A 45823-nucleotide genomic window follows, 5' to 3' on the forward strand; every position below is an offset into this window, starting at 1 on the left:
TTCCACGCCAGCCCCCAGCCGTGTTCGGGCAGGCGTCCGGTGAACTGCCAGCGGCCGCCGCCGTCCTCGTCGGAGCCGGGGATGAACTCGCCCGCCGCGCGCCAATCGGCGATGCGCGGCTGCCACATGGCCTGGGGCTCGGGGCGGATGAAGGCGTGGGGGCCGAACGCCTCCCACTTGCGCCCCGCCCCGCTATCGAGCAGGCGGTAGGAATCCCACCCCTCGCACACCATCACCAGCGGCTGCTGGACGAGAGCCGCCATCAGGCGTTCCCGGCGTGACCGAGCACGTAGTCGCGGGTGGCGGCGTAATCGCCGGCGATCTCGACGAAACTTTCCTCGCGCCCGAACAGGTCGCCGACCCGCGCAGGCAGCGTCGGACGCATGCCGACCGCGCGCTCGACCGCGTCGGGGAACTTGGCGGGGTGCGCGGTGGCGAGTGTGACGAGGGGGACGCCGGCGGGCACGGTGCCCGCGTCGGCGAGCGTGCGCGCGGCGTGGAGGCCGACGCCGGTGTGCGGGTCGATCACCTGTCCGGCGGCGCGGTAGGCCCATTGCAGGGCGCGCGCGGTCTCGGTCTGATCAGCCCGGGCACTGGTGAACAGCGCGCTGGCACCCTCAGCCTGCGCGTTGGTCAGATGCATCGCCTTGGAGGCCTCGAAGCCGCGCATCTGCTCCGCCAGCGCGGCGCCGTCACGCCCGCCCGCGTCGAACAGCAGGCGTTCGAAGTTGGAGGAGACCTGGATGTCCATCGAAGGCGTGATCGTGGCGGTGACGCCGCCTGCCGAGTAGTCGCCGCTGGAAAGCGCGCGGTGGAGGATGTCGTTGATGTTGGTGGCGACGATCAGCCGCTCGATGGGGAGCCCCATCTTCGCCGCGACATATCCCGCGAACACATCGCCGAAGTTCCCGGTCGGCACCGAGTAGGCGACCGGGCGGTCGGGTGCGCCGAGTTGCAGCGCGCTGGCGAAATAATAGACCACCTGCGCCATCAGCCGCGCCCAGTTGATCGAATTGACCGCGCCGAGGTTCAGTGTGCGGATCACGTCCGCGTCGGTGAACATCCGCTTCACATGCGCCTGCGCGTCGTCGAAGCTGCCCTCGATGGCGAGGTTGTGGACGTTGGGCGCGCGCACCGTGGTCATCTGGCGGCGCTGGACGTCGCTCACCCGGCCCTTGGGGTGGAGCATGAAGATCTCGACCCGCTCGAGCCCCGCCACGGCCTGGATCGCCGCCGAGCCGGTGTCCCCGCTGGTCGCACCGACGATGGTGAGGCGCTGGTCGCGGCGGGCGAGGAAGGTCTCGAACAGCCGGCCGAGCAGTTGCAGCGCGACGTCCTTGAACGCCAGCGTCGGCCCGTGGAACAGTTCGAGCAGCCAGTGCTGCGCGTCGAGCTGCACCAGCGGCGTGACGGCGGCATGGCCGAAATCGCCATAGACCTTGTGGGTGAGCGCGAGGAGCTCTTCCTCGGTAAGGCACCCCGCCACGAAGGGTGCCATGATCCGCGCGGCGAGATCGGGATAGGCGAGGCCGCGCATCGCCCGGATTTCATCGGTGGTAAAGCGCGGCCACGCGGCGGGGACATAGAGCCCCCCGTCGCTGGCGAGCCCTGCGAGGGTGACCCCCTCGAAATCGAGCGCAGGCGCGCTCCCCCTGGTCGATACGTATTGCATATGCGAACAGCGCCTAGCTGCGGCGGCGGCGTAATGCCAGCACGTAGATGACGAGCGCGGTCGCGGCGAAGAAGAACCACTGGACGGCATAGGCGAGGTGGTTGTTGGGCAGGTCGCCCGGATCGGGCGCAGCGTTGGGCTGAAGGCCCGCGAGCGGCGGATCGGCGACAAGCCGTGCGAAGCCTTCCGAATTGGGCACGATCCACCCGCTCACCGGCCCGCCCTCCCACTTGGGCGCGGCAGGATCGCGCGACCATCCGACCTGCACGTAAGCGGTGCGATCGCGTTGGGGCGGCCCGTTGTCGATCCCGCACAACACGATGTGAACGAAGCCGCTCTGCCCCTTGGCGTTGCGGCCCGAGATCGACCGCCAGTCGCCGCTGGTGAAGGCGCAGTCGACACTGCTGCGACGATAGAGTGCGGCATCGACCGCCGCCTGCGATGCGGCCGGATAGGTGACGGGATCGGGGTTGCTGATCGCCGCCTCGTAGCGGGCAATGAGCGCTTCCTTCTCGGTCTTGCGGCCAAGCTGCCAGATGCCGAGGCCGATCATCGTCAGCACCGCCGCGATCACCACGATGGTCGAGAATACGGGCACGCGGCGGGCAGTCATGGCTGGCTCTCTTCGAATTGGTGATAGACCCACATGGTCTTCCAGAACCGCAGGGCGAAGACGACGCTCGCCACCGTCACCGGCCCCCAGAACAGGAAGGTCACCCACAGCGGCGGGCGCAGCCATTCGTCGGTCGCGAGCGCGGCCATGATCAGCACCAGCGCCAGCAGCATCGTCAGCACGCCCACGAACCGCCCACCCCGCTCCAGCGCGAGGAAGTCGAGCCCGCAGTTCGAACATTCCTCCGCCAGCCCGGCCGGTTCGGAAAAAAGCGTCCGCGCGCCGCAGCGGGGGCACAAACCGGAAAGGGCAGCCGAGACGAGTCCCGGCTGCCCCTTGTTTTGCTCAGGACCGGAAGGCCCCGACGTCATCAGTGGTATTCGGCGCCCCAGCCGCCCCAGACGTAGACGGCGACGAACAGGAACAGCCACACCACGTCGACGAAGTGCCAGTACCACGCCGCCGCCTCGAAGCCGAAGTGCTGGCGCGGGGTGAAGTGGCCGAGATAGGCGCGGTAGAGGCAGACCGACAGGAAGATCGTCCCGATCAGCACGTGGAAGCCGTGGAAGCCGGTCGCCATGTAGAAGGCCGAGGAATAGGTGTTCCCGCCGAAGCCGAAGGGCGCGGCCGAATATTCGTAGGCCTGGATCGCGCTGAACAGCACGCCGAGCGCGACGGTCGCCCACAGGCCCTGCTTGAGGCCCTCGCGGTCGCCGTGGATCAGCGCGTGGTGCGCCCAGGTCACCGTGGTGCCCGAGCACAGCAGGATCAGCGTGTTGAGCAGCGGCAGTGCGAAGGGATCGAGCACTTCCATGCCTTCGGGGATGAAGGCGGCAACCGCACCCTCGGTGCCGAACAGGCTGGTGGTGGCGCCGGTGGCGTGGTCATATTCGAGCGCGGTCGGGAACAGCGCGAAATCGAAGAAGCTCCAGAACCAGCCGACGAAGAACATCACTTCGGACGCGATGAACAGGATCATGCCGTAGCGCAGGTGCAGCTGCACCACCGGCGTGTGATCGCCGCGCTGGGCTTCGATCACGATGTTGCGGAACCACATGAAGAAGGTCGCGATCAGCCCGGCAAGGCCGAGGCCGAGCACGATCTTGCCGCTGGCCCCGAACAGATCGGGGTGGAAGCTCAGCACCATCCCGCTGGTGAAGGTGAGCGCCGCGAAGGATCCGACCAGCGGCCAGATATCGGGTTCGAGGATGTGGTAATCGTGGTTTGCCTTGCCAGCCATGTGGATGTTCCCGTCCCTGGGTTAGCGGATCAATCGGTGCTCTTCGGCGCCGCGTCGGCGGGCGTTTCGGAGCGGTGGAAAGTATAGCTCAGCGTGATCTGCTCGACACCCTTCATGTTGGGGTCGTTCAGCATCGCCGGATCGACGAAATAGAGCACCGGCATGGTCACTTCCTGCCCGGGGGCGAGGGTCTGCTCGGTGAAGCAGAAGCACTGAACCTTGTTGAAATACTTGCCGGCCTGTTCGGGGGTGACGTTGAAGGTGGCAACCCCGGTGATGGTGTGCTCGGAATTGTTGCGCGCCACATAGGTCGCGATGTCGCGCTCGCCGATGGTGACGGTGTCGGTCGCCTGCGAGGGCTGGAAGGTCCAGGGCATCCCCATCGCGGTGGTGGCATCGAAGCGGATCGAGATCTTCTGCCCCGTCGCAGCACGCGCGGCGGCGGCGGCCTTGCTCTCGGAGGCGATCATGGTCGTGCCGCCGAAGCCGGTGACCTGGCAGAACAGGCGATAGAGCGGCACCGAGGCATAGCCCAGCGCCAGCATCGCCAGCGCGCCGGCGAAGGCCATCAGACCGACCCGCAGGTTGCTGCGGGCGGTATCAGGCGATGCGGGCGCGGCCGAGGCCATCAGCCCTGCCCTCCGATGCGCACCATGGTGATGGCGTAGAACAGCACCACGAAGAACAGCAGCGTCCCCGCGACCACCAGATTGCGCGCCTTGCGGCGGCGGAGGAATTCCTTTTCCTCTTCCGGGCTCATGCGATCCACCCCTGATAGGCGGCGACACGGTCGGCCACGAGCGCGGCGAAGAGCACGAAGAGGTAGACGATCGAGAACTTGAACAGGGTCTTCTCGGGCGTCATCGCGTCGGTCTCGGCGCGCATGCGGGTGAAGACCGGCATCGCCAGCACCACGAACAGCGCCGAGAGCACCACCGCGACCGAGCCGTAGATCCAGCTCGTGCCCCCGATGGCCCACGGCGCGATGGCGATGGGGGCGAGCAGCAGGGTGTAGCCCATGATCTGGTTGCGCGTCGCCCGCTCGCCCGCGACCACGGGGAGCATCGGGATACCGACCTTGGCGTAGTCGGTCTGCACGAACAGTGCGAGCGCCCAGAAATGCGGGGGCGTCCAGAAGAAGATGATCGCGAACAGGAGGAGCGGCATCGCGGTGATGTCGCCCGTCACCGCGACCCAGCCGATCAGCGGCGGGAAAGCGCCCGCGCCGCCGCCGATGACGATGTTCTGCGGGGTGCGCGGCTTCAGCCACATGGTGTAGATGACCGCGTAGTAGATGATCGCGCCCAGCAGCAGCGAGGCGGCGAGCCAGCCCACGGCGAGGCCCATCAGCACCACCGAAACTGCCGAAAGGAAGATCCCGAAATCGCGCGCATCCTCGCGCCGGATCCGGCCGCCGGGGAGCGGGCGGTTCATGGTGCGCTTCATACCCGCATCGATGTCGGCTTCCCACCACATGTTGAGCACCGCCGACCCGCCTGCGCCCATCGCGATGGCGAGGATCGCGGTGAAGGCGATGACGGGGTGGATGGTGCCCGGCGCCGCCAGCACGCCGCAGATCGCGGTGAAGATCACCAGCGTCATCACCCGCGGCTTGGTGAGCGCGAAGAAGTCGCGCCACTCGGCGGGCATCATCGCGGCGGTCTGGGGTGCGGTGCTGGCCATTGTTCCTGGTGGTTCCATTGCGAAGGAGCGCGGCCTCGGACCGCGCTCCCCCTCGTTCCTTGTGCTCCGGTCAGGAGCCGATCACGCGGTCGCGGGACGGTGATCGTGGTAGTCGTGCGCGTCGGTGATCACCGGCAGCGTTTCGAACTGGTGGTAGGGCGGCGGGCTCGGCAGGGTCCATTCGAGCGTCGTCGCGCCTTCGCCCCACGGGTTCGCCTCGGCCTTCTTGCCGGCCATCAGCGCGTAGAGGATGTTCACGAAGAAGAACAGCATCGAGCCGGCCATGATGTAGTAGCCGTAGGAGCTGATCTGGTGCCAGAAGTGGTAGGCCTCGGCATAGTCAGGGTAACGACGCGGCATGCCCTGCATCCCGAGGAAGTGCTGCGGGAAGAAGATCACGTTCACGCCGACGAAGAAGGTCCAGAAGTGGATGTGCGACAGGAGCTCGGAGTGCATCCGCCCGCTCATCTTCGGGAACCAGTAGTAGAAGCCGGCGAACATCGAGAACACCGCGCCCATCGACAGCACGTAGTGGAAGTGCGCGACGACGTAGTAGGTGTCGTGCAGGTTGTCGTCGATCCCGCCGTTGGCGAGCACCACGCCGGTCACGCCGCCCACGGTGAACAGGAAGATGAAGCCCATCGACCAGACCATCGGCGACTTGAAGCTGAGGCTGCCGCCCCACATCGTCGCGATCCAGCTGAAGATCTTCACGCCGGTCGGCACAGCGATGACCATGGTGGCGGCGGTGAAGTACATCTTCGTGTTCACGTCGAGGCCCACGGTGTACATGTGGTGCGCCCAGACGATGAAGCCGACCACGCCGATCGCGACCATCGCATAGGCCATGCCGAGGTAGCCGAACACCGGCTTCTTCGAGAAGGTGGCGATGATCTGCGAGATCATGCCGAAGCCCGGCAGGATCATGATGTAAACCTCGGGGTGGCCGAAGAACCAGAACAGGTGCTGGTAGAGCACCGGATCGCCGCCACCGGCCGGGTTGAAGAAGGTGGTGCCGAAGTTGCGGTCGGTCAGCAGCATGGTGATCGCGGCCGCGAGCACGGGGAGCGCCAGCAGCAGCAGGAAGGCGGTGACCAGCACCGACCACACGAACAGCGGCATCTTGTGCAGGGTCATGCCCGGCGCGCGCATGTTGAAGATGGTGGTGATGAAGTTGGTCGCGCCAAGGATCGAGCCGGCCCCTGCAAGGTGCAGCGAGAAGATCGCGAAGTCGACCGCAGGGCCGACCGAGCCGCTGGTCGAAAGCGGCGCGTAGACCGTCCAGCCCGTGCCCGCACCCGGGCCCGTGCCGCCGGGCACGAAGAGCGAGAACAGCAGGCTGATGAAGCCCACCACCGTCAGCCAGAAGCTGACGTTGTTCATGCGCGGGAAGGCCATGTCCGGCGCGCCGATCATCAGCGGCACGAACCAGTTGCCGAAGCCGCCGATCATCGCGGGCATGACCATGAAGAACACCATGATGAGGCCGTGCGCGGTGATGAACACGTTCCACATGTGGAGCGCGGTGTTGAGATCATTGCCGCCGCCCATGAACTGGGCCCACCACTGCAGATACTGGATGCCCGGCTCCTGCAGCTCGACACGCATGATGCCCGAGATGGCACCCCCGACGATCCCCGCGATGATCGCGAAGATCAGATACATCGTGCCGATGTCCTTGTGGTTGGTCGACATGAACCAGCGGGCGAAGAAGCCCGGCTTGTGGTCCGCGTGATCGTGCCCGTGGGCATGATCGTGGTGGATGTCGAAGCCTTCAGCGGTGGTTGCCATGATCAGCTACTCTTCTCAGGTCAAATCTTGTCGGTTCAGCCGGCGGTGGTCGCGGCGGCGGGCTCGGCCGCGGCAGCAGCCGGAGCCGCTTCCGCTTCGCCGGGCATCGTGCCGCCCTGCGCCTTCACCCATGCGGCGAATTCGGCCGGGGGCAGTGCCTCGACGACGATCGGCATGTAGCCGTGCCGCGCGCCGCACAGCTCGGAGCACTGGCCGTAGTACACGCCCGGCTCCTTGATGGTCAGCAGCTTCTCGTTGAGACGGCCGGGCACCGCGTCCATCTTGAACCACAGCGAGGGCACCGCGAAGGCGTGGATCACGTCCGACGCGGTGGTCTGGATGCGCAGCGGCACGCCCGCGGGCACGACCATGCGGTTGTCGACCGCGAGCTGGTAGGGCTCGCCGGCCTTGGCGGCAGCGGCCTCGTCGGCCATGTTCGAGATCACCTCGATCTCGCCATGGTCGGGATAGGTGTAGCCCCAGTACCACTGGTAGCCGGTCGCCTTGATGGTGACGGCATTGGCGGGCGGAGTCTCGTACTGGCGCGCCAGCAGCGTGATCGAGGGGACGGCGATCACCACCAGGATGATCACCGGCAGGATCGTCCACACCACCTCGATCATGGTGTTGTGCGTGGTCTTCGAGGCGACCGGATTGGCCCGGCGGTTGAAGCGCATCACCACATAGAGCAGCAGGCCGAGAACCAGCAGGCTGATCGCGGTGATCACCGGCAGCAGGATCATGTCGTGCATCCACAGCGCATATTCGCCGTTGGCCGAATACTGGTCCTGGAAGGTCAGGCTCTTCATCGCGTCGTCCTCGTAGGACGTCGGCATGCCCTTGCCCTTGGTCGGAGCCATCGGGGTGTAGGCGCTGGCTTCGGGAGCCGCAGGCGCCGCGGCGTCAGCGGGAGCCGCAGTGGTCGCGGCAGGCGCTTCGGCCGCCACGGGTGCTGCGGGGGCGGCGTCCTGCGCCGCGACGCTCAGCGGCGCGAACGCCGCGAGCCCGGCAGCAACCGCCGCCAGGATAAGCTTTTTCATACGGGTGTCCCTCTGACCCATGAGCATGTGTCCAAGTGGTTCGAATCTGATCCCATACTGCCCTTGCAGGAAGCCCCCTCGAGACCCGCCAAAGACAGCGTTTGGCCAGCCCTCGGGCCAGCTTCATTCCCGCCCTTAGCGATGCTTGCCGAGGGCCTCAAGCGCTTCTAGGGAGAAAATTATGCACCGGCCCGTGCCGCGCGCGCAAGCTGGTGCCAATCCCTAAGCCTTCCAAGGAGTTCGTCCGTGAATCAAGAGCAAGTTCTGGCCGAGTTCCGCGCCTCGGGGGCGCTGCTGGAGGGCCATTTCAAGCTCTCTTCGGGGCGGCACAGCGGCCATTACCTGCAATGCGCGCGGGTGCTGATGAATCCGGCGCGCGCCGCGCGGATTGCCGAAGCGGTGGTGGCGGGCATCCCTGCCGAAGTCATTGAAAAGGTGGACGTCGTCGTCTCCCCGGCGATGGGCGGGATCATCATCGGCCACGAAGTCGGTCGGGCGCTCGGCAAGGACGCGCTGTTCCTCGAGCGGCCCGAGGGCACCTTCCACCTGCGCCGCGGCTTCGCGCTGGCGAAGGGCGCGAAGGTGCTGATGGTCGAGGACGTGGTCACCACCGGCCTCTCCAGCCGCGAAGCCATCGGCGCCGTCGCGCGCGAAGGGGGCGAGGTGATCGCCGAATGCGCAATCATCGACCGTTCCTGCGGGTCGGTCGATCTGGGCGTGCCCTTCTACCCGCTGCTCGCCATCGATTTTCCCACCTATGACGAATCCGACATCCCCGAAGCGCTGGCGGCCGTAGAGGTAACGAAGCCCGGAAGCCGGAAGGAATAGACCCTGAGCCCCTCCCACCTCCGCCTCGGCGTCAACATCGACCATGTCGCCACCATCAGGAACGCCCGCGGGGGCGACCACCCCGATCCGGTGCGCGCGGCCGAGATTGTCGCGGCGGTCGGGGGCGACGGGATCACTGCGCATCTGCGCGAAGACCGCCGTCATATCCGCGACGAGGATCTCGCCCGCATTCAGGCGGCGACCGACCTGCCGCTGAACCTCGAGATGGCGGCGACGCCCGAGATGCTCGCCATCGCCCTGCGCCACAAGCCGCATGCCGCCTGCATCGTCCCCGAAAAGCGCGAGGAGCGCACCACCGAGGGCGGGCTCGATGCGGCGGGGATGCACAACACGCTGGTGCCGATCTGCGAGGAGCTGCGCGCGGCAGGCATCCGCGTCTCGCTGTTCATCGAGGCGGACGAGCGCCAGCTCGACGCCGCCCTGCGCCTCGGCGCGCCGGTCGTGGAATTCCACACCGGCGAATATGCCCACGCCTTCCTCGATGGCAACGCCGAGCGCGTGACCCGCGAGCTGCGCCGCATCACCGACATGGCCGCGCTCGCTGCCAAGAACGGGATCGAGCCGCACGCCGGCCACGGCCTCACCTTCGACAACGTCCAGCCGATCGCCGCCATCCCGCAGATCGCCGAACTCAACATCGGCCACTACCTGATCGGCGAGGCGGTGTTCGTCGGCCTCGAGAACGCCATCCGCCGGATGCGCGAGCTGATGGACGAGGCACGGTGAGCGAGCCCGATCTCCCCGCCCTCACTGGCGGACAGAAGCGCTGGGCCTTCGGCGCGGCGGGGCTGTTCCTGCTCGCCATCGGCTTCCTCGGCTTCGCGCTGAGCCAGAAGGTGATGATGGTCTTCGCAGTCGGCTGGGTCGCGCTGATGATCTTCGGCTTCGTCGGCGCGATCCGCGTGGCGAAAGGCGACTTCGCGCACCCGCTGTTCAAGGCGCAGGTGATGCTGCACGTCGTCGCCGTCGGGTTACTGGTGGCGGTCATCATAAGGGCGTTCAAATGATCATCGGCATGGGCAGCGACCTCTGCAATATCGAGCGGATCGCGGGTTCGCTCGCCCGCTATGGCGAGCGCTTCGAAAACCGCGTTTTCACCGCCACCGAAATCGCCAAGGCCCGCCGCCGCCCCTTCACCATCGCGGGCACCTACGCCAAGCGCTTCGCCGCCAAGGAGGCGTTCAGCAAGGCGGTGGGCACCGGGTTCAAGCGCGGCGTCTTCATGAAGGATATCGGCGTCGTCAACGCCCCCTCGGGCGCGCCCACGCTCGCGCTGACCGGCGGGGCGGCATTGCGGCTTGAAGAAATGACGCCGGACGGGCATGAGGCGCGCATCCACCTTACCCTCACCGACGATCACCCCTGGGCGCAGGCCTTCGTGATCATCGAAGCCATTCCCCTGCCCTAAGGCCCCCATGGCGACCCCCATTGCACCAACCGAAAGCCCGCCAGTGACCGACAGCGAAACCCCGGAAAAGATCAACTGGTTCGCCGAAATCCGCGGCCTTGCGCTGATGCTGCTCGCGGTGCTGGCGTTCCACAGCCTTGTCGCCAAGCCCTTCTACATTCCCTCGACCTCGATGATGCCGACCCTGTGGGTGGGCGACCGGCTGGTGGTGAGCAAGTATCCCTACGGCTGGTCATGGGCCTCGGCGAGCTTCCACCTGCTGCCGCGCTCGAGCACCCGCATCTGGCCCGCCACGCCCGAATATGGCGATATCGTCATCCCCGTCCACCCCGAGCGCGACGAGGACTATATCAAGCGCGTCGTCGGCCGGCCGGGCGACACGATCGAGGTTCGCAATGGCCTGATCTATCTCAACGGCTCGCCGATCAAGCGCGAGGTCGTGCCGCCGGTGCGCCTGCCGTTCGAGCCCAGTCTGATGTGCAAGGACGATGTCGGCGAGCACCCCTGCCTCGATTCCTACGAGCAGTTCCGCAAGACCGGCCCCGACGGCAAGGACTACTTCGATCCGCCGACCTGGCGCGAGACCTTCCCCAACGGCGCGACCTTCCTCACCATCGACTTCCTCAACCAGGAGCTCGACAATTTCGGCCCCTACAAGGTGCCCGAGGACTCGGTGTTCGTGATGGGCGACAACCGCGATCTTTCCGCCGACAGCCGCGCGCCGCTGCCGCGTGGGCTCGGCGGGGCGGTGCCGCTCGCCAATATCGGCGGGCGCGCGGAGTTCATCACCTTCAGCCTCGACGGTTCGACCACCTGGAACCCGGCGAGCTGGTGGACCAGCCTGCGCGGCGACCGCGCGTGGACCACCCTGCGGCCTGCGCTTGCCGAGGGCAAGGCGGCCAAGTGACCTGAAGGGCGCACGAAACATGGCCCGCAAGTTCCTCTATTTCTTCGCCTTCTGCATCATTTTGGTGATCGTGGGCGCGTTCCTGCTCGCGCGCTTCCCGACCGAGCTGACCAAGCTGGCGATGGTGCCCTCGGCCGCCTTCACCCCGGTCAAGCCGCTCGAAGCCAATGCCTACGAGGACCCCAAGCTGTGGTATTCGCGCCCCGGCATCGGGGTGAGCGATCCGGCGCGCTGGCAGCCCGCCTATGCCGGGGACCGCGGCGTGCTTCCCACCCCCGCCGAGCCGAAGCAGCAATTCGCGGTCTTCTTCGTCCACCCGACGAGCTATGTGAACCGTTCGAGCTGGAACGCCCCGCTCGAAAACGGCGGCGACCCGGAGGCCGAGCGCATCGCGCGCATCTATCTGCGCGGCATGGCAAGCCCCTTCAACGCGGCGTCCGAGATCTGGGCCCCGCGCTATCGCCAGGCGACCTTCGGCGCCTTCCTCACCGATGCGCCCGAGGCGCGGCAGGCGATCGACGCCGCCTTTGGCGATGTGCGCGAGGCGTTCCGCTTCTTCCTCTCCACGGTCGATCCCAAGACCCCGATCGTGCTCGCGGGCCATTCGCAAGGTTCGCTGCACCTGAAGCGCCTGATCGCCGAGGAGGTGAAGGGCACGCCGGTCGCCGCGCGGGTGGTGGCGGCCTATCTGGTCGGCTGGCCGGTCTCGCCGCTGCATGACCTGCCGGTCATGGGCATGCCCGCCTGCACCGCGGCCGACCAGACCGGATGCGTCCTCAGCTGGTCGAGCTTTGCCGAACCGGCCGACCCTGCGCTGGTGCTCGAGGCCTACGCGGCCGCCCCTGCGCTCGACGGCAAGGCGCCCGGCGCCGAGCCGATGCTGTGCACCAATCCGCTGACCGGCCTCACCGGAGGCACCGCGCCGGCCAGCGCCAATCTCGGCACGCTGGTGCCCGAGGACAGCATGGAGAAGGGCACGCTCCAGCCCGGCCTTGTCCCCGCGCGCTGCGACAAGCGCGGGTTGCTGCTGATCGGGCCGCCGCCCGAAATGGGCAGCTACGTCCTCCCGGGCAACAATTACCACGTCTACGATCTGCCGCTGTACTGGGCGAACACGAAGGCGGACGTGATCCGGCGGGTGGACGCGTGGAAACCGGCCAAGTGATCTTCGAAGACGCGCGCGGCTTTGCCGACGCGGTGGGAGACGGGGGCGTCCTTCTGGGCCTCGATCTCGGCACCAAGACCATCGGCACGGCGACCTGCGATGCGGGCTGGCGCTTTGCAACCAACGGCACCACCATCAGCCGCGGCAAGTGGGGGCGTGACCGCGAGACACTCGCTGCGCTGATCAAGAGCCGATCCGTGCGCGGGATCGTCCTCGGCCTGCCGCGCAACATGGACGGCTCCGAGGGCCCGCGCGCGCAGGCCAGCCGCGCCTATGCCCGCAACATGGCCGAGGCCTTCGCGCTCCCCGTCCTGCTGTGGGACGAGCGCTGGTCGACCCAGGCCGCCGAGGCCGCGATGATCGGCCAGGACATGAGCCGCGCCAAACGCGCCGCCGCGATCGACAGCCATGCCGCGGCGGTGATCTTGCAGGGCGCGATTGATCGGCTCGCGGGAGGCGTGCTCTAGATGATCGAAGACGGCATCGGCGAGGTGATCGGCGATGTCGCCGAAGGGGCGATCGAGGTGCTGGGCGATATCGGCTCGGCGGCAGACAGCGGGCAGCGGCGGCGTCGGGGCTGCTGGCGGCTGTTCCTGATCGTGCTGGTGCTGGCCGCAGCAATCACGCTTGGCGTGATCGTGCTCGGCAGCTGAACTGCCGACCAGGGGCCAGTCATGGGCGACCTCATCAACTGGATTATCCGCGACCTGCTGATCTCTTTGGGCAGGTTCCTGTTCGCTCGCCTGCCGCTCCTCGTCCAGAAAGGCTGCACGATCATTGCCCTCGTGTTCATCGTGCCGTTCTTCGGGGTGGTGCTCTACGTCCTCGTCCTGAAGCTGGCAGGTTGAGCGCGGCCGACCGCGCCAGCGTCAAAATAATCCATTGTGCGCCGCGCCGCCTTGCTCTTATGCGCACCACCATGAACACCCCTGCCACCCCCCGGTTCGACGCGCGCGAGGCCTCGAAGTGGTTCTTCCGCCACGGCCATACCGGCTGGCTGGGCCTCAGGTTCACCGAGCAGGGCGACAACTGGGTCGAACTCGAATTGCCGTGGCGCGAGGATCTGATCGGGGATTCGAGCCAGCACGTCCTCGCCTCGGGCCCGATCATCAGCCTCATGGACATGGCGAGCGGCATGGCGATCTGGCAGACGCGCGGCACCTTTCAGCCGGTCGCGACGCTCGATCTGCGCGTCGATTACCAGCGTCCCGCGCGCGAGCGGGCGAGCGTGCGCGGCCGGGTCGAATGCTACCGCATCACGCGCTCGGCCGCCTTCGTGCGCGGGATCGCCTATGACGAGAGCCCGGATGATCCGGTCGCGCACGTTGCGGGCTGCTTCATGACCATCGGCGCCGATCCGCGCGAGGCCAATCCGGCGCTTGGAGGCGGCGGCAATGGCTGACCAGCTGGAGCTTCCCGCCTATGCCCGCTCGCTCGGGCTCGCCCTGACCGGCGAGAGCGAGGGCGGGATGCCGGTGCTGACGGTCGATTTCGGCCCGATGGTCGAAGGCCGCCCGCAGCACTTCCACGGCGGGGCCACGGCAGGCCTGCTCGAGAATGCGGGCTACGCCGCGCTGCGCACCGCGCTGATCGCCGCGGGGCGCGATCCGGTGCTGAAGCCGATCAACATCACCGTGCAATATCTCGCCGCGGGCAAGTCCCAGGCGAGCTTCGCGGTGGGGCGCATCACCCGGCTCGGGCGGCGCAATGCCAATGTGAGCGTGGAGGCGTGGCAGTCCGACCGCAGCCGCCCGATCGCGACGGCGGTGATGAATATCCTGATGGTCTGAAACAATTTTCCTACTCGGCCCGCGCCTGTCAGGGTCGCGGGAATGACGAGTCGGATCGCCCGTCTTGCTGCTTCGGAAAGGGCCTGCGGAGGGCGTGGATTTCTGCCTCTGGACAGTGTCTCATGTGTCTCCAACACGCCGATGCGCGCGCGGCGCTACGGCGGCGGCGTGGGTGCGGGCGCAGGCCTGACGACCACCCCGTCCTCCTCGACCCGGACCTCGACCGGCACCCCGTCCTGCCGCAGCGAGACGCCGTTCTCGTCGACCTTGAGGCTGGTGCCATCCTGCCCGAGAGGGATCTCGCCCTCGATCACGTCGAGCGGCTGGACCGGGCCCTCGGGATCGGGGGTGTCCTCGGCCTGCGGAGCGGGGGCGGCCTCGATCTTGAGCGCGGAGAGCATGAAGTCGCGCCAGATGCGCGCCGGCAGGCTGCCACCGGTGACGCCGTTGAGGGGCGTGTTGTCGTCCTTGCCGACCCACACGCCGACCACGAGGTCGCCCGCGTACCCTACGAACAGCGCGTCGCGGTAGTCCTGGGTGGTGCCGGTCTTGCCGAAGTTGGGAATCGGGAGCGAGGCCCCCCGCCCCGTCCCGCGGTTGATGGCGGCGCGCAGCATGCCTTCGAGCGCCTCGTGATCGCCCGAGGACAGCGAGCGGGTGCGGGTCGTCATCCACTCCCAGAAGCTGCGGTCGCCGCGCGGGAAGGCGTGGGGCTCGACCGGGTACTCGTTGGCGGCGATCCCGGCATAGGCGGCGGTGAGCTCCATCAGCGTCATCGACGAGGTGCCGAGCGCAAGGCTCGGGTCGCCCTCGGTCATCGGCGAGGTGATGCCGAGGCGGCGCGCATTGGCGATCACCTTGTCGCTGCCCACGGCCTGAAGCAGGCGGACCGCCGCGACATTGCTCGAGGAGGCGAAGGCATCCTCCAGCGTGATCTGCGCAGAGTACTGCTCGCGCGCATTCTTGGGCCGGTAGCTGCCTTGCGTGATCGGCGTGTTGGGGATGGTGTCCTCGGGCTCCCAGCCTGCTTCGAGCGCGGTGAGGTAGACGAAGGTCTTGAAGGTCGAACCCGGCTGGCGGCGGGCCTGGGTGGCGCGGTTGAAGGGCGACTTGGCGTAGTCGCGCCCTCCGACCATCGCCACGACCTCGCCGTTCTTGCGCATCGCCACCAGCGCGACCTGCGCCCCGCCCAGCGGCGCGCGGGCGACGATCCGGCTGGCGAGCGCCTGAAGCCGCGAATCGAGCGTCGTCGTCAGCACCTGCTTGGAATAGCCCGCCTCCATCCCCTCGCGCGCCAACGGCAGGGCCCAGTCGGCGAAGTAGGTGCCGGTCGGCAGGTTGTCGTCGCGGGTGCGCACGTCGATGCGCGGATCGGGCAGCGCCTTGGCTTCGGCCGCGGTGAGGTAGCCCTCGTCCACCATCGACTGGACCACCAGCTCCATGCGCTTCTTCGCCTTGTCGTAATGCTTGGTCGGCGCATAGCGCGAAGGCGCCTGGAGCAGCCCCGCGAGCATCGCCGCCTGCTCGGGCCGCAGCTTCTCGGGCTGGCGGTAGAAGTAGTGGAGCGAAGCGGCGCGCAGCCCGTACTGGTTGTCGCCGAAATAGGCGTTGGAGAGGTAGCGCTCGAGGATCTCGTCCTTGGTCAGCCAGCTCTCCAGCCACAGCGCGATCAGCGCCTCGCGGGCCTTGCGGGTGATCGATTGCTCGGGAGTGAGGAAGGTGAACTTGGCGAGCTGCTGGGTGATGGTCGAGCCCCCGCCGTACCCCGTCCACGCTGCTCGGGCGATGCCGCGCGGGTCGATGCCCCAGTGGCTGTAGAACCGCCGGTCCTCGATCGCGATGAAGGCCTGCACCACGTGGGGCGGCAGGTCCTTGACCTTGACCGGCGCCTCGACGATCGCCCCCTGCCGCGCGATCGGCGTTCCGTCGCTGGCGAGCAGCGTGACCTGCGGCGGGGCGATGGGCTCGAGGCTCTTGGAGAGCGGCGCAGTGACGGTCAGCCAGCCGATCAGCAGGGCGAGGACGGCGAAGGTTGCGAGCAGGCCCCGCCCCGTCCACCACAGCTTGCTCCGCCGATGCCAGTAATCGCGCTGCCACCAGCGCAGGCGCTTCCTCTCGGTCGCGGCGAGCGCCTCGTCGACCAGTCCGAGCTTGGCGTCCCAGTCGTCGAAGGCAGGCGTCCCCGAAACGCGCGGGCGCGGCAGATCGTCGTAGTCGTCATCGTCGTCGACAGGACGCGAGGATTCATAGAGCGGGAAGAACCCGGCAGGCGCGCCCGCACCCTCGTCTGCGCGCGCCCGGGAGCCTTTCCAGAATCGGTCGAAGAACGCCATGGTTAGTGCTGTGTTATCAGGCTAGCACAGTGGCTAGCAAGCGGTCAGAACGAATTGACCAGATTGGCATAGGCCTGTGGCTGGTCGACCTCGTCGAGCATCAGCCGCGCGGGCTTCTTGCGGCAGCGCTTGATGAGCTTCAGCCACATCGCCTCGCGCTGTGCGCGCGCCAGAAGCCGTTCTTCGCGGCTCGGCGTCACCCCTCGACCCATCGCCTCGATCGACGTGAGCGAGGTGTAAGCATTGTGCGGCCAGAACAGCTTGCGCCGTCCGGCATTGGCGGCGGTGAACCAGTCCCATTCGCGCACCAGATCGCCGCAGGTGTAGGTCTCTATCCCACCGCCCGGACTGTCGGCATCGTGGCGGGCATAGCCGGCGCGCACGTCAACGCTGCCCTCGACCTTGTTGCCGTCCTTGTCGGTCGCGGCGAAGTACCGGAGCGTCTCGGCGCGCGCCTTCACTGCGGCGTCGATCGCGGGCGACATGCTGCTTTCCTTGAGCGCAAGCGCGATCAGCTTGCCGTCGGCACCCACGCGCGCGGTGTAGCTGGCGGTGCCATTGTGGCCTTCGTCCTTGGCGGCCTGCGGAATGTCGACCGCTGTGATCCGCTGCGCCGAGGCCGGGCGCGGGTTGCGCTCGGGCGCCACCGGCACCGTGCGCACCGGCGGTGGGGGCACGGCCAGCTGCGCGGCCAGCGGACTTGCTGCAAGGGCCAGCGGAAGCAGTGCCCGCCGCATCGCCTAGCGCTTCTTGCCAGCGCCTTCCGGCAGGTCCTCGCCGAAGACGCGCTGGTAATATTCGGCCACCAAAGTCCGCTCGGCCTCGTCGCACTTGTTGAGGAAGCTGAGGCGGAAGGCAAAGCCGGTCGAGCCGAAGATCGCGGCGTTCTGCGCCCAGGTGATCACGGTGCGAGGGCTCATCACGGTCGAGATGTCGCCGTTCATGAAGCCCTGCCGGGTCAGTTCGGCGACCTTGACCATGTCGGCGATCAGCTTGTCGTCCGCCTGCGGGGTCTTGGACTTGACGATCTGCTGCTCCACATCGGGCTTCAGATAGTTGAGCGCGACGACGATGTTCCAGCGGTCCATCTGCGCCTGGTTGATCGCCTGCGTGCCGTGATAGAGCCCGCTTGTGTCGCCGAGGCCCACGGTGTTGGTGGTCGCAAACAGGCGGAAGAACGGGTTGGGGGTGATGACCCGGTTCTGGTCGAGCAGGGTCAGGCGGCCGTCGAACTCGAGCACGCGCTGGATCACGAACATCACGTCGGGGCGGCCGGCGTCATATTCGTCGAAGGTCAGCGCCACCGGGTGCTGGAGCGCCCAGGGGAGAATGCCTTCCTTGAACTCGGTGACCTGCAGCCCGTCCTTCAGCACGATCGCATCGCGCCCGACAAGGTCGATGCGGCTGATGTGCGCGTCGAGGTTCACGCGGATCGAGGGCCAGTTGAGGCGCGCTGCGACCTGCTCGATGTGGGTCGACTTGCCGGTGCCGTGATAGCCCTGCACCATCACCCGGCGGTTGTGCGCGAAGCCCGCGAGGATCGCCAGCGTGGTGTCGGGATCGAACACATAGGCGCCGTCGGTCTCTGGCACGTGCTCGTCGCGGGTGCTGAAGGCAGGAACCTGCCAGTCGACATCGATGCCGAAGGTCTCGCGCACATCGATGGTGGTATCGGGCTGGGTGGGCATGGCGCTGGCGCCGGAAGGGATCGTGGTCATTGCGGGCGGACGGTTAAACGGCAAGGCGCGAGGCTGCAAGCGGTGGTTTGCCTGTCCTCGCCTCGCAATTTGACGAGCGCGCCTTTCGCCCCCGCGGTTCGCGCCTATATTCCCCACATGCCCGATCCGGTCGAATCGCTGCGCCTGAAGCTGGTCTCGCAGGTGCGCGGGGTGTTTCACGACACCGCGAACGGCCAGCAACCCACCCCGCCCTCTGACGAGGCGCTGTTCGCGCGCGACACCCCGATCCGGCAGGTGCATGCCGACATCGTGGGGATGATGACCGGCGGGGTGCGCGCGCTGCTCTTGCAAATGCTTCACCCGCACGCGCTGCAAGGCGTGCTCGACCATTCCAATTTCCGCGAGGACATGCACGGGCGGCTGCGGCGCACGGCGCGGTTCATCGCGGTGACGACTTTCGGCCACCGCGACGCGGCGATGGCGGCGATCGAGCGGGTGAACCGCATCCATGCCAAGGTCGGCGGCACTCTGCCCGACGGGACGCCCTATCAGGCGACCAATCCGCGCACGCTCGCCTGGGTCCACGTGACCGAGGCGCAGAGCTTCCTTGCGGGCTATATACGCCATGTCCGCCCCGCCATGCCGGTCGCCGAGCAGGACGAATATTACCGCCAGTTCGCCGTCATCGCCCGCGCCTTGGGGGCCGATCCGGTGCCCGAAACCCGCGCCGAGGCCGAGCGCATTTTTCGCGAGCTGCGCCATGATCTTGCCACCTCGAAGGAAGCGCGCGAGGTCGCGCAGCTGGTGCTGAGCCAGCGCCCGCCGGGGACGCCGCTCGCCGTGCAGACGATGATCACCGCCGATGCTGTCGCGATGCTGCCGGGCTGGGCGGCGGCGATGCTGAGCCTCCAGCGCCCGGTGCTCGCCGCGCTTCCGGCACGCGCCGCCACATGGGGCATGGGCCGCACCTTGCGCTGGGCGTTCCGGCAGACTTGAAGAGTTTAAAGGGAGAGGAACCGATGGCCGAATTCACCTTCTACACCGTAGCCATGAGCCGCGGTCAGATCAGCCGCTGGGCGCTGCACGAGGCGGGCGCCGACTACGAGCACGTCGTGTTCGACTGGGCGACGCGACCGGACACGTTCAAGGACATCAACCCGATGAACAAGGTGCCCGCGCTGGTGCATCACCACGGCGGGCACGACCACGTCGTCACCGAATGCGCCGCGATCAACCACTACCTCGCCGAGACCCACCCCGACAAAGGCCTGCTGCCCGACGCGCACGAGAAAGCCGCCTATTTCCGCTGGCTGTTCTTCGCGTCCGGGCCGCTCGAGCAGGCCGTGGTCGCCAATGCGATGGGCTGGCAGGTGCCCGAGGGCAAGAGCGGCATGGCGGGCTTCGGCAGCTTCGAACTGACATTGGACGCGCTCGACCAGTGGCTTTCGGCTAACGATTTTGTGGCGGGCAACCGCTTCACCATGGCCGATACCTATGTCGGCAGCCAGTTCGTCTGGGGCCTGAGGTTCGGCTCGATCCCCGAGCGGGCTTCGTTTCGCGCCTATGTCGATCGCATCACCCAGCGCCCCGCCTACGGGGAGGCCAACGCCATCGACGCGGCGATCATCAATGCGGCGCAGGAGCAGGCGGGATGATCCTCTACGGCCACCCCTTCTCGTCCTACACCTGGAAGGCCGCCATCGCGCTGGACGAGAAGGGGCTGGCTTTCGAATTCCGTCAAGTCGGCCCGAACTATCCCGAGCACGCGTCCGAGCTTGCCGCGCTCTGGCCGCTGGGCAAGTTCCCTGTGCTCGACGATGACGGGACGGCGGTGGCCGAGAGCTCGATCATCATCGAGCACCTCGATCTCCACCATCCCGGCCCCCGCCTGATCCCGGCCGATCCCGTCGCCGCGCTCGCGGTGCGCTTCATGGACAGGATTTTCGACAATCACGTGATGGCGGGCATGCAGGCAATCGTGAGCGAGCACCTTCCTTTCCTCACGCCGACGCCCGATCCGGCGCGGATCGACCGCGCGAAGGCGGCGCTCGGCGCCGCCTATGCATGGCTCGAAGAGAATCTGCCCGAAGCGCAATGGGCGTGCGGCGAGGACTTCACCATGGCCGACTGCGCCGCCGCGCCAGCGCTGTTCTACGCCGATTGGACACATCCCATCGCCGAAACGAGCCCGCGCCTTCGCGCCTACCGCACCCGATTGCTGGCGCGCCCCTCGGTCGCCCGCGCGGTCGACGGGGCGCGGCCCTATCGCCATTTCTGGCCGCTCGGACCGGCGCCCGAGCGCGACTGATCAGGCCAGCGCCGCGCTTTTCTTCAGCACCTGGTAGGCGTCGACCACCGCGGTGAGCTGCGCCTCGTGCGCACGGTCGCCGCCGTTACGGTCGGGGTGGTAGCGGCGGACGAGTTCGGAATAGCGCCTGCGGAGCCGCGTGCGGTCGGTGTCGGAGCCCAGACCCATGACTTCGAGCGCGGCGGCCTCCTCCTTCGAAAAGCGCCCCGACATCGCCGCCTTCGCCTCACGCTCGGCGCGCGACCTGATGCCGCGGGCGCGGGCGGAGATGGCGTCCAGAGGATCGGCATAGTCGGCCCAGCGCGGACCATCGGCGATCCCCGCAGTGGGGCGGAACACCCGGCTCTCGGTCTGCCAGCCCGCGATCGGCGACTGCGCGCGCAGGATTTCCTCGGCGCTCATGCCCTCGAACCAGTCATAGCCCGCGTTGAACTCGCGCACGTGATCGAGGCAGAACCAGCGCCATTCGCCCGGTCCGTCGAACCCGTGCGGCCGGCGCCCGGGCGCGCGGAATTCGCCCGCCTCGCGGCAGCCGGGGGCTTCGCATCGCCGTCCGGGGTTCTCGACGCGGCCGTGGAATCGGGGTAAGGGCATGAAGGCGCAAGGTGGAGAGTGCAGGGCCGAAATCCAAGCGCCAAAATGCGCTGCCGCTTCAGCTCCTATCGCATCCGCGCCGGATCGAGCGTGAAGAACATTACCTGGATCAGCCGACCATCCTGCACCGATTTGCCGAAGCCCGGGCAGGAGGTGTGCCAGAACCATGGGCGCAGCAGCACGAGGCGGTTGAAGCGCATCGGGATATCGAAGGTCTTCTCCCACGCGGCAGGGCGCAGGCTGTCCCGGGCGAGGATGGTGTTGCAGGCATCGGCCACGGTCGCATAGCCCATCGCCTGCGCCTCGGTGTCGTTGATCGGCGCGCGGTCGGTATTGGTCGCCTTGTGCCGGAAGAAGCGCGTTCCCCCGCGGCAGTCCTCGGGGCGCGAGAGATAGAGGATGCCCGACCACTGGGAATCATCGACATGGACCCGCGCATTCTTGGGATCGCTCGCCAGCGTCAACCGGCATTTGCCGTGCGATTGCAGCGGCTCGACCGGCTTCAATGGCTCGCCGGTGACGTGCGAGACATAGTCCGAAAGCCCGGGCAGATCGAGCCGCTGGACCGAATTGCGGCCCGCGTAATTGCCGCTCTGTTCGGGGTAGTCGAGCCCGAGCGCGATATTGCGGATATGCTCCGGCTGTTCGAGGAAATCGTCGATGACGATGAATGACGTGGCCATCGCCGAGCGGATAAACCGCCGCCCGGCGCTTTGCAATCCGCCGCGACCTGCGGCACAGGGGCCTCGTCCAAGGGAGAATGAACGCCATGAGCGGACCGGTTGCCGAAGAAATGCACACGCTCCTGACCGCGGCCTTCGCGCCGACGCGGCTCGCGATCATCAACGATAGCGCCAAGCATTCGGGCCACATGGGCGACGATGGTTCGGGCGAATCGCACTTCACCGTGGAGATCGAGGCGGCGGCCTTCGCGACCATGAACCGCCTCGCCCGCCAGCGCGCGGTGATTGCGGCGCTGGGCGATATCGTTGGGCAGAGGGTGCACGCGGTGGCGATTAAAGCGAGTGTGCCGGAGACCTGAGCCATGCCGTTCTGGAAGAAGTCCCCGCCGCCTGCTCCGCCCACGCCCGAGCGCGACGCGATGGGACGCTACCCGGCATGGTATGATGCCATGGAGGGCCGCACCGAGGCGCTGGCCGCTGCGCTCGCAGCAGGCACCCCGGTCGATCATGCCGACAAGAAGCGCATGACGATGCTCTCGGTCGCGGCACATTATGGTCAAACCGATGCCGTTCGGCTGCTGATCGCGCATGGCGCCGATCCCAATATCATCGATTCCAGCGGCAATGGCGCGCTGTGGCACGCCACCCGCGAAGCCTCGAAGAAGACGCTGGACGGCGACAAGCCCTTCGACAAGCAGGTCGTCGCCCTGCTGCTAGCGGCAGGGGCCGATCCGCGTCATGCCAATCCGGCAGGCACCACCCCGCCCGGTTGGGCGCAGTGGTCGGAAGAGCTTCAGGCCATGTACCGTGCGGCTGGCTACGACGGCGAGTTTGCGCTGTGACCACCCTCAACCCCGCCCTGCGCCTGCGCCGCGCGGCGCGGATCATCGTGCTCGATGCCGAGACCCGCGCGCTGATGTTCCGCTTCGATGTGCCGGGACGCCCGCCGTTCTGGGTGACGTCGGGGGGCGAGGTCGATCCGGGCGAGAGTTTCGAGGAAGCAGCGCGGCGCGAGCTCTTCGAGGAGACCGGCATCACCGCCGACCCCGGCCCCGAGATCGCGCGGATGACGCCCGAATTCGTCACCGTCGAAGGCGAGCCGGTGCAGGCCGACGAACGCTTCTTCCTGGTCCGCGTCGCCGACGCCGCAGTCAGCACCGCGGGCCATACCGCGCTCGAACAGCAGGTGATGACCCAGCACCGCTGGTTCACGCTCGAGGAGCTGGAGAATTGGCAGGAGGCGCTGTTTCCGGTGGAGCTTGCCGCCATGATCCGGTCTGCAATCGCAACCTGATTGCGCCGCGCGGGGCCTGCCGCTACCTCTCGCCAAAAGGGAGAGAGACATGGAATACGCAGGCAAGGTGGCATGGATCACCGGCGCATCCTCGGGCATCGGTGCGGCGCTCGCGCGCGGGCTGGCGGCGCGGGGGGCGCATGTGGTGCTCTCTGGCCGCGATGCGGCGCGGCTGGAGGAGGTCGCGGCGGATTGCGGCGCCAAAGGGACCGAAAGCCTGATCCTCGCTTTCGACGTCCGCGACGAGGCCGCTCTGGCCGACGCGACCGCCAAAGCCATCGCGTGGAAGGGCCATGTCGACCTCGCCATCGCCAATGCCGGCATCTCTCAGCGCAGCCGCGCCTTGAAGACTTCGATGCAGGTCTACCGCGACATCATCGAGGTCGACCTCATCGCCCAGATCGCCTTCACGCAAGGCTTGATCGGCCACATGGCGGAACGCGGATCGGGTGCGCTCGGGTTCATTTCCTCGGTGGCGGGCAAGGTCGGGGTGCCGATGCGGACGGCCTATTCCGCCGCCAAGTTCGGCCTTGCGGGCTATGCCGACGCGCTCAGGGCCGAGCTGTCGATCAACGGCGTCTCGGTCCACACTATCTACCCCGGCTCGGTCGCGACCAATGTGTCGCGCAACGCGCTCAACGCCGATGGCACGGCGCGCGGCCGCTCCGACAAGGCGATCGACGAGGGCATCCCCGCCGACGTCGCCGCGCGCCAGATGCTCGACGCCATTGCGGCAGGCACGCGCGAGATCATCGTTGCCGAGGGTATGGAACTCGCGATGGGCGAGATGCGCCGCACCCCCGAGGCGCTGTTCGATCAGGTCGCCGGCATGGTCGCCAAGGGCTACATGGACAAGCTGGAGCAGCAGTGATGTTTGACCTGAAACGCGTGCATCTGCCCAACGGCATCCATCTCGACATCGTCGACGAAGGCCCGGTCGATGCCCCGGTGCTGATCTTCCTCCACGGCTTTCCCGAAAGTCACCGCACCTGGCGCCACCAGATCCGGCATTTCTCCGACCGCTTCCGCTGCATCACGCCCGACCAGCGCGGCTATCGCGGATCGTCGAAGCCGCAAGCGGTCGAGGCCTATGCCCCGGCCAATCTGATCGGCGACATCTTCCTCCTCGCCGACACGCTGGGGATCGCGCATTTCACCATCGTCGGCCACGATTGGGGCGGCGCGATTGCCTGGGGGGTGGCGCTCGGCGGACAGCACGCGCGGGTGACCAAGGCCATCATCGCCAACGCGCCGCATCCGGTGACCTTCCAGAAGCTGCTTTACACCCACCCCGGCCAGCGCGCGGCAAGCCAATATATCCGCGGTTTTCGCGACCCGGCCAACGACGCGCTGGTGAAAGAGCATGGCCTCACCGGCCTGCTGCTGAAGGAGGTCAAATGGGACCGCCCCAGCGCGATGGAGCCCGAGGAGCGCGACCAGCTGCTGCGCGACTGGCAGAACCGCGACGCGGCCTTCGGGATGCTCAACTACTACCGCGCCAGCCCGATCGACGTGCCGCCGATGGACGCGCCTTACGTGATTCCGGAGGGCTGGACGCCCCCGGCGCTGCCCAAGCTGACCATCCCGACGCTGGTGATCTGGGCCCTGGACGACCTCGCCCTGCCGCCCGAAAACCTCGAGGGGCTGGAGGACATCATCGATCCCCTGACCATCGTGCGCGTCCCCGACTGCGGGCATTTCGTGCCGTGGGAAGCTCCGCAAGCGGTCAACGCGGCGATGGAGGCGTTTCTGGAGGACTAGCCCGCCAGCCACTCCACCCATGCGCCGTGCGGGTGCGCGTGGGACAAGAGGTGTTCCTCGCCCCGGTGGCCAGCGCCGTCCCACAGGCGCACGCGCAATTCGTGGCGGAAGGTGGCAGGGTCGGTCTCGAGCGCGATCCAGCCGAGCGGGGTGTCGGGGGTCGCGACAGTGCCTGCGGCCTCGAAGGCGGCGGTGATGCGGCTTTGCGTGGCGGCGGGCATGTATTGCCACATGATCGAATGGAACATCACCCGCGCGATGTCGGGCTGCGGCGGGCGGGCGAGCATTGCTGTGGCAAAGTCCCCCGCATCGGCGGCGACCAGATCAGGCGGCTGCTGGCCCGCCAGAGCAATCGCGGCGTCGATCCGCGCCATGCGCTCGCCGGCGTCTGGCCAGACATAGGCTTTCAGGCGCAACGCCGCCTCGGGATCGGCGAGGTCGATCGGGGCGATGTCGCAGCCCTTCACTGATGCGATGGCGAAACCGGCAGGCGGCGCGGGCGGCGAGGCTCCCTTCCACTCCGGCACGATCCGCATCGGCGAGGCTTCCGGCCCGACCTCGGTCTCGCCAAGCCGGAAGAAATAGCGCTCGATCATCGTGTTGACCCCCGCGCTCGCGCCAAGCTCGAAGAGGTCGAACCGCGGCGAGGCGACCCGCGCCGCCAGCCATAAGAGCCCCGCCATGATGCTCGCCGCGCGCCCCGCCTCGTTGGTCTGCGGCGGGCCGTCGAGCCAGGGCAGCAGCCGCGCATCGAAGCGGTGCGCGAGGTCGAGCACCAGCGCATCGACCTCGGCCTGATCGGTGACCTCGCCGGAATAGACCGCGCCCAGCCGCGCATCCGCGCCGGTCAGCAGCAGGTGGTGAAAGCCGCCCGCGATCCTCAATGGCATCGCGTCCTTCAGCGTCAGCCCCTGCCAGCCCGCAATCCGCCGCCCGGTGGCGGTATCGCTCGCCCGCACCCAGGCGAGCGCGCGGATCACCCGGGCCGTTGCGGGCGCGCCGTTTTCCTCGGCATGGCGGGCCTGCCAGTCGAGCGCGGCGGTGAAGTCCTCCAGCCCCATGATTCCCGGCTCGCCTGCCGCCATTCCCATTGCCCTTTCCGCCGCTCGCCCTTAAGTGCGCCCCCGATCATGAACACCATTGGCCTTCCCGACAATGCCGGACAGCTGACCTTCGCTGTCCCCAAGGGGCGCATCCTCGACGAGGCGCTGCCGGCGATGGCGCGCGCCGGGGTGGAGCCTGCCGCCGATTTCCACGATCCCAAGAGCCGCGCGCTCGCCTTCGGCACCACCCGCCCCGACATGCGCCTCATCCGCGTGCGCGCCTTCGATGTCGCGACCTTCGTCGCCCACGGTGCGGCGCAGGTGGGGATCGTCGGCTCGGACGTGATCGAGGAATTCGACTACGCCGATCTCTACGCCCCGGTCGATCTCGGCATCGGCCTGTGCCGGCTGTCGGTCGCGCGGATGGCGACGGACACCGACGAGCCAGGCAGCACCAGCCACCTGCGCGTCGCGACCAAATATCCGAGCCTCACCCGTCGCCACTTCGAAGCGGCCGGCGTGCAGGCCGAATGCGTCAAATTGAACGGCGCGATGGAGCTGGCGCCTTCGCTCGGCCTCGCGCGCCAGATCGTCGACCTTGTCTCCACGGGGACCACCCTGCGCGAGAACGGCCTCGTCGAGACCGCGGTGATCCTCGAGATTTCCGCGCGCCTGATCGTCAACCGCACCGCCTTGAAGACCGACCGCCGGGTCGCCGCGCTGGTCGACGCCTTCCGCCGCGAGGCCGAGGACCGCAGCCAGAAAGCCGCCGCCGCATGACCGTGAACCTGCTCTCCACCTTCCAGCCCGACTTCGAGGCGCGGTTCGCGCGGATCGTCGATGCGCGGCGGGAGGCCGACAGCGACGTCGCGGGGCAGGTGTCTTCGATCCTTCAGGCAGTGAAGGGCCGGGGCGATGCGGCCTTGCTGGAATACACCCAGCGCTTCGACGGCTACACGCTGGCAGAGGACAGCGACTGGGTCATTACCCGCGAGCGGTGCGAGCAGGCCTATAACGATCTCGCCCCCGATCTGCGCGACGCGCTCGAACTCGCCGCCGCGCGCATCCGCGCCTATCACGAGGCGCAGCTGCCGGCGAACCGCGACTATGTCGATGCGGCAGGCGTCCGGCTCGGAGCGATCTGGCGGCCGGTGGATGCGGCGGGGCTTTACGTGCCGGGCGGGCGCGCGGCCTATCCCTCCTCGCTGCTGATGAACGCCACTCCGGCGCGGGTCGCGGGCGTGGAGCGGCTGGTGGTCGTCACGCCGACGCCCAAGGGCCAGTCGAACCCGATGGTGCTCGCGGCCGCGCACATCGCGGGGGTGGACGAGATCTGGCGCGTCGGCGGGGCGCAGGCGGTGGGCGCGCTCGCCTATGGCACACAGCGCATCAAGCCGGTCGACGTCATTACCGGCCCCGGCAACGCCTGGGTGGCCGAGGCCAAGCGCCAGCTTTACGGCGTCGTCGGCATCGACATGGTGGCGGGCCCTTCGGAGATTCTGGTGATCGCGGACGGCAAGAACGATCCTGACTGGATCGCCGCCGACCTTCTCTCGCAGGCCGAGCATGACCCGACCTCGCAATCGATCCTCATCACCGACGATGCGGGCTTCGCGCGGCAGGTGGAGGATTGCATCGACCTGCAGATCACCCAGCTCGCCACGGCGAAAACGGCGCGGGCCAGCTGGGACGCGCACGGGGTGATGATCGTGGTCAACGATCTCCTCGCCGAGGCCCCGGCGCTGGCCAACCGCCTCGCCGCCGAGCATGTCGAGATCGCGGTCGACGATCCCGAGCCCTACCTCAAGGCGATCCGCCATGCAGGGAGCATCTTCCTTGGCCGGATGACGCCCGAGGCCGTGGGCGATTATGTCGCCGGACCCAACCACGTGCTGCCGACAGGCCGCCGCGCGCGCTTTTCGAGCGGGCTTTCGGTGCTCGATTTCATGAAGCGCACCAGCTTTCTCGGGCTCGATGCGGCGTCCTTCGCCGCGATCGGCCCGGCCGCCGCAACCCTCGCCCATGCCGAGGGGCTGCCGGCGCACGCCAAATCCGTTGAATTGAGAATCCGATGAATCACCCCGCCCGTTCCAAAGCGCGTTCGGCCGCGCGGCTTGCCGCCGTCCAGGCGCTCTACCAGCAGCACATGGAGGGCACCGCGCTCGCCAGGCTGCTCGATGAATTCCATCAGCACCGGCTGGGCCGCACCATCGACGAGGACGCCTTCGATGCAGCCGAGTACGCCGACGCCGAGGTGCCGTTCTTCGATGACGTGGTGCGCGGGGTCGATGCCCGCCGCGACGAGATCGACGCGCTGGTGGCCAGCAAGCTCGCCAGCGGCTGGAGCCTCGCGCGGCTCGACAAGACGATGCTGCAGATCCTGCGCGCCGGCACCTACGAACTGCTCGCCCGCGCCGATGTGCCAGCCCCTGTGGCGATCAACGAATATGTCGAGGTCGCCAAGGCCTTCTTCGACGACGGTCAGGCCAAGTTCGTCAACGGCATTCTCGATGCGGTGGCGAAAGAGGCGCGTCAGTAGTTCTCTTCCGTTCACCCTGAGCTTGTCGAAGGGTTGCCCTTTTCTTCGGAAGAGAAGTGCGGGGCTTCGACAGGCTCAGCCCGAACGGTTATGGGCCATTGTCCATGAACGAGCCTGACTTCATCGCCGCCCTGCGCGCCCTGCCGCTCCACCCGGGCGCGCGCGGGCTCATGGACGATTGCGCGGTGCTGGAGATCGGCTCCGAAACCCTCGTCATCACCCACGACAAGATGGCCGAGGGCACGCATTTCCGCCCCGATGCCGACATGGCGGACGTGGCGTGGAAGCTGGTCGCGACCAATCTTTCGGACCTTGCAGCGAAGGGCGCGGAGCCGGTGGGCGTGCTGCTCGGGCACATGCTGGGGCGTGATGATGCGCGGTTTCTCGAGGGGCTGCGCGCAGTCCTCGAGGCCTTCGACACCCCCTTGCTGGGCGGCGACACGATTGCTGCCGCAGGCCCGCGCGCCCTCGGCCTGACGGCCATCGGGCGGGCGACGTTCACACCGGTTCCGGCGCGGAGCGGCGCGCAGGCGGGGGACGGGGTCTACATCACCGGGCCCGTGGGCCGCGCGATGCTCGGTTTCGAAGGCGATCCCGCCCACCGCGCCGCCTTCGATCGCCCCGTCCCGCGCCTCGCCGAGGGCCGCGCCCTCGCCCCACTGGTGAGCGCGATGATGGACGTGTCTGACGGGTTGCTGCTCGATGCCTTCCGCATGGCCGAGGCGAGCGGGGTGACCCTCGCGCTCGATCCCGCAGCGATCCCCGCCGCCGACCCCACGCGGTTCGATGCGTGCATTCGCTGGGGCGATGATTACGAGCTGCTGTTCACCGCGCCCTCCGCCGCCCTCCCGCACCCGGCCCACCGGATCGGCACCGTCGCCCCGCGCGGCCCCGAACCTTTGCTCCTTGGTGACAACCCGCTCAGCGATCCCGCCACCCTCGGCTACCGCCACGGCTGAGCGCTCCTACACCCCTGCACCCTCACTAATTTGCGCAAACCGGCGCAAAACCGCCCTTGGCACTCGCGGGCGGACTTGCCAGCCCCTTGCAAGCGCCTATGACTGTGCGCCTCGCGCCCGAGGGATCACGAAAGAGGCGCGTGCGCCCCCGCAAGGGGGAAGCGACATAAGACGAGAGGGGATTGCTCGTGAATCTATTGCTCATTTCGATTGGGCTGGGTGTGCTTGCCATTGTCTATGGCATCGTCACCAGCTCGCAGGTGCTGGGTGCCAGCGCCGGAAACGCGCGGATGCAGGAGATTGCCGCCGCCATTCAGGAAGGCGCGCAGGCCTACCTCAACCGCCAGTATTCGACCATCGCCATCGTCGGCGTCGTCGTCGCGGCGATCGTCGCCTTTGCGCTCGGCACGACCGCGGTGATCGGATTTGTCACCGGCGCGGTGCTTTCGGGCGTCGCGGGCTATATCGGCATGAATATCTCGGTGCGCTCGAACGTGCGCACGGCCGAGGCAGCCTCGACGGGCCTGCAGGCGGGCCTCACCCTCGCCTTCCGCGCGGGCGCGATCACCGGGATGCTGGTGGCCGGCCTCGCGCTGCTTGCCATTGCGGTGTTTTTTGCCGTGATGATCGGGCCGATGGGCCTTTCCCCGTCGAGCCGCATGGTGATCGACGGGCTTGTCGGCCTTGCCTTCGGTGCCTCGCTGATCTCGATCTTCGCGCGTCTGGGCGGCGGGATCTTCACCAAGGCGGCAGACGTCGGCGCGGACCTTGTCGGCAAGGTCGAAGCAGGCATCCCCGAGGATGACCCGCGCAACCCCGCCGTGATCGCGGACAACGTTGGCGACAATGTCGGCGACTGTGCGGGCATGGCCGCGGACCTGTTCGAGACCTATGTCGTCACGGTCGGCGCGACCATGGTGCTGACCGCGCTGCTGCTCACCGACCTCGGCGATCTGCTGCTGCCGATGATGGCGCTGCCGCTGCTGATCGGCGGCGTGTGCATCGTCACCTCGATCTTGGGCACCTATTTCGTGCGCCTCGGCGGGGGGACCAACGTGATGGGGGCCATGTACAAGGGCTTCATCGTCACCGCCGTCACCTCGATTCCGGCGATCTACGGCGTGATGACCTATGTGCTGGGCGACATGCGCCGGGTAATCGCGGGCGGATCGGAAGAGACCACGCAGGTTGTCGACTCAGCCACCGGCGAGAGCATCACGCAGACCACGATCACGCTCGGCTTTTCGGGCATGAGCCTGTTCCTGTGCGCCCTGCTCGGCCTCGTCATCACCGGCCTCATCATCTGGATCACCGAGTATTACACCGGCACCAAGTACCGCCCGGTGCGCTCGATCGCCAAGGCCTCGGAAACCGGCCACGGCACCAACGTGATCCAGGGCCTCGCGATCAGCCTCGAGGCGACCGCGCTGCCGACGCTGGTGATCGTTGCGGGCATCATCATCGCCTATGGCCTCGCTGGCCTCATGGGGATCGCCTATGCGGCGACCGCGATGCTGGCGCTCGCGGGCATGGTCGTGGCGCTCGACGCCTATGGCCCGGTCACCGACAACGCCGGGGGCATTGCGGAAATGTCCGGGTTGGACGATTCCGTGCGCGAAAAAACCGACCTGCTCGATGCGGTGGGCAACACCACCAAGGCCGTGACCAAGGGCTATGCCATCGGCTCTGCGGGCCTCGGCGCGCTGGTGCTGTTCGCGGCCTACACCACCGACCTTCGCACCTTCTTCCCCGATGCGAACGTCGACTTCAGCCTGGAAAACCCCTTCGTGATCGTGGGGCTCCTGCTCGGCGCATTGCTGCCCTACCTGTTCGGAGCGATGGGGATGACCGCGGTCGGCCGCGCGGCGGGCGACGTGGTGATCGACGTGCGTGACCAGTTCCGCGACAATCCGGGGATCATGGCGGGCACCTCCAAGCCCGACTATGCCCGCACTGTCGACCTTGTCACCAAGGCGGCGATCAAGGAGATGATCATCCCCTCGCTGCTGCCCGTTCTGGCGCCGGTGGTGGTGTACTTCGTCATCACCGCGATCGCGGGGCAGGATAACGGCTTCGCGGCGCTGGGCGCGCTGCTGCTCGGCGTGATCGTGGGCGGGCTCTTCGTCGCGCTCTCGATGACCGCGGGCGGCGGGGCGTGGGACAACGCCAAGAAGTATATCGAGGACGGCCATCACGGCGGCAAGGGCTCCGAAGCCCACAAGGCCGCGGTGACGGGCGACACGGTCGGCGATCCCTACAAGGACACGGCGGGCCCGGCGGTCAACCCGATGATCAAGATCACCAACATCGTCGCGCTGCTGCTGCTCGCGGCGCTGGCGCACGCTGCGGCCTGATCCTTCCGGCTCAGGCTGACATCCTTAACCCCGCCGGGCATGGTCCCGGCGGGGTTTATCTTTGCCCGCAGCCCTGTCCCTGCCTCGGACAGCGCCCTCCCGCGCTGAGGCTTTCTTAATCGCCCTGTGCCATCAACCTGTATGAATTCGCAGATTGATGCGGGAAGACGGGGTTAACGGTGATGGACATGGGGTCGGCGAGCAGCTTTCGCACCCGCGCGCGGCAGCCTGCCGCCCGGGCCGAACTGCGCCTGCTGACCCTCGCCGAGCTGGAAGAGCCTGCTGTCCTCGCCGCATGGGAGCGCCTCGTCGCCCGCGCGGCGGAGCCCAATCCCTTCTTCGAGCCCTGGTATCTCATCCCCTCGCTGCGCCAGTGGGGTGAGGGCGTCAGGGTCAAGGCGTGGTTCCATGACGGGCGGCTCGCCGGGCTGATGCCGGTGGCGCGGGCCGCGCGCTATTACGGCCACCTGCTCACCCATGCGAGCGTCTGGCTCCACGCCAATGCCTTTTGCGGGGTGCCGCTGGTGGCCGCGGGGCTGGAGGAGGCCTTTTGGGAAGCCCTCCTCGCGCATTTCGACCACCGTGCAGCCCGTGCGCTGTTCCTGCACCTGCCGCAGATGCCCGCCGAGGGCCCGGTTGTCGCCGCGCTCACCCGCGTCCTCGACCGCTCGGGCCGGATGCACTACGTCGCCGCGCAAGAGGCCCGCGCGATGCTGACCGGCGAGACCTCGGCCGCCGCCTATCTCGAAGCCTCGATGAGCGCCAAGAAGCGCAAGGAACTGCGCCGCCAGCACAACCGCCTCGCCGAGGAAGGCGCGCTCGCCTTCGAGCGGATCGAGGGCGGCGAAGGCATCGCCGAATGGACTGCCGAATTCCTCGCGCTGGAAGCCGCCGGATGGAAGGGCGAGGCAGGCTCCGCCCTCGCCTCGGCCCCCGACACACGCGCGCTTTTCGTGGCCGCGCTGGCAGGGGCGGCGGCGGCGGGGCGGCTCGAGCGGCTTGCGCTGCGGCTCGATGGCCGCGCCATCGCCATGCTCGCCAACTTCATCACCGCGCCCGGCGCCTACAGCTACAAGACCGCCTTCGACGAGGCCTATGCGCGCTTTTCTCCGGGAATGCTGCTGCAACTGGAGAACCTCGCCCTGCTCGAGCGCGAGGGCATCCAGTGGGCCGATAGCTGCGCGGTGGAAGGCCACCCGATGATCGAACGCCTTTGGCGCGATGCGCGCCGCATGGCGAGCTTTAACATCGCCATCGGCGGCCTGCCCCGCCGCACCGCCTTCCGCCTGCTCAAGGCCTACGAGACCCGTCCGAGGAGCTCCACATGAACGCCCCCGCCACCTTCGCCGACGCCCTGCCCCAGACCGTGTTCGACGCCCCCGCGCGTGCGAAATTTGCCCGGCACTATCCCGAGCAGCCGCATATCCTCCGCCACGGGCTCACCAGCCACCCGCTGCTCGAAATCGAGGCGCTTGCGCAGCTGGCCGAGCAGCTCCCGCTCACCAGCGTCGAATACAATCGCGGCGACCTTCCCATCGGGGTCGACGGCAAGCCCGGCTCCAATGGGCTGACCATCGCCGAGACGATCCGCAAGGTCGCTGAGGCCGAAAGCTGGGCGGTGCTCAAGAACATCGAGCAGGTGCCCGCCTACGAGGCGCTGCTGATGGGCCTGCTCGAGGAAATCCGCCCCGAGATCGAGGCCGCCACCGGCGCGATGCTCAACCCGCAAGGGTTCATCTTCATCTCGAGCCCCGGGGCGGTGACGCCCTACCACTTCGATCCCGAGCACAACATCCTGCTCCAGATCCGGGGCAGCAAGGTGATGACCCAGTTCCCGGCCGGCGACACCCGCTTCGTGTCGGACGTGTTCCACGAGACCTATCATTCGGGCGGCCCGCGCGAATTGAAATGGGACGATGCGATGCTCCCCCACGGCACCGAGTTCCCGATCGGCCCCGGCGAGGCGCTGTTCGTGCCCGTCATGGCCCCGCATTTCGTGAAGAACGGCCCCAGCCCTTCCGTCTCGCTGTCGATCACCTGGCGGTCCGAATGGAGCTACCGCGAGAGCGAGGCGCGCACCTTGAACGGCATTCTGCGCGCGCGCGGGTTCACGCCCAAGGCCCCCGGCCGCTTCCCGCACCAGAACTACGCCAAGGCCTATGCCTATCGGATCCTGCGCAGGCTTGGCTTGACGGGTTCGTAAGGGGCAAGCATGGCCGCGTGCCATGAGTGACACGCCCACCAACGAAGAACTGGTCGCCGGCCTCGTCCGGCTGCTGACGGTCGAGAAGCGCGCCGCCGATGTCTATGCCGGCCGCCCGCAGCAGGACGGGATCGGGCGGGTGTTCGGCGGGCAGGTGCTCGCGCAGGCCTTGCAGGCGGCGCAGGCGACCGTCACCGACGGCAAGGCCGCGCATTCGCTTCACGCCTATTTCCTGCGCGGCGGGCGCGAGGGGGCGGGGATCGAATACCGCATCGAGCGCGATTTCGACGGGAGGAGCTTCGCCAACCGCCGCGTCGTCGCCTCGCAGGAGGGCGAGGACGGGATGCCCGTCCCGATCCTCAACCTCACCGCCAGCTTCCAGCTGCCCGAGGAGGGCCTCGAGCATATCGATTCGCCCATGCCCGATGTTGCCCTGCCCGAGACCCTGCGCCCCGACATGGAACTGCGCCGCGAGATCGCCGCGCAGTGGGGCGACAAGCTCTCCGACCTGCAGCGCCGCATGATGCTCCGCCCCCGCCCGATCGAGATGCGCACCATCGACCGTCTGCACTGGATGAGCCGCGAACCGCGCGAGCCCCGCGCGCATACGTGGTTCAAGGTCTGCGCCCCGATCACCGGAGAGGCCGACACGCCCGAACTGCACCGCGCGATCATCACCTATGCCAGCGACTACACCCTGCTCGGCACCAGCGCGCTGCCGCACGGCCTCAGCTGGATGCGCGGCGAGCTGGTCGGCGCGAGCCTCGACCATGCCCTGTGGTTCCACCGGGAAGCGCGCGCGGACGAATGGCTGCTCTACGCCACCGACGCGCCGTGGAGCGGCGGCGGGCGCGGGTTCAACCGCGGGCGCATCTTCAACCTCGCAGGCGAACTCGTGGCGAGCGTCGCGCAGGAGGGGATGATGCGAAGGAGGGTCAAGGGCTAAGCCCCGCTTGCGGCGAAGCGATCCGGCCGCGCCTTGCCCCGTTGCAGGCACTGACCGATAAGCGCGCGATGCTCCGGATCGACCCGTTCCACGCGATTCTCGCCAACAACCTGTTGCAGAACGTGGTCAATTTCACGGTCTGGTTTGCGCTCGTCTTCTGGGCCTATCTCGAAACGCAGTCGGTGTTCGTCACCGGGATGATCGGCGGCATCCATCTGCTGTTCACCGGCGGCTTTGCGATCTGGTTTGGGTCTCTGGTCGATCATCACCGTAAGAAGCCGATCATGCTCGGATCGAGCGCGGCCTCGCTGGCGCTCTATGCGTTAGCGCTCGGGGTCTACCTCGTCACGCCCGAGGAGGCGCTGAAGCAGACCGGTAGCTGGCCGCTGTGGGGCTTCATCGTGCTGGTCATGCTCGCGGTGATCGCGGGCAATATCCGCATGATTGCGCTCGCCACGCTGGTCACCCTGCTGATCCCGCCCGAGCGGCGCGACAAGGCCAATGGGCTGGTGGGGATGGTCGGCGGCCTCGGTTTCCTCGTCACCTCGGCGATCAGCGGCTTTCTGGTCGCGTGGGACGGCATTCGCGGCCCGCTGGTGCTGGCGATCGGCTTCAGCGCGCTCCCCATCGTGCATCTGCCGCTGGTGCGGTTCGAGGATCCCGTGCCCGAGGCGACCTCGCAGGACGGGCGCCGCGACATCGACCTGAGGGGCACAATCCGCGTCGTGGCGGCGGTGCCGGGGCTGTTCGCGCTGATCCTGTTCGCGACCTTCAACAACCTTTTGGGCGGCGTGTTCATGGCGTTGATGGACGGCTATGGCCTGTCGCTGATGAGCGTCGAGGCATGGGGCATGCTGTGGGCGATCACGTCCTGCGCCTTCATCGCCAGCGGCATCGTGATCGCGCGCGTCGGCCTCGGCAGGAAGCCGCTGCGCACGCTGCTGCTCGTCAACCTCGTCACCTGGACCGCGGCGAGCCTGTTCACCGTCCAAGCCTCGATCGTCCTGCTGGCGGTGGGCTGCGCGGTGTGGATGTTCTTCGGCCCCTTCGCCGAGGCCGCCGAGCAGACGACGCTGCAACGGGTCGTCCCCTTCGAGCGGCAGGGGCGCGTGTTCGGCTTTGCCCAGTCGGTCGAGCAGGCTGCCTCGCCGTTAACCGCCTTCCTGATCGGGCCGCTGACGCAGTTCGTCGCGATCCCCTACATGACCGACGGCGCGGGCGCGGCGCTGATCGGCGGGTGGTTCGGCACCGGCCCGGCGCGCGGAATGGCACTGGTGTTCTGCATCACCGGCCTGTTGGGGGTGGTGCTGACGCTTTTCGCCTTCGCCTCGCGCTCCTACCGGCTGCTGTCCGAGGCCTACGAGACTGCGCCCGGGGAAGCCCCGCGCGCCTAGTGCGCCAACAATACAGGCATCGCGGGCTCGCTCAGCATGTGGCGCGTGACGCCGCCCAGCACCAGTTCGGCGAGGCGCGAATGGCCATAGGCGCCCATCACCAGCAGCGCGCATTCGCGCATCTGGGCCGCCGAGAACAGTGTATCGGCAATCCGCGCCTCCCCGCGCGGGATCTCGACGATCTCGCAGGGGATGCCGTGGCGGGCGAGATATTTTGCGCCCTCGGTGCTGGGCAGGTCGAAGCGTTTTCCCTCCCCCGCCTCCTCGACCACGCAGGCGAGCGTCACCTTCACCGAGCACGCCAGCAACGGCACCGCCGCGCGCAGGGCGTGGGCGCTCTCGGCCGAGCCGTTCCACGCGACCAGCATCGGCGCGCCGACATCGAAGCTATTCATGCCCTCGGGCACCACCAGCACCGGCACGGGCGCGCGCGTCACCACATCGCCGACCAGCGCGGACGGGCCATTGCCGTCCATCCCCGGCTCGCACGGGCCCATGATGACGATATCGGCGAGCGGCGAGGCCTCGATCAGGCGCTGGCTGGCGACGCCATATTCGAAGCGCCAGTCGAAGGGCACGCCCTCGTGCTCAAGCTCGGCCTCGATCTTCGCCCGCAGCTTGTCGGCATTCTCGCGGATCACCGGCAGCGCAGCCGCCACGGCCGAGCCATAGAAGTCGCCCGGCATGAACACGTCGTAGCTCACCGCCTGGAGGCAGGTGATGTGGCCGTTGGTGCTGCGGGCCATATCGAGCGCGACTTGCAGGCGGGCCTGCATGGCCTTGTCGTGGTCGATGTGCAGCAGGATCGATTTCATCGCGGGTCTCCCATTGGTGATGAGGATGATCGCCCCGGACGTCGTGTCTGGCTTTGACCCGGATCAATTTTCGTATCGGGTCCACGTGCGCGCGCCATAGCACCTTGCCAGAGATAAAGCGCGGCCTCATTCTGCATGGCGAGGGAGAGACCAATGCAGATCATGCGCCACCCGCCGGTGAAGACCAGCCTCGAGCCGTCGAACCACCCCTATCTGACCGGCCCGTGGACGCCGCTCCACGAAGAGGTGGACGTCGCCGAACTGCGGGTGATCGCAGGCGAAATCCCGGCGGATATCGACGGCATCTACCTGCGCAACACCGAGAACCAGGTGCACCAGCCGCTCGGCCGCCATCATCCCTTCGATGGCGATGCGATGATCCATCAGGTCAACATCTCCGGCGGCAAGGCGAGCTACCGCAACCGTTTCGTGAGGACGCATTGCTTCGAGGCCGAGCAGATCGCGGGCCGCTCGCTGTGGGGCGGGCTGATGGACCCGTGGGGCACATCGGTGCGCCCCGGCTTCGGCGCGCACGGTGGCCTCAAGGATACGGGCTCGACCGACATCATCGTCCACGCCGGCACGGCCTACGCGACGCTCTACCAGTGCGGCGAGGCGTGGATGCTCGACCCCGTCACGCTGGGGAGCCGCGGCAAGGCGCCGTGGGTGCCGCTCGACGGCATTTCGGCCCACCCCAAGGTGGACGAGGGGACGGGCGAGATGATGTTCTTCAACTATTCGAAGCACGCGCCTTTCATGCATTACGGGGTGGTCGATCGCACCGGCGCGCTGGTGCATTACGTCCCCATTCCCCTGCCCGGCCCGCGCCTGCCGCACGACATGGCGATCACCAAGAACTGGTCGATCCTCAACGACATGCCGCTGTTCTGGGACGAGGAGCTGCTCACCCGCAACATCCACGCCGCGCGGCTGCACGAGGGGGTGCCGACCCGCTTTGCCCTGATCCCGCGTCATGGCCAGCCGGAGGATATCCGCTGGTTCGAGGCCGCACCGACCTACGTGCTCCACTGGACCAATGCGTGGGAAGAGGGCGACGAGGTGGTGCTCGAAGGCTACCATCAGGCCAAGCCCATGCCCGATCCGCTCGAGGAAATGGGCCGCTACAGCCACATGATGGCCTATGTCGACGAGCACTCCTTCCAGAGCCGCCTCCACCGCTGGCGCTTCAACCTCAAGACCGGCGAGACCCGCGAGGAGCGCCTCAGCGACAAGATCGTCGAATTCGGGATGATCAACCCGGCCTACGCGATGCACAAGAGTCGCTATGTGTGGTCGACCACCACGCGACCCGGCTGGTTCCTGTTCAACGGCTATGTCCGCCACGACACCGCAACCGGCGAGGAACAGGTCTACCGCCTGTCCGAGGGGGTCTATGCAAGCGAGAGCCCGATGATTCCGCGCAAAGGTGCAACGGCTGAGGACGATGGCTACCTCGTCACCTTCCTGATCGACGAGAACACCGGCACCTCGCAATGCGCGATCCTCGATGCTTCGGACATCGCCAAGGGCCCGGTCTGCCGCCTCGCGCTGCCGCACAAGATCTGTTCGGGGACACATTCGGTGTGGGTCGAGCACGACCAGCTGCGCAAGGATGCCGCCTTCCACCGCGAGCGGCTCGTTTCCGCCTGACGTCACGGCGTCACGCCGCCGGTCGATGGGCCTCGCGCGCTCGTCGCCCGCGTCCTTGCGCCGGAAGGCGTCGGGGCCTAGCGCCCCGCGATTGCACATTGCCCCGGGGACTGCCGAATATGACCTTGCGCCTTGCCCTTGCTCTCTCGAGCGCCGCCTCGAGCGTGCTGCTGCTCTCGCTTGCCGCGCCTGCCCTTGCTGAAACGCCAAGCAATTCCGGGACCGCGCCCGAGACCGCCGCCACGCAGGCCCCCCAGTCCGAACACGACAAGCTCTTCGCCCTGTTCGAGGATGCCGACGCGCGCGAACTGGCTCTCAATCCCCTGAGCCGGCTGTTCCGCGGCGATGACGAGAACGCGGGCCGGCTCGGCGATCTGCTGACGGACTCGGGCTTCCTCGCCGCGCGCACCGACATCAAGCTGAACCTCGCCCTGCTCGCGCAGATCGACCGCAGCAAGCTGGGCGAGACCGACCAGCTCGCCTACGACGTGTTCCACTACACTCAGAGCCGCGCGCTGGCGGGGGCCACCGACGAGATGCGCGCGCTTACCGAAGTGCGGCCGCTCAATCACTTCTTCGGGTTCCACACCTTCTACCCGACCTTCGCCAACGGCACCGGCGTGGCGCCGTTCAAGACGCTCGCCAATTACGAGGACAACCTCAGCCGCCACGATGACTACATCGCCTTCATCGACCGCGCGATCGCCAAGTTCCGCGAAGGGATGAAGAGCGGCGTGCTCGAAACTAAGCTGACGGTCGGGATCATGGTCACCCAACTCGATACGCAGCTGGCGACGCCCATTGCGGATTCGCCCTACATGGCGCCCACCAAGGCCTTCCCCGAGGGCATTTCCGATGCCGACAAGTCGCGCCTGACCAAGGCCTACGCCGCCAAGACCGCCGAGATCTACGCCGCCAACACGCGGCTTCGCGATTTCCTGAAGGGTGAATACCTCCCCGCCGCGCGCGAGAGCATCGGCCTTTCCCAGATGAAGGGCGGCGACAAGCTCTATGCCCGCCTCGTCGAAGACTCGACCACCCTCCCGCTCACGCCCGAGACCATCCACCAGCTCGGCCTGTCGGAGGTCGCGCGGATCAAGAGCGAGCTCGAACGGCTTCAGCGCGAGGTGAAGTTCAAGGGCACGCTCACCCAGTTCTTCGACTATGTCCGCACCGATCCCAAGTTCCAGCCCAAGACCCGCGAGGGGCTGACCCAGAGCTATTACGACATCGGCAAGGCGGTCGATGCGAAGATCGGCGCGCTGTTCTCCAAGCTGCCCAAGTCGAAGCTGGAAATCCGCCCCTATGATCCCGCGACCGAGCAGTTCGAGGCCGGCGGCTCCTACCAGTCGGGCTCGGCCGATGGCGAGCGTCCGGGCATCTTCTACTTCAACGCCTATGACCTGCCGAGCCGCCTGACGCCGGGCAATGTCACGCTTTACCTCCACGAAGGCGCGCCCGGGCACCACTTCCAGATCAGCCTTGCGCAGGAGAACGAGGCGCTGCCCGCCTTCATGCGCTATGGCGGGACAACCGCCTATGTCGAAGGCTGGGCGCTCTATGCCGAGACGCTGGGCCACGAGATGGGCTTCTACAAGGACCCGTGGAACCGCTACGGCACCCTGCAGGACGAGATGCTGCGCGCGATGCGGCTGGTGGTCGATACCGGCATCCACGCCAAGGGCTGGAGCCGCGACCAGGCGATCGACTACATGCTCGCCAATTCGGGCATGACCCGCACCGAAGTGGTGGCCGAGGTCGATCGCTACATCGCCATTCCGGGCCAGGCGCTCGCCTACAAGATCGGCGCGCTCAAGATCCAGGAGCTGCGCAGGCGCGCGGCCGACAGGCTGGGTGCGAAGTTCGACATCAAGGCATTCCACGAGGAAGTGCTGAACACCGGCGGGCTGCCGTTGGCGGTTCTGGAAGCCAAGATCGACCGCTGGATCGCGGCGCAGGCGGCGAAGTAGGTCGGCCGGCAGGGCGCGTAAATTAGCCCCGGTCCGCGCCGATGCCGAAGGCGGCGCCAATGTCGCGACCCCATCGCGGCAGGTCGAGGTTGTACACCAGTCCGACATGATTGCGCTGCGGGCCATAGAGTCCGCCTTCGAAGGTGCCGATGACGACACCCCCCTGCCGGTCGCGGAACCTGCCCGACAAACGGTTGGTGGCGATGTCGTGCTCGCCTTCGATGAACAGGTCCGCCTCGAACGTCCGCTGTCCGTCCGAGCCGAAGGCCGCAACGCTGAGCACGCCGAAGAACACCCCGTTGGGGCTCGCATAGTCGGCGCTCTGGATGAAGAAGCCCCCGAAACTGAGCCCGCGTGCGCTTGCCCCGCCGACGTCGAATTCCTTCGAACGGGCAAGGCGCCCGAACTCGTTCGCCGGGTTGCCGAAGATCGAATAGACGATGCGCTGCCCGGTGCCGACACGCGTGTCGATGGTGCGCGCGACAGGGGACGCACGATAGATGGCCATCGACACATGGGTCGGCCCGCCGCTTCGCCCTCGCAGGAACCCGGGACTAAGCGGGCCGATCACCAGCCGCTCCTGCGCACCGCCCGGATCGACCACGCGAAACTCGGGGCTCGATTCGGCCGGACGGGTGGCGCTTATGGTAATATCGTCGTAGCGGAAGGCAATCGTCTCGTCGTTGCCTTGGCGATCAAGGGATATCCGCGCTGTGCTATTGGCGGGGAAAGGGCGCGGCTCGACTAGCTCGGTGCGCTGCACGTTCAGGAAGCTTTCCTGATAGTTGAACAACGTGCCTTCAATCCCCAGCGAGCTTTCGAACGCGAACGGCGCGGCATAGCTGAAAGGGGTGAGCGCGACCGGCGTGGGAGTCGGGGTCGGCGACGGCGATGACGATGGCGGCGGGGTGGTGCCGGTTGACCCGCCGCTCGATCCGCCCCCTCCGCACGACGCGAGCCCAAGCGCGAGCACCGCTGCGAGGCAGCGCAAGTATCCGAAAATCCGCATGAATCGACCCTTTTCAAGCTGTCGAGGGACTTAAACCAAACGCTATGCGGATCAAGCGCAAGATTTTCTGCCGCAGGGCCGTAATCCCCGGAAGTGTTGGCCCGCTGTGTCATCCTTCGTGGTGCTGTTGCATTCGGCAAGCGGCTCAATTCGTCGCATCCGCTGCCCCGATTGCCCGCTCCTGCGGCACGCGGGGCAATCGCGTTCACCTGCGAGCAAGGTGTTGCGCAACACCCCGCCCATCGCGCACAACATCCACAAAGGGCCCACACGGGATCGCAGGGCCCGAACCGCAGGAGCATGACCACTGTGACGACCACCTTCCAACGCCCCCGCAGCCTTGCGCTGCTTGCCCTTCTGGGCGCCGCGAGCGCCTCGGGCCTTGCCGCCCAGACCCAGCCGCAGATCCAGCCGCGTCCCCTGCCCTCGCCGACGATCAGCGAGCAGGACGGGGTGAGCACCACCACCGTCTACGGCGCTCTGCCCCCGCTCGCCGAGCTGGAGGAAGGTCCGCGCGTTTCGGGCATCATCTCCGCGCGAAAGGGCTCGCGCCTCCAGATCACCGCCGATGACGGCTCGGTGCAGCTGGTGACGCTCCACCCCGACACCGAGATCCGCACCCGCGGCGGGTTCCTCGGCATCGGCAACAAGACCCTGGACCAGAATGCGCTGATCAACGGCCTCACGGTGATCGCGAAGACCGTGCGCTATGGCGAGGGGCTGGTGGCGAGCGAAGTGCGCTTCACTGCCGACGATCGCCAGATCGCAGCAATGATCCGCGCCGGCACGCAGCAACAGTTCGGCGAGCAGGGCGCGGCCATCCAGGCCAACGCCGCCGCCACGGAAGCGCTGCGCGGCCGGCTCGGCGATATCGACAAGTACAACTTGAAGAGCACCACCAACGTCTATTTCGACACCGGCAAGTGGGTGATCAGCCCGGCCGCCAAGGCCGAGCTGTGCGCCGCCGCGCAGGCTGCCAATGCCAACGAGAATTCGCTGATGCTGGTGCTGGGCTACACCGATTCGACCGGCTCGCAGGACGTGAACCAGGCCCTCTCGGAAAAGCGCGCCGCGGCGGTGGTCAACCATTTGCAGCAGGTGTGCAAGTGGAAGCCCTACCGCATGCTGACCCCGACCGGCATGGCGACCGCCGATCCGGCCGCCGACAACACCACCGCCGCAGGTCGCGCGCAGAACCGCCGCGTCTCGGTCAACGTGCTGGTGAGCAAGGCGCTCGACGGGCAGTAAGCCTATCCGAAGGCAGGGGCCGGTGCAGCGCCGGGCGCCGCACTGGCCCTTGCTTCACAATCCCGAAAATTGCGTTGGCTTGCCCGGCGGGTGCGGCAGGCCCAGCACCGCATTGACCGACCGGCGCAGCGGATTGGTGCAATAGGACGGCCCGCCGAGATAGTTGACCGAACCCGCCAGCGTCCCCGGCACCCCGCCGCGCCGCAGCAGGACCGAGCCCTTGCTCCCGTCATCGTCCGAGAGGGCCGCGGGATCGCAGGGCCGCAGGTCGAGGCCCCCTGTCCCTCCCCGCTCGTAAATCGCAGCGCACACCAATCGTTCGCCATGAACCTCTTTGCTCCACGCGCCGCCGGGGCGCGACGGCGGGACATTCTCCGACAGCACATGGTTCTTCACCCGCTGGTCGAGCGCGCCCGGGGCGACCGACACCTTCTCCACCGGCGTGTCGTAATAGCGCGCGATCTGCGCCACCAGCGGCCCGCGCCATGGCGCGCGGTCGAACCACTTGTCGAGCCGCTCGGGCGATCCGAAATCGAGATCGAGCGACCAGCGCACCTGGTTCGACCAGCAATCGCCCAGCCGGTCGCCCTTCTGGCCGCGGATCGCGATGTCGTCGGGCACCCCCAGCCCCTCGCCGACCAGCGCGCGGCCATCGTCAAAGAACGCGCCCTGCGAATCGATCATCATCGTCGCCACCGGCACGCCGATCGCGCCGAGCACCAGCGCAGTCCCGGTGATCCGCATCGGGCCGCGGCGCAGCTCCTGCGGGGTCAGGCCCTTGGCAAGCAGCACCGCGATCGCGACCAGCACCATGGGCACGATCATCATGGTAAGGATGACGAACTGGTTGACGTCCATCCCGCCGCCATAGCGCGGCAGGCGTTAATGCGGGGTTGGGGCGCCCCTATCCGCCCGCGTGGTAGAAATCATAGACCTTGCGCGCGACCGTGGCGCTTACCCCGGGCGCGCGTTGCAGATCCTCGAGCGCCGCCGCGCGCACCTTGCTCGCGGTGCCGAAATGGAGGAGCAGCGCGCGCTTTCGCGCCGGGCCGATGCCGGGGATCTCGTCGAGCGGCGAGGCGGTGATCGCCTTCGAACGCTTGGCCCGGTGCGCGCCGATGACATAGCGGTGCACCTCGTCGCGCAGGTTCTGCAGGTGGAACAGCAGCGGCGAATTGACCGGCAGCAGCTTCTCGCGCCCGTCGGGGAAGTGGAACACCTCGCGCCCCTCGCGCCCGTGGTGCGGGCCCTTGGCGATGCCGATCACCGCGATGTCGTCGGCGATACCGACCTCCTCGAGCACCCGCATGACGCTGGAGAGCTGCCCCTTGCCGCCATCGATCAGTATGAGGTCGGGGAGCGTCGTCTCGTGCCCGCCCGCCTTCACCTCGGGGTTCTCCTCGCCTTCGGCAAAATTACGGAACCGCCGCGTCATCACCTCGCGCATCATCGCGAAGTCGTCGTTGGTCTGCGCCTCGCGGATGTTGAACTTGCGGTACTGGCCCTTCTCGAAGCCCTCCGGCCCCGCCACCACCATCGCGCCCACCGCCTTGGTGCCCTGGATATGGCTGTTGTCATAGACCTCGATCCGCTGCGGGGGCGTGTCCAATTCCAGAAACTCGGCGAGCTCCCGGTTGAGGCGCGCCTTGGTGCCGGTCTCGGCCAGCCGCCGTTCGAGCGCTTCGACCGCGTTCCGCTGCGCCTGCTCCATCAGCTTGCGCCGGTCGCCGCGCTCGGGGATCGAAAGCCGCACCTTGCGCCCCGCAACTTCGGAGAGCGCGGCCTCGATCAGCTCGGCCTCAGGCAGTTCGCGGTCGACCAGAATGGTCGGCGGCGGGGGCACTTCCTCGTAGAATTGCAGCATCACATCGGCGAGCACCTGCGCCTCGTCCACATCCGCCGTGTGGCGCGGGAAGAGCGCGCGGTGGCCCCAGTTCTGCCCGCCGCGGATGAAAAAGGACTGGACGCTCATCTGCCCGTTCTTGGCGGCGAGCGCGAACACGTCTGCATCGCCCAGACCTTGCGCATTGATCGCCTGGCTTCCCTGAATGAAGGTCGCCGCCCTGAGGCGGTCGCGCAGCATCGCCGCAGTCTCGAAATCGAGGTTCGCCGCCGCCTCGGCCATCTGCCGTTCCAGATCGGCCTGCACCGCGCCCGACTTGCCCGAGAGGAAATCCTTCGCCTGCCGCACCAGCGCGTCATAGCCCGGCTCGTCGATCCGGCCGACGCAGGGCGCCGAGCAGCGCTTGATCTGGTAGAGCAGGCACGGCCGGTCGCGGTTGTTGAAGAAGCTGTCGGTGCAGCTCCGCAGCAGGAACAGTTTTTGCAATGCATTCAGCGTCGTGTTGACGCTCCCGGCGCTGGCGAAGGGCCCGTAGTAATTGCCCTTGGCCCGCCGCGCGCCGCGGTGCTTCTGGATGCGCGGGTAGGCGTGGTCGGCGCGCAGCAGGATGAAGGGGAAGCTCTTGTCGTCCCTCAGCAGCACGTTGAAGGGCGGGCGGAAGCGCTTGATCAGCTGCGCTTCCAAGAGCAGCGCCTCGGCCTCGGAATTGGTGATTACGATTTCCATCGAGCGCGTCTGGCTGACCATGCGCTGCAAGCGACCCGAAAGCTGCGCGATCTGCGTGTAATTCGCCACCCGCGCCTTCAGCGAGCGCGCCTTGCCCACATAGAGCACCTCGCCCCGCGCATCGAGCATCCGGTAGACCCCGGGGACGGGCTTCAGCACCTTCACCGTCTCGCGGATCGCGCGCACCCCGCCTTCGAGATCGGGCTGGGCGCTGGCGACGGTCTGCGCGGCGCGCGCCTCGTTGAAGCGTTCGGCGCCACGGGGGTCGTGGGGAGTGCCGGCAGGGGTTAGGGACATGGGGGTGAGATAGGGAC

50 protein-coding genes and 1 pseudogene are annotated in these 45823 nt (G+C 67.6%); 31 read left to right on the forward strand and 20 right to left on the reverse strand.

The genetic code is table 11. From position 1 onward, the window contains the following. From AX708_RS04745 to coxB, 10 genes and pseudogenes are all read right to left on the reverse strand, one after another. Positions 1 to 263 (reverse strand): annotated as a pseudogene (locus tag AX708_RS04745) (class I SAM-dependent rRNA methyltransferase); the annotation flags it as partial. After that, positions 263 to 1672, reverse strand: a complete 1410-nt coding sequence (thrC, locus tag AX708_RS04750) for a threonine synthase (protein ID WP_066532316.1) — start codon at positions 1670 to 1672, stop codon at positions 263 to 265. The pseudogene AX708_RS04745 and the gene thrC, both read right to left, overlap by 1 nt. Positions 1673 to 1685: 13 nt before the next feature. Further along, the gene (locus AX708_RS04755) at positions 1686 to 2285 is read right to left on the reverse strand and encodes an SURF1 family protein (RefSeq protein ID WP_066532308.1); all 600 of its coding nucleotides are present in this window, start codon (positions 2283 to 2285) and stop codon (positions 1686 to 1688) included. Then, the gene (locus tag AX708_RS04760; protein WP_066532306.1) at positions 2282 to 2584 is read right to left on the reverse strand and encodes a DUF983 domain-containing protein; all 303 of its coding nucleotides are present in this window, start codon (positions 2582 to 2584) and stop codon (positions 2282 to 2284) included. The genes AX708_RS04755 and AX708_RS04760 overlap by 4 nt, the downstream gene beginning before the upstream one ends. A gap of 71 nt (positions 2585 to 2655) precedes the next feature. Next, complete coding sequence (locus tag AX708_RS04765) at positions 2656 to 3525, reverse strand: cytochrome c oxidase subunit 3 (RefSeq protein ID WP_066532304.1); 870 nt, start codon at positions 3523 to 3525, stop codon at positions 2656 to 2658. 29 nt (positions 3526 to 3554) lie between these two features. After that, positions 3555 to 4154, reverse strand: a complete 600-nt coding sequence (locus AX708_RS04770) for a cytochrome c oxidase assembly protein (RefSeq protein ID WP_066532301.1) — start codon at positions 4152 to 4154, stop codon at positions 3555 to 3557. After that, the gene (locus tag AX708_RS21255) at positions 4154 to 4285 is read right to left on the reverse strand and encodes a hypothetical protein (RefSeq protein WP_255357975.1); all 132 of its coding nucleotides are present in this window, start codon (positions 4283 to 4285) and stop codon (positions 4154 to 4156) included. The genes AX708_RS04770 and AX708_RS21255 overlap by 1 nt, the downstream gene beginning before the upstream one ends. Further along, positions 4282 to 5208 (reverse strand): heme o synthase, encoded by a 927-nt coding sequence (locus tag AX708_RS04775; protein ID WP_066532299.1) that lies wholly within the window; start codon positions 5206 to 5208, stop codon positions 4282 to 4284. Before AX708_RS04775 ends, AX708_RS21255 begins: the two co-directional genes overlap by 4 nt. A gap of 81 nt (positions 5209 to 5289) precedes the next feature. After that, positions 5290 to 6999: a cytochrome c oxidase subunit I gene (ctaD, locus tag AX708_RS04780; protein ID WP_066532297.1), complete on the reverse strand. Its 1710-nt coding sequence runs from the start codon at positions 6997 to 6999 to the stop codon at positions 5290 to 5292. Positions 7000 to 7034: 35 nt separating this feature from the next. Continuing rightward, positions 7035 to 8039, reverse strand: a complete 1005-nt coding sequence (gene coxB, locus AX708_RS04785; RefSeq protein ID WP_066532296.1) for a cytochrome c oxidase subunit II — start codon at positions 8037 to 8039, stop codon at positions 7035 to 7037. A gap of 246 nt (positions 8040 to 8285) precedes the next feature. On the opposite strand from coxB, the gene pyrE reads away from it, so the two are divergent. From pyrE to AX708_RS04835, 11 genes are all read left to right on the forward strand, one after another. Next, positions 8286 to 8867 carry an orotate phosphoribosyltransferase gene (pyrE, locus tag AX708_RS04790; protein ID WP_066532294.1) on the forward strand — a complete coding sequence of 194 codons (582 nt, stop codon included), beginning with the start codon at positions 8286 to 8288 and terminating at the stop codon, positions 8865 to 8867. A gap of 3 nt (positions 8868 to 8870) precedes the next feature. Then, positions 8871 to 9614: a pyridoxine 5'-phosphate synthase gene (locus AX708_RS04795; RefSeq protein WP_066532293.1), complete on the forward strand. Its 744-nt coding sequence runs from the start codon at positions 8871 to 8873 to the stop codon at positions 9612 to 9614. Beyond that, positions 9611 to 9895, forward strand: coding sequence for a pyridoxal phosphate biosynthetic protein (locus tag AX708_RS04800; RefSeq protein WP_066532286.1), 285 nt, complete (start codon positions 9611 to 9613; stop codon positions 9893 to 9895). Before AX708_RS04795 ends, AX708_RS04800 begins: the two co-directional genes overlap by 4 nt. After that, positions 9892 to 10296, forward strand: coding sequence for a holo-ACP synthase (gene acpS / locus AX708_RS04805; protein WP_066532283.1), 405 nt, complete (start codon positions 9892 to 9894; stop codon positions 10294 to 10296). Before AX708_RS04800 ends, acpS begins: the two co-directional genes overlap by 4 nt. 7 nt (positions 10297 to 10303) lie before the next feature. Then, positions 10304 to 11203, forward strand: coding sequence for a signal peptidase I (gene lepB / locus AX708_RS04810; protein ID WP_066532281.1), 900 nt, complete (start codon positions 10304 to 10306; stop codon positions 11201 to 11203). 19 nt (positions 11204 to 11222) lie between these two features. After that, positions 11223 to 12368, forward strand: a complete 1146-nt coding sequence (locus AX708_RS04815; protein WP_066532278.1) for a DUF3089 domain-containing protein — start codon at positions 11223 to 11225, stop codon at positions 12366 to 12368. Next, complete coding sequence (ruvX, locus tag AX708_RS04820; RefSeq protein ID WP_082745697.1) at positions 12350 to 12835, forward strand: Holliday junction resolvase RuvX; 486 nt, start codon at positions 12350 to 12352, stop codon at positions 12833 to 12835. Before AX708_RS04815 ends, ruvX begins: the two co-directional genes overlap by 19 nt. Next, on the forward strand, positions 12836 to 13021 hold the full coding sequence (locus AX708_RS04825; protein WP_066532275.1) for a hypothetical protein: 186 nt from the start codon (positions 12836 to 12838) through the stop codon (positions 13019 to 13021). It abuts the gene before it with no gap. Between the two features lie 21 nt (positions 13022 to 13042). After that, complete coding sequence (locus AX708_RS20270; RefSeq protein WP_156443495.1) at positions 13043 to 13216, forward strand: hypothetical protein; 174 nt, start codon at positions 13043 to 13045, stop codon at positions 13214 to 13216. Positions 13217 to 13287: 71 nt separating this feature from the next. Next, complete coding sequence (locus AX708_RS04830) at positions 13288 to 13770, forward strand: PaaI family thioesterase (protein WP_066532486.1); 483 nt, start codon at positions 13288 to 13290, stop codon at positions 13768 to 13770. After that, the gene (locus AX708_RS04835; protein WP_066532272.1) at positions 13763 to 14158 is read left to right on the forward strand and encodes a PaaI family thioesterase; all 396 of its coding nucleotides are present in this window, start codon (positions 13763 to 13765) and stop codon (positions 14156 to 14158) included. Before AX708_RS04830 ends, AX708_RS04835 begins: the two co-directional genes overlap by 8 nt. 155 nt (positions 14159 to 14313) lie before the next feature. Here the strand turns inward: AX708_RS04835 and AX708_RS04840 are convergent, their stop codons facing one another. The 3 genes from AX708_RS04840 to cobS are packed head-to-tail and all read right to left on the reverse strand — an operon-like array spanning position 14314 to position 18209. After that, positions 14314 to 16491 (reverse strand): transglycosylase domain-containing protein, encoded by a 2178-nt coding sequence (locus AX708_RS04840; protein ID WP_066532270.1) that lies wholly within the window; start codon positions 16489 to 16491, stop codon positions 14314 to 14316. A gap of 44 nt (positions 16492 to 16535) precedes the next feature. Then, complete coding sequence (locus tag AX708_RS04845) at positions 16536 to 17228, reverse strand: TonB family protein (protein WP_066532268.1); 693 nt, start codon at positions 17226 to 17228, stop codon at positions 16536 to 16538. Between the two features lie 3 nt (positions 17229 to 17231). After that, positions 17232 to 18209, reverse strand: a complete 978-nt coding sequence (gene cobS / locus AX708_RS04850) for a cobaltochelatase subunit CobS (RefSeq protein WP_066532261.1) — start codon at positions 18207 to 18209, stop codon at positions 17232 to 17234. A 117-nt stretch (positions 18210 to 18326) separates the two neighbouring features. Between cobS and AX708_RS04855 the strand changes: the two genes are divergently transcribed. Genes AX708_RS04855 through AX708_RS04865 form a run of 3 tightly spaced genes read left to right on the forward strand, consistent with a single transcriptional unit; the run spans position 18327 to position 20478 of the window. After that, positions 18327 to 19166: an oxygenase MpaB family protein gene (locus tag AX708_RS04855; RefSeq protein WP_066532259.1), complete on the forward strand. Its 840-nt coding sequence runs from the start codon at positions 18327 to 18329 to the stop codon at positions 19164 to 19166. Positions 19167 to 19189: 23 nt separating this feature from the next. Continuing rightward, the gene (locus AX708_RS04860) at positions 19190 to 19825 is read left to right on the forward strand and encodes a glutathione S-transferase family protein (protein WP_066532257.1); all 636 of its coding nucleotides are present in this window, start codon (positions 19190 to 19192) and stop codon (positions 19823 to 19825) included. Further along, the gene (locus tag AX708_RS04865) at positions 19822 to 20478 is read left to right on the forward strand and encodes a glutathione S-transferase family protein (RefSeq protein ID WP_066532256.1); all 657 of its coding nucleotides are present in this window, start codon (positions 19822 to 19824) and stop codon (positions 20476 to 20478) included. Before AX708_RS04860 ends, AX708_RS04865 begins: the two co-directional genes overlap by 4 nt. Here AX708_RS04865 and AX708_RS04870 read toward each other — a convergent pair whose 3' ends face one another. Beyond that, the gene (locus AX708_RS04870; protein ID WP_066532251.1) at positions 20479 to 21072 is read right to left on the reverse strand and encodes a J domain-containing protein; all 594 of its coding nucleotides are present in this window, start codon (positions 21070 to 21072) and stop codon (positions 20479 to 20481) included. Between the two features lie 65 nt (positions 21073 to 21137). Next, complete coding sequence (locus AX708_RS04875) at positions 21138 to 21755, reverse strand: DUF6445 family protein (RefSeq protein WP_066532249.1); 618 nt, start codon at positions 21753 to 21755, stop codon at positions 21138 to 21140. An 86-nt stretch (positions 21756 to 21841) separates the two neighbouring features. Here AX708_RS04875 and AX708_RS04880 point away from each other — a divergent pair, with 86 nt between their 5' ends. The 5 genes from AX708_RS04880 to AX708_RS04900 are packed head-to-tail and all read left to right on the forward strand — an operon-like array spanning position 21842 to position 24810. After that, complete coding sequence (locus tag AX708_RS04880; RefSeq protein WP_066532483.1) at positions 21842 to 22114, forward strand: BolA family transcriptional regulator; 273 nt, start codon at positions 21842 to 21844, stop codon at positions 22112 to 22114. Positions 22115 to 22117: 3 nt separating this feature from the next. Then, positions 22118 to 22597 (forward strand): ankyrin repeat domain-containing protein, encoded by a 480-nt coding sequence (locus AX708_RS04885; protein ID WP_082745696.1) that lies wholly within the window; start codon positions 22118 to 22120, stop codon positions 22595 to 22597. Further along, positions 22594 to 23049, forward strand: a complete 456-nt coding sequence (locus tag AX708_RS04890) for an NUDIX hydrolase (protein ID WP_066532247.1) — start codon at positions 22594 to 22596, stop codon at positions 23047 to 23049. Before AX708_RS04885 ends, AX708_RS04890 begins: the two co-directional genes overlap by 4 nt. Positions 23050 to 23098: 49 nt before the next feature. Then, complete coding sequence (locus tag AX708_RS04895) at positions 23099 to 23920, forward strand: SDR family NAD(P)-dependent oxidoreductase (protein WP_066532245.1); 822 nt, start codon at positions 23099 to 23101, stop codon at positions 23918 to 23920. Then, complete coding sequence (locus AX708_RS04900) at positions 23920 to 24810, forward strand: alpha/beta fold hydrolase (RefSeq protein WP_066532243.1); 891 nt, start codon at positions 23920 to 23922, stop codon at positions 24808 to 24810. Before AX708_RS04895 ends, AX708_RS04900 begins: the two co-directional genes overlap by 1 nt. On the opposite strand, the gene AX708_RS04905 is transcribed toward AX708_RS04900, so the two are convergent. Next, on the reverse strand, positions 24807 to 25895 hold the full coding sequence (locus tag AX708_RS04905) for a DUF2332 domain-containing protein (protein ID WP_066532240.1): 1089 nt from the start codon (positions 25893 to 25895) through the stop codon (positions 24807 to 24809). The two genes, AX708_RS04900 and AX708_RS04905, sit on opposite strands and share 4 nt — an antisense overlap. Before the next feature lie 45 nt (positions 25896 to 25940). Between AX708_RS04905 and hisG the strand changes: the two genes are divergently transcribed. The 9 genes from hisG (at position 25941) to AX708_RS04950 (ending at position 36248) form a co-directional block, all read left to right on the forward strand. Then, entirely contained in the window at positions 25941 to 26633 is a 693-nt protein-coding gene (hisG, locus tag AX708_RS04910; protein ID WP_066532238.1) for an ATP phosphoribosyltransferase, read from the forward strand. Beyond that, positions 26630 to 27928, forward strand: coding sequence for a histidinol dehydrogenase (gene hisD / locus AX708_RS04915; protein ID WP_066532236.1), 1299 nt, complete (start codon positions 26630 to 26632; stop codon positions 27926 to 27928). Before hisG ends, hisD begins: the two co-directional genes overlap by 4 nt. Then, positions 27925 to 28392 carry a transcription antitermination factor NusB gene (gene nusB / locus AX708_RS04920; protein WP_066532230.1) on the forward strand — a complete coding sequence of 156 codons (468 nt, stop codon included), beginning with the start codon at positions 27925 to 27927 and terminating at the stop codon, positions 28390 to 28392. The genes hisD and nusB overlap by 4 nt, the downstream gene beginning before the upstream one ends. Before the next feature lie 104 nt (positions 28393 to 28496). Further along, positions 28497 to 29351 carry a thiamine-phosphate kinase gene (gene thiL / locus AX708_RS04925; RefSeq protein WP_066532226.1) on the forward strand — a complete coding sequence of 285 codons (855 nt, stop codon included), beginning with the start codon at positions 28497 to 28499 and terminating at the stop codon, positions 29349 to 29351. Positions 29352 to 29539: 188 nt separating this feature from the next. Next, a complete protein-coding gene (locus tag AX708_RS04930) occupies positions 29540 to 31705 on the forward strand; it encodes a sodium-translocating pyrophosphatase (protein WP_066532224.1) in 2166 nt (721 codons plus the stop codon). Positions 31706 to 31887: 182 nt separating this feature from the next. Then, a complete protein-coding gene (locus AX708_RS04935; protein WP_197426256.1) occupies positions 31888 to 33033 on the forward strand; it encodes a GNAT family N-acetyltransferase in 1146 nt (381 codons plus the stop codon). Next, positions 33030 to 33908 carry a cupin-like domain-containing protein gene (locus AX708_RS04940; protein WP_066532222.1) on the forward strand — a complete coding sequence of 293 codons (879 nt, stop codon included), beginning with the start codon at positions 33030 to 33032 and terminating at the stop codon, positions 33906 to 33908. The genes AX708_RS04935 and AX708_RS04940 overlap by 4 nt, the downstream gene beginning before the upstream one ends. 22 nt (positions 33909 to 33930) lie before the next feature. Beyond that, positions 33931 to 34854 carry an acyl-CoA thioesterase II gene (locus AX708_RS04945; RefSeq protein ID WP_066532221.1) on the forward strand — a complete coding sequence of 308 codons (924 nt, stop codon included), beginning with the start codon at positions 33931 to 33933 and terminating at the stop codon, positions 34852 to 34854. Positions 34855 to 34922: 68 nt separating this feature from the next. Further along, the gene (locus AX708_RS04950; protein ID WP_066532473.1) at positions 34923 to 36248 is read left to right on the forward strand and encodes an MFS transporter; all 1326 of its coding nucleotides are present in this window, start codon (positions 34923 to 34925) and stop codon (positions 36246 to 36248) included. Here the strand turns inward: AX708_RS04950 and AX708_RS04955 are convergent. Next, complete coding sequence (locus AX708_RS04955) at positions 36245 to 37063, reverse strand: universal stress protein (RefSeq protein ID WP_066532220.1); 819 nt, start codon at positions 37061 to 37063, stop codon at positions 36245 to 36247. The genes AX708_RS04950 and AX708_RS04955 overlap by 4 nt on opposite strands. A gap of 153 nt (positions 37064 to 37216) precedes the next feature. On the opposite strand from AX708_RS04955, the gene AX708_RS04960 reads away from it, so the two are divergent. Together AX708_RS04960 and AX708_RS04965 are read left to right on the forward strand one after the other, a co-directional pair. Further along, positions 37217 to 38713, forward strand: coding sequence for a carotenoid oxygenase family protein (locus AX708_RS04960; RefSeq protein WP_066532218.1), 1497 nt, complete (start codon positions 37217 to 37219; stop codon positions 38711 to 38713). 119 nt (positions 38714 to 38832) lie between these two features. Continuing rightward, a complete protein-coding gene (locus AX708_RS04965) occupies positions 38833 to 40683 on the forward strand; it encodes a DUF885 family protein (protein ID WP_066532216.1) in 1851 nt (616 codons plus the stop codon). A 22-nt stretch (positions 40684 to 40705) separates the two neighbouring features. Here the strand turns inward: AX708_RS04965 and AX708_RS04970 are convergent, their stop codons facing one another. After that, positions 40706 to 41692: a hypothetical protein gene (locus AX708_RS04970; protein WP_066532214.1), complete on the reverse strand. Its 987-nt coding sequence runs from the start codon at positions 41690 to 41692 to the stop codon at positions 40706 to 40708. Between the two features lie 309 nt (positions 41693 to 42001). Between AX708_RS04970 and AX708_RS04975 the strand changes: the two genes are divergently transcribed. Then, entirely contained in the window at positions 42002 to 42940 is a 939-nt protein-coding gene (locus AX708_RS04975; RefSeq protein ID WP_197426345.1) for an OmpA family protein, read from the forward strand. 54 nt (positions 42941 to 42994) lie between these two features. Here AX708_RS04975 and AX708_RS04980 read toward each other — a convergent pair whose 3' ends face one another. Further along, positions 42995 to 43798 (reverse strand): hypothetical protein, encoded by an 804-nt coding sequence (locus AX708_RS04980; protein ID WP_066532210.1) that lies wholly within the window; start codon positions 43796 to 43798, stop codon positions 42995 to 42997. A gap of 46 nt (positions 43799 to 43844) precedes the next feature. Beyond that, entirely contained in the window at positions 43845 to 45806 is a 1962-nt protein-coding gene (uvrC, locus tag AX708_RS04985; protein WP_066532207.1) for an excinuclease ABC subunit UvrC, read from the reverse strand. Positions 45807 to 45823: the final 17 nt, after the last annotated feature.

Source organism: Erythrobacter sp. CCH5-A1, assembly GCF_001557115.1.
Classification (GTDB): Bacteria; Pseudomonadota; Alphaproteobacteria; order Sphingomonadales; family Sphingomonadaceae; genus Erythrobacter.

Excerpts from the sequence above, each read along its gene's own strand:
- thrC (WP_066532316.1), bottom strand. The coding sequence starts at position 1,672 with ATGCAATACGTATCGACCAGGGGGAGCGCGCCTGCGCTCGATTTCGAG.
- AX708_RS04755 (WP_066532308.1), bottom strand. The coding sequence starts at position 2,285 with ATGACTGCCCGCCGCGTGCCCGTATTCTCGACCATCGTGGTGATCGCG.
- AX708_RS04765 (WP_066532304.1), bottom strand. The coding sequence starts at position 3,525 with ATGGCTGGCAAGGCAAACCACGATTACCACATCCTCGAACCCGATATC.
- AX708_RS04770 (WP_066532301.1), bottom strand. The coding sequence starts at position 4,154 with ATGGCCTCGGCCGCGCCCGCATCGCCTGATACCGCCCGCAGCAACCTG.
- AX708_RS21255 (WP_255357975.1), bottom strand. The coding sequence starts at position 4,285 with ATGAGCCCGGAAGAGGAAAAGGAATTCCTCCGCCGCCGCAAGGCGCGC.
- AX708_RS04775 (WP_066532299.1), bottom strand. The coding sequence starts at position 5,208 with ATGGCCAGCACCGCACCCCAGACCGCCGCGATGATGCCCGCCGAGTGG.
- ctaD (WP_066532297.1), bottom strand. The coding sequence starts at position 6,999 with ATGGCAACCACCGCTGAAGGCTTCGACATCCACCACGATCATGCCCAC.
- coxB (WP_066532296.1), bottom strand. The coding sequence starts at position 8,039 with ATGAAAAAGCTTATCCTGGCGGCGGTTGCTGCCGGGCTCGCGGCGTTC.
- acpS (WP_066532283.1), top strand. The coding sequence starts at position 9,892 with ATGATCATCGGCATGGGCAGCGACCTCTGCAATATCGAGCGGATCGCG.
- lepB (WP_066532281.1), top strand. The coding sequence starts at position 10,304 with ATGGCGACCCCCATTGCACCAACCGAAAGCCCGCCAGTGACCGACAGC.
- AX708_RS04815 (WP_066532278.1), top strand. The coding sequence starts at position 11,223 with ATGGCCCGCAAGTTCCTCTATTTCTTCGCCTTCTGCATCATTTTGGTG.
- AX708_RS04825 (WP_066532275.1), top strand. The coding sequence starts at position 12,836 with ATGATCGAAGACGGCATCGGCGAGGTGATCGGCGATGTCGCCGAAGGG.
- AX708_RS20270 (WP_156443495.1), top strand. The coding sequence starts at position 13,043 with ATGGGCGACCTCATCAACTGGATTATCCGCGACCTGCTGATCTCTTTG.
- AX708_RS04830 (WP_066532486.1), top strand. The coding sequence starts at position 13,288 with ATGAACACCCCTGCCACCCCCCGGTTCGACGCGCGCGAGGCCTCGAAG.
- AX708_RS04835 (WP_066532272.1), top strand. The coding sequence starts at position 13,763 with ATGGCTGACCAGCTGGAGCTTCCCGCCTATGCCCGCTCGCTCGGGCTC.
- AX708_RS04840 (WP_066532270.1), bottom strand. The coding sequence starts at position 16,491 with ATGGCGTTCTTCGACCGATTCTGGAAAGGCTCCCGGGCGCGCGCAGAC.
- AX708_RS04845 (WP_066532268.1), bottom strand. The coding sequence starts at position 17,228 with ATGCGGCGGGCACTGCTTCCGCTGGCCCTTGCAGCAAGTCCGCTGGCC.
- cobS (WP_066532261.1), bottom strand. The coding sequence starts at position 18,209 with ATGACCACGATCCCTTCCGGCGCCAGCGCCATGCCCACCCAGCCCGAT.
- AX708_RS04855 (WP_066532259.1), top strand. The coding sequence starts at position 18,327 with ATGCCCGATCCGGTCGAATCGCTGCGCCTGAAGCTGGTCTCGCAGGTG.
- AX708_RS04860 (WP_066532257.1), top strand. The coding sequence starts at position 19,190 with ATGGCCGAATTCACCTTCTACACCGTAGCCATGAGCCGCGGTCAGATC.
- AX708_RS04865 (WP_066532256.1), top strand. The coding sequence starts at position 19,822 with ATGATCCTCTACGGCCACCCCTTCTCGTCCTACACCTGGAAGGCCGCC.
- AX708_RS04870 (WP_066532251.1), bottom strand. The coding sequence starts at position 21,072 with ATGCCCTTACCCCGATTCCACGGCCGCGTCGAGAACCCCGGACGGCGA.
- AX708_RS04875 (WP_066532249.1), bottom strand. The coding sequence starts at position 21,755 with ATGGCCACGTCATTCATCGTCATCGACGATTTCCTCGAACAGCCGGAG.
- AX708_RS04880 (WP_066532483.1), top strand. The coding sequence starts at position 21,842 with ATGAGCGGACCGGTTGCCGAAGAAATGCACACGCTCCTGACCGCGGCC.
- AX708_RS04885 (WP_082745696.1), top strand. The coding sequence starts at position 22,118 with ATGCCGTTCTGGAAGAAGTCCCCGCCGCCTGCTCCGCCCACGCCCGAG.
- AX708_RS04895 (WP_066532245.1), top strand. The coding sequence starts at position 23,099 with ATGGAATACGCAGGCAAGGTGGCATGGATCACCGGCGCATCCTCGGGC.
- AX708_RS04900 (WP_066532243.1), top strand. The coding sequence starts at position 23,920 with ATGTTTGACCTGAAACGCGTGCATCTGCCCAACGGCATCCATCTCGAC.
- AX708_RS04905 (WP_066532240.1), bottom strand. The coding sequence starts at position 25,895 with ATGGCGGCAGGCGAGCCGGGAATCATGGGGCTGGAGGACTTCACCGCC.
- hisG (WP_066532238.1), top strand. The coding sequence starts at position 25,941 with ATGAACACCATTGGCCTTCCCGACAATGCCGGACAGCTGACCTTCGCT.
- hisD (WP_066532236.1), top strand. The coding sequence starts at position 26,630 with ATGACCGTGAACCTGCTCTCCACCTTCCAGCCCGACTTCGAGGCGCGG.
- nusB (WP_066532230.1), top strand. The coding sequence starts at position 27,925 with ATGAATCACCCCGCCCGTTCCAAAGCGCGTTCGGCCGCGCGGCTTGCC.
- thiL (WP_066532226.1), top strand. The coding sequence starts at position 28,497 with ATGAACGAGCCTGACTTCATCGCCGCCCTGCGCGCCCTGCCGCTCCAC.
- AX708_RS04935 (WP_197426256.1), top strand. The coding sequence starts at position 31,888 with ATGGACATGGGGTCGGCGAGCAGCTTTCGCACCCGCGCGCGGCAGCCT.
- AX708_RS04940 (WP_066532222.1), top strand. The coding sequence starts at position 33,030 with ATGAACGCCCCCGCCACCTTCGCCGACGCCCTGCCCCAGACCGTGTTC.
- AX708_RS04945 (WP_066532221.1), top strand. The coding sequence starts at position 33,931 with ATGAGTGACACGCCCACCAACGAAGAACTGGTCGCCGGCCTCGTCCGG.
- AX708_RS04950 (WP_066532473.1), top strand. The coding sequence starts at position 34,923 with ATGCTCCGGATCGACCCGTTCCACGCGATTCTCGCCAACAACCTGTTG.
- AX708_RS04955 (WP_066532220.1), bottom strand. The coding sequence starts at position 37,063 with ATGAAATCGATCCTGCTGCACATCGACCACGACAAGGCCATGCAGGCC.
- AX708_RS04960 (WP_066532218.1), top strand. The coding sequence starts at position 37,217 with ATGCAGATCATGCGCCACCCGCCGGTGAAGACCAGCCTCGAGCCGTCG.
- AX708_RS04965 (WP_066532216.1), top strand. The coding sequence starts at position 38,833 with ATGACCTTGCGCCTTGCCCTTGCTCTCTCGAGCGCCGCCTCGAGCGTG.
- AX708_RS04970 (WP_066532214.1), bottom strand. The coding sequence starts at position 41,692 with ATGCGGATTTTCGGATACTTGCGCTGCCTCGCAGCGGTGCTCGCGCTT.
- AX708_RS04980 (WP_066532210.1), bottom strand. The coding sequence starts at position 43,798 with ATGGACGTCAACCAGTTCGTCATCCTTACCATGATGATCGTGCCCATG.
- uvrC (WP_066532207.1), bottom strand. The coding sequence starts at position 45,806 with ATGTCCCTAACCCCTGCCGGCACTCCCCACGACCCCCGTGGCGCCGAA.